At 57.0% G+C, this 43,395-nt stretch carries 42 protein-coding genes; 27 read left to right on the top strand and 15 right to left on the bottom strand.

All coding sequences use genetic code 11. The features are described from left to right. On the bottom strand, positions 1-117 hold a 117-nt coding region (rpmB, locus tag AC222A_RS10275), incomplete at its 3' end, for a 50S ribosomal protein L28 (RefSeq protein WP_486774933.1). Between the two features lie 250 nt (positions 118-367). Next, positions 368-1,042, bottom strand: coding sequence for a RadC family protein (gene radC / locus AC222A_RS10270; RefSeq protein ID WP_372763972.1), 675 nt, complete (start codon positions 1,040-1,042; stop codon positions 368-370). A gap of 102 nt (positions 1,043-1,144) precedes the next feature. Between radC and coaBC the strand changes: the two genes are divergently transcribed. The 14 genes from coaBC (at position 1,145) to AC222A_RS10200 (ending at position 14,789) form a co-directional block, all read left to right on the top strand. Next, a complete protein-coding gene (gene coaBC, locus AC222A_RS10265) occupies positions 1,145-2,341 on the top strand; it encodes a bifunctional phosphopantothenoylcysteine decarboxylase/phosphopantothenate--cysteine ligase CoaBC (RefSeq protein WP_372758185.1) in 1,197 nt (398 codons plus the stop codon). A 39-nt stretch (positions 2,342-2,380) separates the two neighbouring features. After that, entirely contained in the window at positions 2,381-4,903 is a 2,523-nt protein-coding gene (locus tag AC222A_RS10260) for a phosphomannomutase/phosphoglucomutase (protein ID WP_486774932.1), read from the top strand. Positions 4,904-4,917: 14 nt separating this feature from the next. Next, a complete protein-coding gene (argB, locus tag AC222A_RS10255; protein WP_372748253.1) occupies positions 4,918-5,817 on the top strand; it encodes an acetylglutamate kinase in 900 nt (299 codons plus the stop codon). Positions 5,818-5,829: 12 nt separating this feature from the next. Further along, positions 5,830-6,444 (top strand): nucleoid occlusion factor SlmA, encoded by a 615-nt coding sequence (gene slmA / locus AC222A_RS10250; RefSeq protein WP_372748252.1) that lies wholly within the window; start codon positions 5,830-5,832, stop codon positions 6,442-6,444. Positions 6,445-6,519: 75 nt separating this feature from the next. Further along, positions 6,520-7,341: a pyrroline-5-carboxylate reductase gene (proC, locus tag AC222A_RS10245; protein ID WP_372748251.1), complete on the top strand. Its 822-nt coding sequence runs from the start codon at positions 6,520-6,522 to the stop codon at positions 7,339-7,341. 9 nt (positions 7,342-7,350) lie between these two features. Next, on the top strand, positions 7,351-7,938 hold the full coding sequence (locus tag AC222A_RS10240; protein ID WP_372758183.1) for a YggT family protein: 588 nt from the start codon (positions 7,351-7,353) through the stop codon (positions 7,936-7,938). A 70-nt stretch (positions 7,939-8,008) separates the two neighbouring features. Next, on the top strand, positions 8,009-9,169 hold the full coding sequence (metX, locus tag AC222A_RS10235; protein ID WP_372748085.1) for a homoserine O-succinyltransferase MetX: 1,161 nt from the start codon (positions 8,009-8,011) through the stop codon (positions 9,167-9,169). Next, on the top strand, positions 9,159-9,749 hold the full coding sequence (gene metW, locus AC222A_RS10230; RefSeq protein ID WP_372763633.1) for a methionine biosynthesis protein MetW: 591 nt from the start codon (positions 9,159-9,161) through the stop codon (positions 9,747-9,749). Before metX ends, metW begins: the two co-directional genes overlap by 11 nt. Positions 9,750-9,761: 12 nt before the next feature. Beyond that, positions 9,762-10,199, top strand: coding sequence for a DUF4426 domain-containing protein (locus AC222A_RS10225; RefSeq protein ID WP_372748083.1), 438 nt, complete (start codon positions 9,762-9,764; stop codon positions 10,197-10,199). Next, the gene (rdgB, locus tag AC222A_RS10220; protein ID WP_372748082.1) at positions 10,199-10,801 is read left to right on the top strand and encodes an RdgB/HAM1 family non-canonical purine NTP pyrophosphatase; all 603 of its coding nucleotides are present in this window, start codon (positions 10,199-10,201) and stop codon (positions 10,799-10,801) included. The genes AC222A_RS10225 and rdgB overlap by 1 nt, the downstream gene beginning before the upstream one ends. After that, entirely contained in the window at positions 10,771-11,376 is a 606-nt protein-coding gene (locus AC222A_RS10215; protein ID WP_486774931.1) for a 2Fe-2S iron-sulfur cluster-binding protein, read from the top strand. The genes rdgB and AC222A_RS10215 overlap by 31 nt, the downstream gene beginning before the upstream one ends. Before the next feature lie 53 nt (positions 11,377-11,429). Next, positions 11,430-11,936, top strand: coding sequence for a TIGR03546 family protein (locus AC222A_RS10210; protein ID WP_372748080.1), 507 nt, complete (start codon positions 11,430-11,432; stop codon positions 11,934-11,936). 11 nt (positions 11,937-11,947) lie between these two features. Then, positions 11,948-13,654, top strand: a complete 1,707-nt coding sequence (locus tag AC222A_RS10205; RefSeq protein ID WP_372748079.1) for a TIGR03545 family protein — start codon at positions 11,948-11,950, stop codon at positions 13,652-13,654. A 238-nt stretch (positions 13,655-13,892) separates the two neighbouring features. Then, on the top strand, positions 13,893-14,789 hold the full coding sequence (locus AC222A_RS10200) for a phytanoyl-CoA dioxygenase family protein (RefSeq protein WP_372748078.1): 897 nt from the start codon (positions 13,893-13,895) through the stop codon (positions 14,787-14,789). A gap of 20 nt (positions 14,790-14,809) precedes the next feature. Here AC222A_RS10200 and AC222A_RS10195 read toward each other — a convergent pair whose 3' ends face one another. The 5 genes from AC222A_RS10195 to AC222A_RS10175 form a co-directional block, all read right to left on the bottom strand. Continuing rightward, positions 14,810-16,033, bottom strand: coding sequence for a heme biosynthesis HemY N-terminal domain-containing protein (locus tag AC222A_RS10195; protein WP_372758180.1), 1,224 nt, complete (start codon positions 16,031-16,033; stop codon positions 14,810-14,812). Continuing rightward, positions 16,030-17,202, bottom strand: coding sequence for a uroporphyrinogen-III C-methyltransferase (locus AC222A_RS10190; RefSeq protein ID WP_372748076.1), 1,173 nt, complete (start codon positions 17,200-17,202; stop codon positions 16,030-16,032). Before AC222A_RS10190 ends, AC222A_RS10195 begins: the two co-directional genes overlap by 4 nt. A 56-nt stretch (positions 17,203-17,258) precedes the next feature. Further along, on the bottom strand, positions 17,259-18,065 hold the full coding sequence (locus tag AC222A_RS10185; protein ID WP_372748075.1) for a uroporphyrinogen-III synthase: 807 nt from the start codon (positions 18,063-18,065) through the stop codon (positions 17,259-17,261). After that, positions 18,046-19,020: a hydroxymethylbilane synthase gene (gene hemC, locus AC222A_RS10180; RefSeq protein ID WP_372782554.1), complete on the bottom strand. Its 975-nt coding sequence runs from the start codon at positions 19,018-19,020 to the stop codon at positions 18,046-18,048. Before hemC ends, AC222A_RS10185 begins: the two co-directional genes overlap by 20 nt. Positions 19,021-19,170: 150 nt before the next feature. Next, positions 19,171-20,823 carry a hypothetical protein gene (locus AC222A_RS10175; RefSeq protein WP_486774930.1) on the bottom strand — a complete coding sequence of 551 codons (1,653 nt, stop codon included), beginning with the start codon at positions 20,821-20,823 and terminating at the stop codon, positions 19,171-19,173. Between the two features lie 156 nt (positions 20,824-20,979). Here AC222A_RS10175 and argH point away from each other — a divergent pair, with 156 nt between their 5' ends. The 3 genes from argH to AC222A_RS10160 all read left to right on the top strand — a co-directional run bounded on the left by argH (position 20,980) and on the right by AC222A_RS10160 (position 26,675). Then, on the top strand, positions 20,980-22,380 hold the full coding sequence (gene argH / locus AC222A_RS10170) for an argininosuccinate lyase (RefSeq protein WP_372765272.1): 1,401 nt from the start codon (positions 20,980-20,982) through the stop codon (positions 22,378-22,380). A 127-nt stretch (positions 22,381-22,507) separates the two neighbouring features. After that, the gene (locus AC222A_RS10165; protein ID WP_372796645.1) at positions 22,508-23,557 is read left to right on the top strand and encodes an efflux RND transporter periplasmic adaptor subunit; all 1,050 of its coding nucleotides are present in this window, start codon (positions 22,508-22,510) and stop codon (positions 23,555-23,557) included. Between the two features lies 1 nt (position 23,558). Further along, on the top strand, positions 23,559-26,675 hold the full coding sequence (locus AC222A_RS10160; protein WP_372749319.1) for an efflux RND transporter permease subunit: 3,117 nt from the start codon (positions 23,559-23,561) through the stop codon (positions 26,673-26,675). 49 nt (positions 26,676-26,724) lie between these two features. Here AC222A_RS10160 and rph read toward each other — a convergent pair whose 3' ends face one another. Next, positions 26,725-27,450 (bottom strand): ribonuclease PH, encoded by a 726-nt coding sequence (gene rph, locus AC222A_RS10155; protein WP_372760442.1) that lies wholly within the window; start codon positions 27,448-27,450, stop codon positions 26,725-26,727. A gap of 141 nt (positions 27,451-27,591) precedes the next feature. Between rph and AC222A_RS10150 the strand changes: the two genes are divergently transcribed. The 4 genes from AC222A_RS10150 to spoT all read left to right on the top strand — a co-directional run bounded on the left by AC222A_RS10150 (position 27,592) and on the right by spoT (position 31,778). Beyond that, positions 27,592-28,461, top strand: a complete 870-nt coding sequence (locus AC222A_RS10150) for a YicC/YloC family endoribonuclease (protein ID WP_372782501.1) — start codon at positions 27,592-27,594, stop codon at positions 28,459-28,461. Between the two features lie 82 nt (positions 28,462-28,543). After that, positions 28,544-29,176: a guanylate kinase gene (gene gmk / locus AC222A_RS10145; RefSeq protein WP_372748404.1), complete on the top strand. Its 633-nt coding sequence runs from the start codon at positions 28,544-28,546 to the stop codon at positions 29,174-29,176. A gap of 153 nt (positions 29,177-29,329) precedes the next feature. Further along, on the top strand, positions 29,330-29,590 hold the full coding sequence (gene rpoZ / locus AC222A_RS10140) for a DNA-directed RNA polymerase subunit omega (protein WP_372748403.1): 261 nt from the start codon (positions 29,330-29,332) through the stop codon (positions 29,588-29,590). Between the two features lie 22 nt (positions 29,591-29,612). Beyond that, entirely contained in the window at positions 29,613-31,778 is a 2,166-nt protein-coding gene (gene spoT / locus AC222A_RS10135) for a bifunctional GTP diphosphokinase/guanosine-3',5'-bis pyrophosphate 3'-pyrophosphohydrolase (protein ID WP_372748402.1), read from the top strand. Here the strand turns inward: spoT and AC222A_RS10130 are convergent, their stop codons facing one another. Further along, positions 31,779-32,195, bottom strand: coding sequence for a hypothetical protein (locus AC222A_RS10130; protein WP_372759584.1), 417 nt, complete (start codon positions 32,193-32,195; stop codon positions 31,779-31,781). A 279-nt stretch (positions 32,196-32,474) separates the two neighbouring features. On the opposite strand from AC222A_RS10130, the gene AC222A_RS10125 reads away from it, so the two are divergent. After that, entirely contained in the window at positions 32,475-32,858 is a 384-nt protein-coding gene (locus AC222A_RS10125; protein ID WP_372748400.1) for a RidA family protein, read from the top strand. A 37-nt stretch (positions 32,859-32,895) separates the two neighbouring features. Here AC222A_RS10125 and AC222A_RS10120 read toward each other — a convergent pair whose 3' ends face one another. Next, positions 32,896-33,507 (bottom strand): 2-hydroxychromene-2-carboxylate isomerase, encoded by a 612-nt coding sequence (locus AC222A_RS10120; RefSeq protein WP_372748398.1) that lies wholly within the window; start codon positions 33,505-33,507, stop codon positions 32,896-32,898. Positions 33,508-33,627: 120 nt separating this feature from the next. On the opposite strand from AC222A_RS10120, the gene AC222A_RS10115 reads away from it, so the two are divergent. Then, complete coding sequence (locus tag AC222A_RS10115) at positions 33,628-34,284, top strand: glutathione S-transferase family protein (protein ID WP_372748397.1); 657 nt, start codon at positions 33,628-33,630, stop codon at positions 34,282-34,284. Between the two features lie 3 nt (positions 34,285-34,287). Here the strand turns inward: AC222A_RS10115 and AC222A_RS10110 are convergent, their stop codons facing one another. Then, the gene (locus AC222A_RS10110; protein WP_372748396.1) at positions 34,288-34,872 is read right to left on the bottom strand and encodes an acyloxyacyl hydrolase; all 585 of its coding nucleotides are present in this window, start codon (positions 34,870-34,872) and stop codon (positions 34,288-34,290) included. Positions 34,873-34,991: 119 nt separating this feature from the next. Then, a complete protein-coding gene (rsmD, locus tag AC222A_RS10105) occupies positions 34,992-35,597 on the bottom strand; it encodes a 16S rRNA (guanine(966)-N(2))-methyltransferase RsmD (RefSeq protein WP_372748395.1) in 606 nt (201 codons plus the stop codon). Between the two features lie 115 nt (positions 35,598-35,712). On the opposite strand from rsmD, the gene AC222A_RS10100 reads away from it, so the two are divergent. From AC222A_RS10100 to AC222A_RS10090, 3 genes are read left to right on the top strand one after another with little or no spacing between them, the layout of a single operon-like run. Further along, positions 35,713-36,087 carry a DUF423 domain-containing protein gene (locus AC222A_RS10100; RefSeq protein WP_372748394.1) on the top strand — a complete coding sequence of 125 codons (375 nt, stop codon included), beginning with the start codon at positions 35,713-35,715 and terminating at the stop codon, positions 36,085-36,087. Between the two features lie 37 nt (positions 36,088-36,124). Further along, positions 36,125-36,841, top strand: a complete 717-nt coding sequence (trmB, locus tag AC222A_RS10095) for a tRNA (guanosine(46)-N7)-methyltransferase TrmB (RefSeq protein WP_372748393.1) — start codon at positions 36,125-36,127, stop codon at positions 36,839-36,841. 22 nt (positions 36,842-36,863) lie between these two features. Then, positions 36,864-37,769, top strand: a complete 906-nt coding sequence (locus tag AC222A_RS10090; protein ID WP_372748392.1) for a haloalkane dehalogenase — start codon at positions 36,864-36,866, stop codon at positions 37,767-37,769. Between the two features lie 87 nt (positions 37,770-37,856). Here the strand turns inward: AC222A_RS10090 and rep are convergent, their stop codons facing one another. The 3 genes from rep to AC222A_RS10075 all read right to left on the bottom strand — a co-directional run bounded on the left by rep (position 37,857) and on the right by AC222A_RS10075 (position 41,810). After that, the gene (rep, locus tag AC222A_RS10085) at positions 37,857-39,860 is read right to left on the bottom strand and encodes a DNA helicase Rep (protein WP_372764044.1); all 2,004 of its coding nucleotides are present in this window, start codon (positions 39,858-39,860) and stop codon (positions 37,857-37,859) included. A 164-nt stretch (positions 39,861-40,024) separates the two neighbouring features. Further along, positions 40,025-41,527 (bottom strand): YifB family Mg chelatase-like AAA ATPase, encoded by a 1,503-nt coding sequence (locus AC222A_RS10080; protein WP_486774929.1) that lies wholly within the window; start codon positions 41,525-41,527, stop codon positions 40,025-40,027. Between the two features lie 34 nt (positions 41,528-41,561). Continuing rightward, positions 41,562-41,810 carry an accessory factor UbiK family protein gene (locus AC222A_RS10075; RefSeq protein ID WP_372749439.1) on the bottom strand — a complete coding sequence of 83 codons (249 nt, stop codon included), beginning with the start codon at positions 41,808-41,810 and terminating at the stop codon, positions 41,562-41,564. Between the two features lie 83 nt (positions 41,811-41,893). On the opposite strand from AC222A_RS10075, the gene AC222A_RS10070 reads away from it, so the two are divergent. After that, positions 41,894-42,841, top strand: a complete 948-nt coding sequence (locus AC222A_RS10070) for a hypothetical protein (RefSeq protein WP_372749438.1) — start codon at positions 41,894-41,896, stop codon at positions 42,839-42,841. Positions 42,842-43,395 lie beyond the last annotated feature (554 nt).

Here is a 43,395-nt window from a genome sequence, read left to right as displayed (position 1 = left end):
CCAGAAGCGATGTCTGTGCAGGTTCGGCAAAAAACGACGCTTGGTGCGGTTTTTGGCGTGGGATACATTGTTTCCGGTTACGGGACGCTTACCAGTAACCTGACACACTCTGGACATGATACTCTCGCTCGTCTTTCAGACCCTTTTCACAAAGGGCTGGTCGTCATAAAGGACTAATTCAACTAGATTTTTCGGCGTTCGCCAGGGCGAATCGCCCAAATTCTGGCCCGATACAGTGGCTGAGAAAATGCAGCGGCCGAAACGGAGCGCGACTTTATACCAGAAGGGGCGCTGCGCCGCAAGGAATTTGAAGTTTGAGAATGATAATGGGCGGGCGCTGTTTGCGGGTGCGGCGTCTGCGGCACCCTCAGAGTTCACCCCGCTCCGCCAGTGATACCACCGCCGACCCGGCAACGATGCAATGGTCGAGAAGGCGGATATCCACCATTTCCAGAGCCTGCTTCAGACGCGCCGTGATAGCGATATCGGCGCGGCTTGGTTCGGCCAGACCCGATGGGTGGTTGTGGGCTACGATGAGTGCTGCCGCGTTGACGTCCAGGGCGCGCTTGACCACTTCCCTTGGATACACCGTGGCGCCGTTGATAGTGCCGTAGAAAAGCGGCTCGTATGCCAGCAGTCGATGCTGATTATCCAGATACAGCGCCGCAAATACTTCCCTGGCTTCGCCGCGCAGTTGGGCTTGGAGAAACTGGCGGGTGGCGGCAGCGCTGGTGAGCACCGTATCGCGCTGAAGGTTTTCAGCGAAATGACGTCTGGCCATTTCCAGTACGGCTTGGAGTTGGGCGAATTTGGCATCGCCCAAGCCGGGCGATTGGCAAAAGACTTTGCGATTGGCGCCCAATAAGGCGCTGAGGCTGCCAAACTGGTGAAGGAGTTCTCGTGCCAGGTCGACGGCCGATTTGCCAGGCACACCGGTGCGCAGAAAGATGGCCAGCAATTCCGCGTCAGACAGGCTTTGCGGGCCGTGAGTAAGCAGTCGCTCGCGTGGACGTTCTGAAGCAGGCCAGTCCGTTATGGCCATATCACCCTCCCTGGTGAGCCGCCGGTAGTGAGTAACGAATGAAAAACTGCAATAATGACGGCTGCTTAGCTATTATCAAACCAACAGGGCGCACACCGCAATATGTCACGCTTGAATAACCGCCACATCGTGCTGGGAATTACCGGGGGTATCGCTGCCTACAAAGCTGCTGAGCTGGTACGCCGCCTCAAGGAGCGCGGTGCCCAAGTACATGTGGTGATGACCGCTGCAGCCCAGGAATTTATTACCCCGCTGACCCTGCAGGCGTTGTCGGGAAATCCGGTGCATACCTCATTGCTGGATTCAGAGGCCGAGGCGGCAATGGGGCATATCGAGCTGGCGCGGTGGGCCGATTTGCTGCTGGTGGCGCCAGCGTCGGCGGATTTTCTTGCCAAGCTGGCCCAAGGCCAGGCCGATGATCTGCTGTCTACCCTGTGGCTTGCCTGTCAGGCGAAAAAAGCCGTGGCGCCAGCCATGAACCAGGCTATGTGGGCAGATGCTGCAACCCTCGCCAATATGGATGTTCTGCGCCAGCGGGGTGTCACGGTGTTGGGGCCGGCGGCCGGCGAGCAAGCCTGTGGTGACGTTGGTTTGGGTCGTATGCTGGAGCCTACTGAACTGGCGGATCTGGCGGAAGCGCAATTTCAGGGGCGCGCGCTTGACGGCAAGCGGGTTTTGATCACTGCGGGCCCCACTCGTGAAGCGATTGACCCGGTGCGCTACATCAGCAATCACTCGTCGGGCAAGATGGGTTATGCGCTGGCGCGTGCTGCCTGCGATGCCGGGGCCAGCGTGGTGTTGGTCAGCGGCCCGGTTGCGTTACCCTGTCCGGAAGGCGTGGAACGCGTCGACGTTTCCAGCGCGCAAGAAATGTATGATGCTGTCATGCAGCGCGTCGCGCGCACCGATCTTTTTATTGGCTGCGCTGCGGTAGCCGATTATCGACCGGCGCAGGCTGTTGAGCAGAAAATTAAAAAGAATGCTGAAACCATGCAGATCGAACTGGTGCGCAACCCGGACATCATTAGTGCAGTAGCCGGCGCAGAGAAGCGCCCGTTTACAGTGGGTTTTGCCGCAGAAACACAGGATGTGATCAGCTACGCACGCGGTAAGCTGGAGCGCAAAAATCTCGATGCCATCATTGCCAACGATGTGTCAGATGCAGGCATCGGGTTTAACAGCGACCAGAATGAGGTGGTGCTGCTGGCTGCGGGGCTCGAGCAGGCGCTGCCGCGGATGGGTAAACAGCAACTCGCGACGACGTTGATTGACCGCCTCGCCCACTGTATGGCGAGCTGACGTTTTGGTCCGTCGGGGAATGACTTCGCAGGGAGCCCAATGAACAGGCGCCATCGGTTTGACGATTTTGACTTCAATGCCACCAAGCTGCGCACTGGCAGGAAGTTTTCGGGTCTGCGTTCTCTGTTTCAGGTGCGTCGTGGCGATCTGCTGCGTCTGGCGGCAACCAAGTCCGTACTGCTGCCGCTGGTGGCTGGTTTTCTGGTCATTGGGCTCACCTACATCAGCGAGCGTTTTCATCATACCCAGGCGATTGCCCATCTGACGATGGAAGCAGAGCGTGCAGCGCTGCTTATGGATCGCCATCTCAGTAACCTTAGTGCGGAAGTTGAAAATCTGGCGGTGAAGCTGGCGGCCGACGGGGCTGTTGTCCTGCCCGATGATGCGCTGCCACGTGCCAGCACTCGACGCTTGATACCCGTTACGTCGCTGGGTATAGCGGACGATGACAACAGAGCGCTGGACCCCTTGAGGCACATTGAGCGGGACATGATCCGTCGCAGCCTGGAGCTGCAGGCATCAGTGATCGATGTTTATCGTGACGACAAGCACTGGTTGCTGTCGGTTGTCACGCCAGTCAGTGGCGACATGGTCTTGCTGGCCAGTTACCCGGATGCCGTATTGGGACAGGCACTGGCGCGTATTGCCAGTCAGCAGCCGGTGTTGCTGGAATTGAAATACCGGTTTTCCAGTGGCTGGCGCACGCTGACCCGGCGAGGTGCATTGGAGCCTAGTCCGGCGACCGCGCAGGTAGTTCTTGGTCGGCCGTTGTGGGCGGTCGAACTAACGATGGGCAAGCTGGCTTACCAGGCATGGATTAACCGCAATCTCTGGCTTTATGTTGTCGCTTTGATTGCGGCATTCGCGGCAGTAGTAGAATTGTTGCTGTCGTTGCTCCGGTTGCGTACGCGGCGTATTGCTCAGCGGAAATTGACGCAGGACAAACTAACGGCAGAACAGAGCCGGGAGCTTGAAGAAGTTAGCCTGATCGAGTCGGTGTTTACTACGTCGCGTATAGAGCCGACTGACGTGGCGACTGCGACACATGGTGACGCAGAAGACGTCGTGTCGGCCACGCAGTCAGCAGGCGCCTCCGATCTGGATGACGATTTCCTCGATCTGCTTGACGAGCCTGACAGTGCCGAGACCGAGACGCTGGATGCTGAACCTGAGGCAGATAGTGCATCTTTCGACGATGCCGTGTTTCGGGCTTACGACATTCGCGGTATAGCCGATACACAGCTAACCACAGAACTTTGTCGTGACATTGGCCGCGCGTTGGCCGTCGAGCTGAGCGAGCTCAGACAGCGTCAGGCACTGGTGGCGCGCGATGGCCGCAACAGTAGTCCCCGTATTCGCGATGCGCTGGTGGAAGGGTTACGTGAAGGCGGGATCAATGTCACCGATCTAGGTGCTGTGCCCACGCCGCTCATGCATTTTGCCACCCATGAGTTGGGGGTCGGCAATGGTTTTATGGTTACAGGCAGCCACAATGGCCGCGAGTACAATGGCATTAAGATGGTGGTGGCGGGCAGCAGCCTGACCGAAGAGCGAATCCATGCGTTGCGTGACCGCATCCGTACGCAAGCCTTTGTTGCCGCTCCATCTCCGGGCGGGTACAGCCATCGCAGCATTGTGGATGAATATATTGCTCGCATAAAAAACGATGTCGTCGTGGCGCGACGAATGAAGGTAGTGGTTGATGCTGCCAATGGCGCAAGCTCGCCGGTTGCGCCGCGTCTGTTTCAGGCGCTGGGTTGTACTGTAGAGCCATTATTTTGTGAACTAAACGGAGATTTCCCCAACCACGATCCAGACCCGACCCGGGAAGGCAATCTCAACGCGCTGCAGGCCGCTGTCCGTGCAAAGCGCGCTGACCTCGGTATTGCACTCGACGGCGACGGCGACCGGGTGGTGTTTGTTACCGCCGCCGGCGAGCCGGTATTCCCGGATCGGGCGCTGATGTTGCTTGCGCAGGATGTGGTAGTGCGTAACCCGGGAGCCTCGGTTGTCTATGATGTAAAATGCAGCAGTCACTTGCCTAAATTGATTAGTGAGGCTGGTGGAGTGCCGGTGATGTGCCGTTCTGGGCACTCATTTGTTAAGAACCAGCTGGAGGCCAGCGGCGCATTGCTCGGCGGAGAGTTTACCGGGCATATATTCTTTCGGGAGCGCTGGTACGGGTTTGATGACGGTATGTATGTGGCAGCGCGTATGCTTGAACTGCTAAGCCTGAGTCCTTTACGCCTGCAGGAACATATCGCTCGCCTGCCTGAAAGTGTTGCGACCCCTGAGATCTGCCTGGCGACCGATGAGCAGCAGAAATTTGTCATTGTCGACCAGCTTAAAGCTGGAGACTATTTTGAGGGCGCCGAAATCAACCTGCTCGATGGTTTGCGGGTAGAGTTTCCTACCGGTTGGGGTCTGGTGCGAGCGTCTAACACTGGGCCGGCTCTGAGTCTGCGCTTTGAGGCCGATGACAAAGACGCATTGGCCAACATTCAACAACACTTTCGAGAAGCCCTGCGTTCGGTTGATCCTACGCTGGACCTCAAATTTTAATCAGGAAAAAACTTATGTCTCTTAGCATCAAGGGCGCCTCCGACGTTGCCCACGTTCTTACAGAAGCCCTCCCGTACATCCAGAAATTCACGGGCAAGACCATTGTGGTCAAATTTGGCGGCAACGCCATGGTCGACGAGAAACTGAAAGAGCAGTTTGCGCGCGACGTCGTGCTGATGAAGCTGGTGGGCATGAATCCCATCGTTGTACACGGCGGTGGCCCTCAGATTGGCGAGCTGCTGAAAAAACTCAACATTGAATCCAGTTTTGTTGATGGTATGCGCGTGACTGACAGCGCCACGATGGATGTGGTAGAAATGGTGCTGGGCGCCAGCGTTAATAAAGAAATCGTAGCGCTGCTAAACCGCAACGGTGGTAAAGCCATCGGCCTGACGGGTAAAGATGGCCAGTTGATCCGCGCCAGAAAACTCAAGGCAACGCGCAAAACGCCGGAAATGTCAGTGCCGGAAATCATTGATATCGGGCATGTCGGTGAAGTTGAGGCGATTGATGCCGGGGTAATCGATATGCTGCTAAACAGTGATTTTATTCCGGTGATAGCACCTATCGGTGTCGATAAAAATGGCGAGAGTTACAATATTAATGCTGATCTGGTGGCCGGTAAAATGGCGGAAAAGCTGCAGGCTGAGAAGCTGATGCTGTTGACCAATGTGGCCGGTCTAATGGACAAAGACGGCAAGGTGCTTACCGGTCTGAGCACTGAGCAGGTCGATGGCCTGATAGCCGATGGCACCATCTATGGCGGAATGCTACCAAAAATTGGTTGTGCACTTGATGCCGTAAAAGCCGGGGTTAACAGTGCGCATATCATCGACGGCAGGGTACCTCATGCGGTATTGTTGGAAATATTCACAGATCGAGGTGTTGGCACCTTGATTACCAATCAAGAATAAGACTGGACGACCATGACCAAGCGTTCATCGCGCAAACAGGAAATCCTTGAAGCTCTGGCCCATATGCTGGAAGCGAATCCCGGGGATCGGATAACCACGGCCAAACTGGCGCAGGCGGTTGGTGTCTCGGAAGCGGCGCTCTATCGGCATTTTCCCAGTAAGGCCAAGATGTTTGAAGGGCTGATAGAGTTCGTGGAAGAATCCATTTTTTCCCGGGTTCAGGTCATCACAACAGAAGACGCTGAGGCCTTGTCGCGCTGCTACAAAGTGCTCAGTCTGCTGTTGATGTTTACCGAGCGTAACCCGGGGATCACGCGCATACTCAATGGTGATGCGTTGGCCGGTGAAACCGCCCGCTTGCGATCCCGCGTGCAGCAGTTCTATGACCGGCTCGAGACTCACCTCAAGCAGATACTGCGTGACGCTGAAGTGCAGGAAGGGCTGCGTCCTATGGTGACTGTTTCGGCGGCAGCCAATCTGTTGTTGGCCAGCGCGGAAGGGCGTATCTGTCAGTATGTCCGCAGCGAATTCAGACGCAAGCCCACCGAGCACTGGGATGAACAGTGGCAGCTACTGACAGTGCAATTCTTCAAATCCACCCATAATCCTGCCCAATCCTTTGCTTAACGCCGGTAGCTGATATGCCCCGTGCGGGGCTGGCTGTTATACTGCGCGGCGTTTGACAGACAGAGCGAGGCAGCGATGAGTTTCACAATGGCGTTTATCGGCGGCGGCAACATGGCCTCGAGCATTATTGGCGGGCTGGTGGCCAGCGGTTTTGATGCGGGTGCGATTTGGGCGGCCGACCCTTCGGCGGAAAGCCTGTCGCGGTTGCAGCAGGTAGCCCCGGTAAATACCACATCAGACAATAGCGCTGCCGTGGCTGCGGCAGACGTCGTTGTTCTCGCGGTAAAACCCCAGATCATGAAAGCAGTCGCCGAAGGTCTGGCTGCCGATGTACAGGCACGCAAGCCGCTGATTATCTCCATTGCAGCGGGTATAGAAGTGGCAAGCCTGCAGCATTGGCTCGGCGGCAACCAGGCCATTGTTCGAACCATGCCCAATACGCCTGCGTTGGTGCGCGCCGGTGCGACCGGCCTGTTTGCCAATGGCGAAGTCAGCGACGAACAGCGCCGGCAGGCGGCAACCATCATGCAGGCGGTTGGCAGTGTGCGGTGGTTTGACACCGAAGCGGCGCTGGATGCAGTTACGGCGGTGTCTGGCAGTGGCCCCGCCTACTTTTTCCTGGTGATGGAAGCCATGCAGAGCGCTGGCGAAAAGTTGGGGCTCAGTGCCGACGACGCCAAGGCATTGACCTTGCAAACCGCATTGGGTGCCGCGACCATGGCGCTGCAAAGTGACGTGGAGCCCGACGAGCTACGCCGCCGCGTAACATCACCCAACGGAACAACTGAGCGAGCAATCGGTGAGCTTGAGCAGGGTGGTTTACGCAACATATTTGAGCAGGCGCTAACCGCCGCTCGCGACCGCTCTATAGAACTGTCACGTGAACTCGGTGATTGAGGACAAACCATGGGCCCCCTGACAGAAATCGGATTTTTACTGGTTCAAACATTTTTCAGCCTGTATCTGGCAGTGGTGATACTGCGCCTGCTGCTGCAGCTGGCAAGAGCAGATTTTTATAACCCCATTTCCCAGTTTATGGTGAAGGCAACCAACCCTGTGTTGCTGCCGCTGCGGCGGGTAATCCCGCCAATCGGCAAGGTGGACACGGCCTCGGTTGTACTGGCCCTGCTGGTGCAGATGGTGGCGATGGTGGCGATCATCGCATTGTTTGGTGCGCGCTTGCCAAACGTGCTTACGTTACTGGGCTGGTCTGTGATCGGCTGCCTTGCGCTTACCGTCAACCTCTACTTTTTTGCCATTATCATTAATATCATTTTGAGCTGGGTGGCTCCGGGAACTCACCATCCCGCCGCCGTGCTGCTGTATCAGTTAACAGAGCCGGTAATGCAGCCCTTTCGCAAGATCATCCCGCCAATGGGGGGCATTGATCTCTCACCGATCATGGTGTTTTTGGTGATCAGTGTGTTGCAAATTCTGCTCAAGTCCATGGCGCAGTCGGCGGGGCTGAGTGCGGTATTGGTGTTTGGATTGTGAAAGATGCGGATCGTGGGGCGTGCATTCGACGCTTGGCCTGTGTCCGCCGGATTGCTCGGGAGATGTCTGAATGAGCGCTGCGCTTCCTGCTGATTCCGTAGGCATCGTCGAGCCGCATACTCACCATTTCAGCGAGCCATTGATGCTGGCTTGCGGCCGCACGCTCGACGAATACGATATCGTTTATGAAACCTACGGCGAGCTCAATTCGGCGAAGAATAACGCCATTCTGATCTGTCACGCCCTTTCGGGTCATCATCATGCCGCCGGCTACCATAGCGTTGACGACAAAAAGCCGGGCTGGTGGGAAGTGTGTATTGGCCCCGGTAAGCCGATCGACACCAACCATTTTTTTGTTATCAGCATCAATAATCTCGGTGGCTGTCACGGCAGCACCGGGCCGGCAAGCATAAACCCGGCCACGGGCAAACCCTGGGGCCCGGATTTTCCGCCGTTGCGATGTCGCGACTGGGTGGCCTCCCAGCGGCGCATGATGGAGCTGTTTGGCATTTCCCAATGGGCCGCGGTTATTGGCGGTAGCTTGGGCGGGATGCAGGCCATGCGCTGGGCGCTCGAGCATCCGGAGGAAGTGCGTCACTGCGTCGTCATTGCCTCGGCAATGCGGCTGACGGCACAAAATATTGCGTTTAACGAGATTGCCAGGCAGGCCATCACCTCTGATCCGGATTTTCACGGCGGTCGTTATCTTGAGCACGAAACCATTCCCAAGGCGGGGTTGGCGCTGGCGCGCATGGTAGGGCACGTCACCTATTTGTCAGAAGATGGCATGGGCGAAAAGTTTGGGCGCGAACTGAAGGTCGGCAACTTTCAGCTTGGGCAGGATGACAAGGTTGAATTTCAGGTGGAAAGCTACCTGCGATACCAAGGGGATGTGTTTTCCCGTACCTTTGACGCCAACACCTATCTGCTGATGACCAAAGCGCTGGATTATTTTGACTTGGCTCGGGAGTACAACGACGATCCGGTGGAAGCCTTCAGCCACGCGACTTGTGGTTTTTTGGTGATGTCTTTTACCAGCGACTGGCGCTTTGCGCCGTCGCGGTCGCGGGAAATTGTTGATGCCCTGATCGCCGCGCGCAAACCGGTGTGCTACGCCGAGATTGAGGCGAATTTTGGTCACGATGCCTTCCTGTTGCCAATAGAGCGCTATCTTAAAAGTTTTACGGCTTACATGAAGCGGGTAAAGCAGGAGGTCAGCGATGCGCTTTGATCTTAATCTGGCCGCAGAATGGACCCAGCCAGGCAGCCGCGTGCTGGATCTGGGCTGCGGTGATGGCAGCCTGTTGGCCTATCTGCGTGACAACCTGAACGTTGACGGGATCGGTCTGGAAATCGACGACCAGCATATCCGCCAATGCATGGAAAAAGGCCTCAGCGTTGTCGACCATGACCTGGACTACGGTCTCGGCAAGTTTCGCAGCAATAGTTTCGACCTGGTCGTGATGGCGCAGGCGCTGCAAACCCTGCGTTCGCCACATCTGGTCATTGATGAAATGCTGCGGGTGGGACGAGAGTGTATTGTCACCTTTCCTAACTTTGGTTACTGGCGGGGACGGCTTTATCTCGGCGCGCGCGGCCGCATGCCGGTGTCAAAATTTTTGCCCTATACTTGGTATGACACGCCTAATATTCACTTTTGCACGGTCAAGGATTTTGAAAATCTTTGCCGTGATAAAGGGATACGGGTGCTACACCGTGCGGTTGTTGATGCTGCAGATCGGGAGAGCTTCATCGCTTCGCGGTTCCCCAATTTGTTTGGCGTTACGGCGGTATATCACATCAGTAAATAACCGGGAGAAGGTATGACTCTAATACAGCGCGGCCTGACCCTGCTGCTTTGCCTGGCGGCATTTGCTGCGCAGGCGGAACAGAAACAGCGGTTCGATCACTACGATGTGCATTACAGTATCGTCAACACAACGTTTCTAAAGCCGACGGTGGCCAAAGCTTACGGCATTGTGCGCGGTGATGATCGATTTATCCTCAATATCAGCGTGCGCGAAAATTCCGACGATGGGGATGTTGCGCGAAAGGCCGATATCAGCGGCTCTGTGTTTAACCTGATACATCGCAAGCCACTGGACTTTAAAGAAGTGGATGAAGGCGATGCGATTTACTACATTGCGCAGTTTGAAGGCGACAACAAGGAAACCCTGGATTTCACGCTGTCGATTCAGCCGGAAACCAGTCGTCGCAAATACAAATTCCAATTCAATAAAGTGATGTACACGGGCAAATAATGACACGTGTTGTACTGGCCAGCGGCAATCGCGGCAAACTCAAGGAGATGCAGCAGGTATTATCCGATACCGGCTTTGAGCTGATGCTGCAGACCGACTTTGATATTGTCGACGCTGAGGAAACCGGAAAAAGCTTTGTTGAAAACGCACTGATCAAAGCGCGTCATGCCAGTGCTGCAACGGGGTTGCCAGCCTTGGCTGACGACTCTGGCTTATGTGTCAGTGCGCTACAAGGCGCGCCGGGTATTTATTCGGCGCGATACAGCGGTGCCGATGCAAGCGATGCCTCTAATAACGAAAAGTTGTTGCGAGCCCTTACTGATGCGTCGGATCGCAGCGCCACTTTCGTATGCGTGCTGGCCTACGTGCGCCATGCCGATGATCCGCTGCCGCTGATTTTTCAGGGCTTATGGCGAGGCGAAATACTTGCCGAGGGTCGCGGTGACAATGGCTTCGGCTACGACCCCCTGTTTTACGTGCCGGAACTGGCGTGCTCGTCTGCCGAGTTGCCGTCAGAAATCAAAAACCAACACAGCCATCGCGGCCGTGCCCTTGCCCTGTTTCTGGAACAATGGCGCCAGAACCCTTCACTATTCAGCTGAGCGATGGCCGTGCGCTGCCGGGCCGCGCAGACCACACGTTATTGCGACAACTTCAGGATGCGGGCTGCTCGGTGCCAGTCGCCTGCAGCAATGGCAACTGTGGCCGTTGCTTTGCCACCCTGTTGTCCGGTGTGACCCATCCGCCCAGCGATCGCAATAAAGTGCCCCTGTGCACACACTTCGCCGACGCCGACATTACCTTGCAATTACCACAGCGGGCGCACTGGCGTTGCTATAGCTGTGAGCTCATTGCAGCCCAAGGCAGCAAAGCGGTTGTGCGTTTACCTGCCGGGCGACTTGATGTCAGTGGCGCGCAGTGGCTACTGGTCAGTGGCGGGCGGGCCTATTCTGCGCAGCTGATTGCTGACGATAAACGCCTGTTGACCTTGCAGGCGTCGCTGCCGATATGCACTGAAAACAGGGCAATGGTGCGGTTGTTGAATGTGGACAGTCAGCCAGGCGGCCGTTATCAACTGCGTAATGACGCGCAGGTGGTGCTGTGCAATCTCACCGCAAGCGTGGCGCGAGAAATACAGATTTCCCTGATACAATGCGGGCTTATCATCACGCGCTGACGCCGTGATTTACCGATAGAAAATCGCATTACGCTCGCTCAGGAAGAATTATCATGCTCACTGCAATTGCAAAATTGCTGAAGGTGCTCAACTCGGATGACAACCCCGCACAGGTTGCGGTGGCAGTCGTTTTTGCCCTTATCATGGGGCTGACACCGCTGATGTCCCCCCACAATCTATTCATTTTGTTATTGGTGCTGGTACTGCGGGTTAATCTGAGCTTTTTCCTGCTTAGCTTTGCGCTGTTCTCCGGTATCGCTTATCTGCTCGATCCGCTGAGCATGCAGCTGGGTGCTGCGGTGCTGCAGGCTGAAGGCCTGACGGCTGTGTGGACTTCAATGTACCAGTCTTCCTTTTGGCGGTTTATGGCCTACAACAATACGCTGGTGATGGGTAGTGTTTGCCTGTCGTTAATTCTGGCCTTGCCTATGTACTGGGCGGTGGTGTGGGCGATAACCCGTTATCGCGACAAAGTAAGGGCCAAACTGGCCCAGACCCGGTTGATGCTGTTTGTCAAAAGCACGCGTCTGTTTGAACTGTACAGCGCACTGAATCGCTAGGGAGGCATGCTATGACAAAATGGATTCGCTGGTGGGGTCTCGGTGTTTTTACAGGCATCGTTGTGTTGTGGATGCTGAGCATCGACTGGATCATCGAAAACAGTATCGAGTTTGCCGGTACCCAAGCCGTGGGCGCCAAGGTTGAACTCGACAGTGCGACCTTGTCGCTGCGCGACGGCACATTGGAGCTCAGCCATTTGCAGGTAACCAATCCTGATCAGCCCATGCAGAACCTGTTTGAGGCCGCACGCATTCACTCGCAAGTGGATCTGTATGCACTCTTGCGGCGTCAGTTTATTTCCGACGATGCGCGCATCGAAGGGCTTAACCTCTACACCAAACGCGACAGCAGTGGCGCTATTGATGGGCGCCTGTTCAGCTTTGGTAGTGCGACCAAAAGCGGCGAGAAAAAGGCGCTGGAGTTGGCATCGAAGCTGAATATTCCAGATGTAGGCCAGTTGGCGCAGGAAGAAAAGGCGCGTCTTCAGGCTGAAGTTGAAAGCATGCAGGCAGAGGTTGAGGCGATCAAGCAGGGCTGGGAGCAGCGCATGGCGCAGTTGCCCACCAAGGAGCAATTAGCGCAGTACAAGCGTCGCTGGGAAGAGCTGGAAGATCAGAATGCCCTGGTGCGTATTAAAGGTACTAAAGAGCTGCGTGATGATATCGATGATGATCTGGAAGCGCTCAAGGATCTCGACGATCAGATCAAGGCCGATAAAGCTCGCATAGCCGCACTGACAGAAAAAGCCAAGACCTTGCCGGGCCGCGAAGCGGACCGCTTACTGGCTAGCGTGGGGCTGGATGAGGGTTTCGAAGGGATGGTTCGCCATATCGTTGGCGACGAGGCCTATGCAAAAGTGAAGCAGGGCCTTTCGTTGTACCGGGTGGCGACCAGTCAGCTCAGTGAAGGAGCCGATGCGACGGCGAAAGAAGATGACGCTGCGAAACCTCAGCGGGCGGGTGGTGAGTACATCCGTTTTGCCCAGGAGCAGCCAACACCGGAGTTCCTGATCAAGCAGGCGAGCATCGATGGTAGCGTCCCAGTCGCCGGCAAGTTGATTAAGTTTGACGGTGTGCTCAAGGATATTACCAACGAGCAGAATATCTGGGGCAAACCGATGACGTTGCTGGCCAGCGGCGGCAGCGATGATGGCGCTAGCCTGAAGCTCGATGGTCTGTTTGATCACCGGGGCGACTCGCCATCGGATCAGCTAAACTTCGACCTGAGACAATTGGCGTTGTCGGCGCTGACGCTGTCCGATAGCCCGACGTTGCCCATTACCCTGCAAAAAGGTCTCGCCAATATCCAGACAACGTTTGCATTGAATGAAAATGGACTCAACGCAACGGTAGACAGTCTCGTGAAGCAGGCGAGTTTTGCGGTGGCGGAAACGGCGGAAAACAAAACCGCCGAACTTATGCGCAAGGCTTTGGCCTCGGCCTCTCAGTTCGACCTTAAAATGTTCTTAAGCGGCAATCCGGATGATCCCGAACTGCGACTTAAATCCAGCCTCGACAGTTTGATCGGAGATGTGTTGGGAGCTGAAGTGAATGCCAAAGTCGCTGAGAAAAAAGCCGAGCTGAAAAGTGAGCTCGACAAGGTGCTGGCCGAACCCACAGCTAAACTGGGGGCTCAGGGGGCGTCTCTGGATAAGTATCAGGGGCAGCTCCAGCAGTACCGAGAGCAGCTGAACGCACTGCTCAAAGAGCTGCGTTAAGCCGCAGCGATACGGGCCGCTGGCAGGAATGCCAGCGTGCCTTGAAAAAACCTATTCAATCCCCACCTAAGCTCAGTGCCGAAAGCAAACTGCCCGGTTTGCCTGGAAATTGTGTCAGCGACTTCCGGTTTCGGTCTACCTGCAAGGTTTCAATTGCTGAGACAATTTTCAGGCCTCCCAGCTTTCGGCTCGATCGACCAAAACTTACGAGTCAACACAGTAGAGGAGGCATATCCGCATGGCAACATCCGCAGATCTCTACCCCTCGCGGCAGGGCGATTCAGAAGCCCTGCTGCCCCGACTTGATCCGGTGGTGTATTCGACTGCCAACACGCCGCTTGGTGAATCACAGTGTGCGTTTTATCGCGATAATGGCTACCTGATATTTCCCGGGTTATTGGCAGATATGGTCGCGCCGCTGCGCAACGAAATTGGCAAATTGAAGCGCGATCTGCGCGGCTGCGAAGAGCTGGTTCTGGAACCGGACAGCAATGAATTGCGCACCGTGTTCAACCCCATCGCATACAGCACGGTAGTGGATCGCTGCTTTCGCGATGAAAGAATCGTGGCGGTAGCGCGGCAGTTGTTGGGCAGCGAGGTATATCGCATGCAGTCGCGCATTAACATCAAGCCGCCACTGAAAGGGCGTGCCTTCAGCTGGCACAGCGATTTTGAAACCTGGCATGTCGAGGATGGCATGCCACGCATGCGGGCCCTGACGGCCTGGGTCATGCTGACAGAAAATCACAGCCACAATGGGCCGCTTTACGTGATTCCCGGTTCCCACCGGCAGTATGTGTCCTGTGCGGGCCAGACCGGCACCGACAATTACAAAACCTCATTGCGGCAGCAAACGCTGGGCGTGCCCAGTCCGCAAATGATGCAAAGGGTGCTAAAAAATCGGCGCATTAAGGCCATTACCGGCGAGCCCGGCACGCTGGTGATTCACGAGTGTAATCTGTTGCACGCCTCGCCCGACAACCTGTCGGCAGATGCTCGCAGCATTGCTATGTGTGTATACAACAGTGTGGAAAACGCGCCGCAAGCGCCCTTCAGCGGTTTGCCACCGCGGCCGGCGTTCTTGAGCTCACGAGACACCACGGCGGTGCGCGCGATTGCCGCCGAGGCGGCATGAAGCGTTAGCTGCGCGGAGGGTCAGCTAATTCGCGATGGCAATTTTACGTCGATAGCGCCGCCGCTTTTCTGCAGGCTTTCCTGAAAGAAAGCGGCGCTGCGCTCGTGTTCGCCCAGGTACGCCAGCAGGCGACCGAGTTCGGCACACACGTCGTGACCGGGGTCCAGGCGATAGCTGTTGTCGAAATATTCCCGGGCTTTGCCCCACAGCTGGTTTCGCAGGCTCAGTCTACCCAGTGTCAGTAGCAGACTGGCGTCGTTAGTGCGTTCGGGCAGCCAAGCCTCGGCGGTGAGCAGCTGTTTGTCGGGTTCGGGACCGGCAACTTTGCCATAGAGCTCGACCAGCTCTCGCTGCCAGGATTTACGCAAGTGTTTGCGCAGCAGGTCTTCGGCTTCTCGATCCATACTGCGGCTGATCAGCTGCCGCACGTAGCTGGCCACCATGGTGTCATCCTGATGAACATCCTTCGGCAGTTTGTGCCACCAGTGGGCGAGCTCTTCGTCACTGGTTTTACTGGCGTCTGAATGTCTTTTGAGCTGCCCTAAAATACAGTGGCGGCGCAACGTTTCGAGCTCTTCAGCGTCGGTCACACCGTGCTTTTTCAGGTCGGGCAGCAGTGCTAGCAAGGCGTCCCAGTCTTCCAGTCCAAGGTAGACTGATTTTAACAACCGCAGTACGGCGGGGTGGCGAGCGGTATTGCGTTGGGCTCGGGTCAGGCTGGCGAGGCTTTCCTCCAGGCGGCCGTTCTGCAGCAGCAGGCGGGCCTGAACCAGTTCGATAGCTACATTGGCGCCCTGAGTGTTGCGCTCGGCGCGGGCGAGCAGCGCGCTGGCCTCGCGTGGATCACCCAGCGCATTGGCGGCATAGGCGGCGCCCAGATAATTGAGTAGCGGTTCGTCCACATCGTCAAGGTGTCGGGTGAGTAGGCGCTTGGCCTTGTCGTAGTTCCCTTCTACCAGGGCGATCAAGCCGTCGTTGCTCTGCCGGTTACTGCGCTGCTGGCGGCGCTGGCCAAGATAGCGCGCCAGTCGCGAACCGCCGCTCCAGCCAAAGTGGCTCAGACGCAGCAGGTAGTATCCAGCGCCCAACAGCAGCAGAAACAGCAGCAGAGCGACCCAGAATGAAGTTTCAATAGCCACATTGCCAATGGCGAGCAGCATATAGCCGGGATCGCGTTGTACAAGAACTCCCAGGCCGGCGGCTGCCAGCAGTGCGCCCAGTGCGATTAAAAAATAGCGAATCACGGTTGGGCCTCCCCCTCGCGACGCTGGTCGATGAGCGCAGCAAGGGCTGCAATGCTAGCGGTGAGCGGCGGGTTAGCAGGGCGAATGGTTTTCTGGCTCAAGTGCTCGATGTCGGCCAGTACAGCCTGCTCGGCTTCGCCGTTTCTGTAGTAGCGGCGCAGCCAGTCGCTGCAACGGGCCAATGCCTTGCGGAACAGGTCTTGGTTGCCGCTGGTCAGCGCCCATTGAGCCTGTTCGAACATCAGCTGCAGGTTTTCCTGAAACAATTCGCGTTGGCCGCCGGCGATTACGGATTCCTGATAACTGGCGTCGCGATCGCTGACCCGGATGTAAGAATCCAGCTTTTCGGCGGCGCGGGCAAAGCCGTATTTGATTATTGGCCACACTGTATCCCAGGCGAGTTCCGGTGGTGGTTCCGGCGCCGGGGCGATCGGTTTGGCCCTGACTTTCCGGTCGGCAAGGGGTTGCAAGGCGATGGCTGCGGCATTAATGCTATCGAGTTCATCCTGAAGCGCACCGACATCAAAGGCGAGAATGTCCTTTACGTGTTCCAGATCGCGTGCGAGTACTGTCAGTACCGCATCGGTGCGGCTGTCCTGAGTCGTACGCAATTTGCGCTGCACATCCAGTAGCAGATCATTTACCGGAGTAAGGTCGCCACCTAGCTGTGCACGCTGGTGGGCCAGTCGCAGCAGGTATTCAGCTTCCGCCAGAATCCAGTCATCGCGATTCAGGCGCACTGCTTCATTCAGCCTTTCCTGGGTGGCGGTGAGTTGTACTGCGGTCTGATTCAAGCGTTGTTCCTGCTGTTGCAGGCTGTTTTCCAACACCAGCTGTTGCTGCTTCAGGGTTTCGCGCAGCTCTTTATCCTGAGTCGTCAGTTGCTGGCGCAAGCGCGCAAAAGCGTCCTGCTGTGCAGTAGCGAGCTCTTGCCGCAGATTCTCACCGGCACTGACCAGATCCTCGCGCCAAGGCTTTTGTGCCGGGCTGCCCTGATGCTGCAGCCAGAACTGGTAGCCCAGCCAGCCGCAGGCGGCGCCACCCAGCAGAAAGGCGAGCAGTGCTACAAAAAGAGTAAAGCCACCGCCGCGTTTGGGTGGTGGTGCTGATTGCTGTTCGGTGAGTACGGGTGGTTCCGGTGTGGTTTCGGCCGTGTCGGTTGCCGACATGCAGTGTATCCCCTAGTCAATGGTAACGCTGGTGCAGTATGGACTGCGCGCTCCTTTTACAGGGAAAGCGCAGCCGAACGCGCCGCCAGTAATGCAGAAAGCGTAGCATCAAGACTCGCGTTTTCTGCGGCAACAGTTCTAGCATAGCCCAGTTTTGCGGCAAGAGCAGCGACCCGTTCGCCGGGTGTGATTATTGGGCACTGAAACAGGCGGTGATTTGAGGGCAACCAGCTGGTCAGATTGTGCAGACTTTCGCCACTGTTCACCACGCTGCAGTTGATATTGGCCGCCGCGATTGCGTTCAGTCGCTCAGCGTTGCTGCCCGCTGGCGCTTGGCGCTGGTAGCACTCGATATAGTCCACGCGGGCGCCGCGTGTGCGCAGGGTGTCTGCCAGGGTTTCGCGGCCGCCAATGCCGCGTACGATAGCGAATTTGCGATGGCTGAGCGATTGCAGGTCAGCGTGGGCCAGCAGGCTTTCGCTGTTCATGGCGCCGTCACCGCCACAGGCTTGAATACCGTGCTGCGCCAGCGCGTCTTTGGTGGCCTTGCCGATGGCCCAATAGGATTGGCGCACGGGTAACTGCGGCCAATAGTTGTCGATCATTGCCATGCCATGTTCCACGGCGTTGACGCTGATAAAAATGATGTCGTCGTAGTGATCGAGGTCCAGAATGCACTGGCGTGCCTGCAGTAGTGCTGACGCGTGTTTGTCGTTGTCCAGTGGTGCTATTTCCAGCGCTGGCAGGTGCAGGGCTTGGGCGCCAGCGCCCTGCAGGGCGGTGATGAGTTCAGCGGCGCGCTCGCTTGGGCGGGTTACCAGAACGCGCAGTCCTGATAGTGCCTCAGCGCTCAGTGTTGCCATAAATCGCTGCCAGAATATCACCAGCGCCCTGACTGAGCAGGGCTTCTGCAACGGCGCGGCCGAGTGCCTCGGGCTGACTGCTGGCGCCGCGCGCTTCTGCTTCGAGCAGGGTGGTGCCATCTGGTGCGCCAACTCGGCCACGCAGCCACAGCTGATCGCCTTCGAGCAGGGCAAAACCGGCAATGGGGACCTGACAGCCGCCTTCGAGGCGATTGTTCATGGCGCGCTCGGCGCGCACCCGCAGGTCGGTGTCACTGTGATTGAGAGGTGCCAACAGCTGTTTCAGTTCAGTATCGTCGCTGCGAACTTCAACACCCACCGCGCCCTGACCCACGGCAGGCAGAGATAAGTCTTCGTCAAGGAAACTGGCGATGCGTTCTTCCAGCTGCAGTCTGATCAAACCGGCCGCGGCCAGTACAATGGCGTCAAATTCTCCCTCGTCCAGTTTGCGCAGGCGGGTCTGTACATTGCCGCGCAGGCTGCGAACCACCAGATCCGGGCGCCGGGCGCGAAGCTGGCATTCGCGGCGCAGGCTGGAGGTGCCTACGCAGGCGCCTTGCGGCAGGTCGTCGACGGTTGCGAAACGGTTGCTGACGAACGCATCTCTGGGATCTTCCCGCTCGCAGATAACAGCCAGCTCAAGTCCGGCCGGGAAGTGCATGGGCACATCTTTCATGGAGTGCACGGCCATATCGGCGCGTCCTTCCAGCATGGCCTGTTCCAGCTCTTTGACAAACAGGGCTTTGCCGCCAATTTTCGACAGCGGCGAATCCAGCAGTTGGTCGCCACGGGTGGTCATGCCCACCAGCTCTACGTCGAGCCCTGGGTGGTGGCGCTGCAATTCGGCCTTGATGTATTCGGCCTGCCAGAGGGCGAGTAGGCTTTCGCGGGTGGCGATGCGGACGGTGCGGGTCAAAATGGCGCCTCTTTCAAGTACTGCGGGGTGCCCTATCATACGGTTCAGCCGCGCTACCGCAAGCCCCGGTGTGGATTGGGGCCGGGCTGGTGGCTGTGCGCGACTGATGCATGTGGGGCCAGTCTGTGAATCGTCGTCAGCCTGTGGCCCCCTCCGATTTGCATAGCCCCGGTCGAAAGAGCGCTGCAATCAGGCTTCAGGGAAGGCTGTCCAACCTTCAACCCAGCTGCGTTTGATGCCGGGGCGTATGGCGCCGAGGAAGGTTGCCGCTTCGTCCCAGAATTCGCCTTGGGGGCGTTTTACTTGGCGCGCGCGGTCGCTGTTGCTGAGCAGTGGGATGTAGTCGGGTGCGGTGTTGTGTGCGGCGCGAGAGGTCAGGCCTGCATCGCTGTCGAGCCAGATATCGTCCATGCTGGCAAAGTATTCGGCCTCGGGAAAGCCGTTGTCGTCATCTTTGCCGTTCTCGTCGCTGAAAAAACCGTTGCCGCTGGCGCCAATTTTTTCCGCCACCAGACCGCTGAAACTCAGGCTGCCGTCGGCGATGCGGCGCACCGTGGCTTCATCGCGCACATCCACCAGTTCACCGGAGAAACCTTGCACCAGAAAATTGTTGAAGTGCCCACCGGTGCCTTCGCGCAGCGTCATGGCTCGTTGATATTTGTCTGGATTGCCCGAGCTGATCAGTGTCACGTTGTAAAACTCGGGTTCGGAGATGGGGCTGGCGGTGTGGTTGTCGCCGTTGTTGTCCCCTTCGAAGGCATTGTCGCCCATGCCTGGGTACTGCTGCACAATCAGGAACTGGACGCGCCCGCGCCAGCCGAGATCCCAGTCGAGTGAGTCGTCGCCGGCGCCGGTAATCAGAATGTTTCTGAGGTCGACGGTGCCGCCAAACACTTCCACCCCGTCATCCAGCGCATGGTGTACCTGCACGCTGCGCACGATGGTATTGCTGCCGCAGCCACCCAGGGTCAGTCCGTTGAGCTCGTTGTTGGCATAGGCCTCATAGCCGGCAAATTCAATACGGGCAAATTCCAGTACGCCGCAATTGGAGTTTGGGTCGATACCGCCGAATGCTGCGCGAGTATCGCCCTCCGGCACACCTTCGATGCGCGCGTCGTCAATATTGACCGGCGCATTGCCGAGCATGACCAGTCCGCCCCAGTCGCCGGCTTTGCGCTTGCCAACCGGGTTGGCGCTAGTGAATACGATAGGCATTTCTATGCTGCCGCGGGCGTGCAGGGTTGCGTCTCGCGTTATGACCAGTGCCGAACCGTTTTTCCCAAGAACGGTTGTGCCGGGCTCTATTACCAGTCGTGCGCCGGCTTCGACATAGACGATGTCTTCGAGAAGCCAATGCTTGTCGGCGGTCCAGCGGTTGTCACCAAACAACGACCCGCTGACCGCTACCTTGTTGCTGCTCAGGCCCAGAGAATCGCGCAGCAGCCAGGCAGCGCTGGCGGAGATGACCAGCAGTACGGTCAGCAGGCTTGGTAGCAGATAACGGCGCTGGGTGCGTTTGCTGATATTGACGAAACCTTGCTGGGCCTGGGTGGCTGTGACGTCTGGATTCAAGGACAGCCTCGTCGCCGAGGTGTTGGTGCGGGCAACCAGTACGTCGCGGTTGTCCATCGCGCTGAGTTCGCCGGCCAGTTGGCGTATTTTAGGATTTTTACTGGTACTGGCGCGGTGCAGTATTTCCAATCGGTAGTCCGGGTCTTTCATGAGTGTGCTGAAGTGCAGGTGGCGTAGTCCCTGGTCGTCCTGTTGTTCGCAGACCTGTTTTAGCTGCCAGAGCCCTTCAACCAGCTGCGCTCTGGGGGAGCCTGTGTCGGTGCTTGCCATATCGTAAATCCTCGATGTTTCGGGCGACGATTATCGCGGCGGAATGTGACTGTTTAATGAAAGGCGAACGCGCTGGGCAGGAGTGCTATAATGCCGCCTTTTTACACAGCGGCGTCGATGGCAGCCGCTACCGCGGCGGAAGGACATTCTCGATTTATGAGTGACAAGCAAGCAGATATCAAACCCTGGGGCGGGCGCTTTTCCGAGCCCACGGATCAATTCGTCGAGCGTTTTACCGCGTCTGTCGGGTTTGATCAGCGGCTCTATCACCACGATATCAATGGTTCGCTTGCCCATGCGCAAATGCTGGCCAGCGTAGGGGTGCTCACGGATGACGAATATCGTCAGATCAGCGAAGGGCTCGAAGCGATTCGCGGCGAGATCGAGCGCGGTGAATTCAACTGGTCGGTGAGCCTGGAAGATGTGCACATGAATATCGAAGCGCGTCTGACCGACCGCATTGGTATCACCGGTAAGAAACTGCACACCGGACGCTCGCGCAATGATCAGGTCGCCACGGATATTCGCCTGTATCTACGCGACGAAATTGACAGCATCGCCGGTGAGCTTACGCGCCTGCAACAGGGGTTGTGTGATCTGGCCGAGCGCGAAGCCGACACCATCATGCCCGGGTTTACCCATTTGCAGACCGCGCAGCCGGTTACTTTTGGTCACCACCTGCTGGCCTGGAATGCGATGCTCGAACGCGACTATGAGCGGCTGATGGATTGCCGTAAGCGGGTTAACCGCTGCCCGCTGGGCGCCGCGGCACTCGCTGGCACTACTTATCCCATCAATCGGGAGCTGACGGCACAGTTGCTGGGCTTTGATGGGCCAACGGAAAATTCGCTGGACTCGGTCAGCGACCGGGATTTTGCGATTGAGTTTACGGCCTGTGCCAGCATTGTGATGACACATTTGTCGCGTTTCAGTGAAGAGTTGGTGCTGTGGACCTCGGCTCAATTTAACTTTATCAACCTGCCCGACCGCTTCTGCACCGGCTCCAGCATCATGCCGCAGAAGAAAAATCCGGATGTGCCTGAGTTGGTGCGCGGCAAAACAGGTCGCGTGAACGGTCATCTGGTGAGCCTGTTGACGCTGATGAAATCCCAGCCGTTGGCATACAACAAGGATAATCAGGAAGACAAGGAGCCACTGTTCGATACCATCGATACGCTGCGTGATTGCCTGAAGTCTTATGCCGATATGGTGCCGGCAATTACGGCCAATGCTGAGGTTATGCGCGAAGCGGCGATGCGCGGCTTTTCCACGGCGACAGATCTGGCAGATTACCTGGTGCGCAAAGGCGTCGCTTTCCGCGATGCACATGAGATTGTGGGCAAGTCGGTGGCTTACGGCATCGATACGGGCAAGGACCTGTCGCAGATGAGTCTGGATGAGTTACGCCAGTTCAGTGACACCATCGAATCCGATGTGTTCGACGTGCTTACCCTGGAAGGGTCGGTGAATGCGCGTGACCACGTGGGCGGCACCGCGCCGGCTCAGGTAAAAGCGGCTGTACAGCGCGTCAGAAAATTGCTGGCGCAGCGAAACTAATCTCCATTCACGCTATCTAACCCTGCGGGCACACTGTGGCCGCAGTGTTTGTTTTCACAGCGCCCTGATTCAGCCAGCCTGCGCATGCTTGTGCGTTTCAAAAGAAAAATGCTTGGTGGGGTATTCCATGAAAAAACTTCTCGGGCTTGCGCTCGTTGGCGGCCTGTTACTTGCGCTTTGGTGGCAGTTTCAGCCATCGCCGGTTGCGCCGGAGCGCAGCGCGCCAGTAGTTGCGGTCAGCGTCTATACGGTTGAAACGCGAGAATTTGCCGACCGGGTGGAAGCCTTGGGCAGCCTGCGCGGCAACGAATCGATCACCATTACCACCAATGCGACTGATACTATTGCGGCGATTCATTTTACCGAAGGCCAGCGGGTAAAAGCTGGACAGTTGCTGGTAACACTCGAGCAGGCGGAAGAGCAGGCCCAGCTGGCGTCAGCCCAGGCCGACCTTGCAGAACAGCAGCGTGAAGTGCGTCGGTTGGAAGGTCTGGTTAAAACCATGTCGGCGGCTCAAACCGAACTGGATCAACGCCGCACGGCATTGGAAAAAGCGCGCCACAAAATTGATGAGTTGGAGGCGCGAATTGCCGACCGTCGCGTCACTGCCCCATTTGCCGGTGTGCTGGGATTGCGCATGGTTAGCCCCGGGGCGCTGGTATCGCCCGGAACAGCCATTACTACGCTCGACGATATTGATCCGGTAAAGCTCGACTTCAGTGTGCCTGCCGCGTTATTGGGCTCGCTGAAACCCGGGCTTGAACTGCGCGCCAAAACAGCTGCCTACGATGAGCCTTTCAGTGGCCACGTTACGGTGATTGACAGCCGGGTAAATACCACTGATCGCTCAATTCGGGCGCGCGCGGAATTTGATAATGCCGAGGGGTTACTCAAGCCCGGTATGTTGATGACGGTGGACCTGCTGCGCAATCCGCGCACCGCATTACTGGTGCCGGAAGCGGCCCTGCTTACCCGTGAACAGCAGCACAGTGTCTGGGTGATCGACGACAATCAGACCCTGCAGCGTCGCACCGTGCAAATCGGGTCGCGGCAGCCGGGGTGGGTTGAGGTACTCAGTGGCCTGGTGCCAGGTGAAATAATTGTGCGCGCAACTTTCCCTCGCCTGCGCGAGGGCATACGTGTGACGGCGCCGGAACTTGGCGGTGAGGTCGGTTGAGATGCTGGTTTCCGATACCGCAGTAAAGCGCCCTGTGTTTGCGGTGGTCATCAGTCTGTTGCTGGTGGCCTTTGGCCTGGTTTCCTTCGAGCGTCTGCCGCTGCGGGAATACCCGGATATCGATCCGCCGATCGTTTCCATTCGCACCAATTATCTGGGCGCTTCGGCGGCAGTGGTTGAGTCGCGCGTTACCCAGTTAATTGAAGACAGCATTGCCGGCATTGAAGGCATCAAGACCATTACCTCGTCGAGCGCTGATGGCCTGTCCGCTATCAGTATCGAATTCAACCTGAGTCGGGATATTGAATCCGCCGCCAACGACGTGCGTGACCGCGTGTCGGGGGTCATGGGTAATCTGCCGCAGGAGGCCGACGCACCGGAAGTGCAGAAGAGTGACGCCGACGAGCGGGTCATCATGTGGCTGAACCTCACCTCGCAGTCAATGGACACACTTGAGCTGACCGATTATGCAGAGCGGTATCTGGTGGATAGGTTCTCGACCATTGATGGGGTGGCCCGGGTACGGGTCAGCGGTGGTCTCGAATACGCCATGCGTATTTGGCTCGACCGCAAAGCGATGGCAGCGCGTGGACTGACGGCCACCGATATCGAGAATGCGCTGCGCAGTGAAAATGTCGAGTTACCCGCAGGCACAGTCAAATCTGTCGACAGAGATTTTATTGTCAAGCTGGATCGCAACTATCTTACCGAAGAAGATTTTCAAAAACTGGTGGTCGGTCGCGGGGAAGATGGTTACCTGATCCGCCTGAAAGATGTTGCCCGGGTGGAGCTCGGTGCGGCTGAGTGGCGTCGTCAGTTTCGCGGTAACGGCATCAATATGGTGGGGCTTGGCATTATCAAGCAAAGCACGGCTAATACCCTGTCAGTAACTCGCGAAGCAAAAAAGCTGCGTGACCGGATCAGAGGGACGTTGCCGGAAGGCATGGACATCAAGCAGAGTTTTGACAGCTCCGTGTTTGTTGAAAGCGCCATTTCTGAGGTTTACAGCACGCTGTTTATTGCGGCGGGGTTGGTTGTGTTGGTGATTCTGCTGTTTCTCGGTGACTGGCGAGCGATGATGGTGCCAGCGGTGACGGTGCCAGTGTCATTGATTGCCACCTTTACGGTGCTTTACGGGTTGGGCTATAGCCTGAATCTGCTGACTTTGCTGGCGCTGGTACTGGCAATCGGCATGGTGGTGGACGATGGCATTGTGGTATTGGAAAACATTCATCGCCGCATGCAGGAAGGGGAAAGCCCGCTGGTGGCCGCCTATCGCGGTGCTCGTCAGGTAGGCTTTGCGGTGGTGGCGACAACTCTGGTGCTGATCGCCGTGTTTATCCCGATAACCTTTCTGCGTGATGACGTGGGCCGTCTGTTTGGCGAATTCGCCATCGCGATGGCGACGGCGGTCGGTTTTTCCAGCGTGGTCGCGCTGACCTTGTCGCCGGTGATCTGTGCCAGATTGCTTAAAGCAGACAATGGTCGCCATTCACTGAGCAAAGCCGGCGATCGCATTTTTAATGCGCTTCAGGTTCGATACCAAGCGGGCCTGAAAAAGGCATTGCATGCCCCGTTGGGCATGGCTCTGGTGCTGCTCGCCGCGTTTGCGGTTTGTTATGGACTGTTTAAACAGATTCCCCAGGAGTTTGCTCCCAAGGAAGATCGGGGTGTCTTCTTTCTCATCATTAAGGGGCCTGAAGGCGCATCTTTCGACTACACCAGTCAGCGGGTATTGGAAATTGAAGAAGCGCTGATGCCACTAGTAGAGGCCGGGGATATTCAGCGGCTGTTGCTCAGGGCGCCACGTGGCTTTGGCGGTGGTGAGGATTTCAGTGGCGCAATGGGTATTATCGTGCTGTCGCCCTTTGACTCGGGGCGCCGCGACTCTTACGCCATCATGGCCGACGCCCGTGACCGGGTGGCCGACATCAGCGGGGTTTCGGTGTTCCCCGTCATGCCGCAGGCACTGGGCGGCCACGCCAACAAGGCAGTGCAATTTGTGATTGGCGGCGCCGACTACGATGAGCTGGCGCGGTGGCGTGACCGCATCATAGCCGAGGCGCAGAGCAACCCTGGGCTGGTGGGTTTGGACAGCGATTATCAGGAAAGCAAACCGCAGCTGCGGGTATCGATCGACCGCGAGCGGGCCGCCTCCCTGGGTGTGCAACTGGTCGATATCAATCGCACTCTGGAAACGCTGCTGGGTTCGCGCCGGGTAACCACCTTTATGCGTGAGGGTGAGGAATACGATGTCATTCTGGAGGGGGAGCCGGATGGGCAGCGCTCGCCGGGAGATCTCCACAATATTTATGTGCGCTCGGTGACCACTGATCGGCTGATACCGCTGTCCAATCTGATCACGCTGGAAGATCGCGCGGACGCGGCAACGCTAAACCGTTTTAACCGCATGCGAGCGATTACAATTGATGCCGCGGTGGGGGGTGATTACACCTTGGGTGAAGCCCTGGCCTATATGGAAAATCTGACGCGGGAGATCGCGCCGGAAGCAGTGATCGACTACAAGGGCGAATCCTTGAAGTTGAAAACCAGCAGCGGTGACATCTATTTTATTTTTGCTCTGGCGCTGATGGTTGTGTTTCTGGTGATGGCCGCCCAGTTTGAAAGTTTTATCCACCCCTTGGTGATTATGCTCACCGTACCGCTGGCGGTGGCGGGCGCATTGATTGGCCTGTACCTGTTTGGACAGAGCATCAACATCTATTCACAGGTGGCGTTGATTATGTTGGTGGGTTTGGCTACCAAGAACGGTATTTTGATTGTTGAGTTTGCCAATCAGTTGCGCGACGAGGGCATGGCTTTTGAGGATGCGCTGCTGCAAGCGGCCGGGCAGCGTCTGCGTCCCATTCTGATGACCTCCATCACGACAATCATGGGCGCGGTACCGCTGATACTGGCCAGTGGGGCCGGGGCCGAAGCTCGTTTTGTTATCGGTATTGTGGTGTCCAGTGGGGTCAGCGTGGCAACCTTGCTCACCCTGTTTGTCGTGCCGCTGGCCTACGCCCTGTTAGCACGCAATACCCATACGCCGCAGACGATAACGCGGCAGCTGGAAGCAGAGCTGCAAGGTACGGATTGGCGTCGCGATATTGAATAACGCGGTGTGTGCTCCTCCCGCCGCGATCGGGGGAGGAGCCCGGTGGCGCTTAAGGCTTTTTAACCAGCGCTGCTGTCTGGGCGGCAAACAGTTCTTCTATGCCCTGTTCTGCAAGGTCGAGCATGCCGTTCAGTTCTTGGCGGGCAAATGGTGCGGCTTCGGCGGTGCCTTGAACCTCAATAAAGCCACCGTTGGAACCCATCACCACGTTCATATCGGTTTCGGCGGTGGAGTCCTCGGCATAGTCGAGGTCGAGTACGGGCTGACCTTGGTATACGCCAACGCTAACGGCGGCAATCTGCTGAACAATGGGGTTTTCTTTGAGCGTGCCAGCCTCAAGCATGGAGGCTATGGCATCGGCCAGTGCCACGTAGGCCCCGGTGATAGATGCGGTGCGGGTGCCGCCATCGGCCTGAATAACGTCACAATCGAGCTGAATCGTGTTTTCGCCCAGTTTTTTCATGTCAATGCCAGCGCGCAGTGAGCGGCCGATCAGGCGCTGAATTTCCTGGGTGCGACCACTCTGTTTGCCGCGCGCCGCTTCCCGCCCCATGCGTGAGCCGGTTGAGCGCGGCAGCATGCCGTACTCGGCGGTAACCCATCCTTGGCCTTTGCCGCGCAGAAAGGGTGGTACCGAAGTGTCGACCGACGCCGTGCAGATCACCTTGGTATTGCCCATTTCAACGAGCACTGAGCCTTCCGCATGGCAGGTGAACTGTCGGGTCAGGCGTACTTCGCGAAGCTGATTGGGCTGGCGTCCACTGGGTCGGGTCATAGATAAAACTCCTGCTGGTTTGAATAAGGGCGCAGAGTATAGCAGCTCACTCGGTCAATTCGGCTGTTGCGGTAATCCCCCACTTAAATCCTGGTGCGGAGTGAGTACAATAGCGATCTGTTTCAATTCCGGAGAATGCCTTTGTCTGTTCGCAGCATGACTGCCTTTGCGCATCAGCGCGCTGAATACCCTTGGGGGACGGCGGCGTGGGAGATCCGTTCCGTTAATCAGCGCTACCTTGATCTGACGTTTAAGCTGCCGGAGCTGTGGCGCCATCTGGAACCGGGGTTGCGAGATGCGCTGCGTAAGAATCTCTCGCGCGGCAAGGTGGAAGTCAGTTTGCGCCTGCAGATGCGTTCTGAGGGCAGCGAGAGCCTGAAAATCAATCATGCACTGGCCGGTGAGGTTATGGCCGCTGCCCAAGCAATTCACGGCAAATTGGATCACCCCGCGTCGATCGACCCCTTGGCCATATTGCAATGGCCGGGGGTGGTGGGCGAATCTCAGCCGGATGCGGACGAGGTGCAGCAGGCGTTAATGACGCTGTTTGCGCAAGCGCTGGCAGAGCAGAGTGCTGGCCGTGAACGCGAAGGGGCGGAGCTCAAGCTGATGATAGAACAGCGGCTGGAGCAGATAGTGGTTATTACGGCGCGGCTGCGCCAAGCCATGCCGCAGCTGGTACAGGCGCAGCGAGACAAGCTCTTGCAGCGTCTGGAGGGGCTGGACGTCAAACTCAACGAGGAACGGCTGGAAGCTGAAGTGGCGTTGCTGGCCCAGAAGATAGATGTGGCGGAGGAGCTGGATCGGCTCGACACCCACGTGCAGGAAGTGCTGCGAATACTGCGCAAGGGCGGCGCCTGTGGTCGCAAGCTGGATTTTCTAATGCAAGAGCTTAACCGTGAGGCAAACACATTGTCGTCCAAGGCTGTGGTGGCTGACAGCACGCAATCGGCGGTTGAGCTCAAGGTATTGATTGAGCAGATGCGCGAGCAGATCCAGAATATTGAGTAATAGGCGCTCGCGATTCTTCAGCGTCTAACAATTGCTGGTATCATAAAAAATCACTCTCTCAGGTTCCGGATTATTCGCACTCATGGCAACGCAGGGCATTCTCTATACTATTTCAGCACCCTCCGGTGCGGGCAAAACCAGTCTGGTCAGAGCCCTGTTGGAGCAGATGGACAATATCCGGGTGTCGGTTTCGCACACCACGCGCAAGCAGCGCCCTGGCGAAGTTGAAGGGCGTGACTACCACTTTATATCGGTGGATGAATTCAAACAGATGCTCGGTGATGCAGCGTTTCTCGAGCACGCTCAGGTATTCGACAATTTCTATGGCACCTCACAAGCATGGGTGGCGCAGCAATTGGCAGCCGGAACCGATGTAATTCTGGAGATTGACTGGCAGGGCGCCGAGCAGGTGCGCCGTGCAATGTCAGATACTCGCTCCATCTTTATACTGCCGCCCTCGCGCGCGACGCTCGAGGAGCGGTTACAGGGGCGTGGTCAGGACGATGAGGCGACGATAGCTCGGCGAATGCGGGCGGCGGTGGATGAAATGTCACACTTCCCCGAGGCGGAGTTTATTGTGATCAATGACGAGTTTGACGTGGCGCTGGCCGATCTGGTGGCCATCGTGCGCAGTCAACGCCTGAGCCTGCCCTCCCAGCAGATTCGCCATCAGGCATTGTTAGCGGAATTGCTGTCGCGCTCTGATCAAATTTGATACACTCCTGCGCCCGCCGGTCGGCACAGATTGTGAACCATTGCTCTGTGTTAGGATTGCAATTGGCGGTGCAATTGCCTTAACTATCGGTCAGGGCAGGCTTTTCCCGATGTTTTAATCGGTTTTCAGGAATACACTTTTCAGGAATGACAGATGGCACGTATTACAGTTGAAGATTGTCTTGAGCATGTTGATAACCGTTTCGAATTGGTGATGGTTGCCAGCAAGCGGGCGCGTGCAATCGCTACTGGCGGCAAGGATCCTCTGGTTAGCGAGGACGGCGATAAACCAACCGTGCTGGCCCTGCGTGAAATTGCTGAACAGAAATTAACTCCGGCAGAGATTATGGCAGCGGACATCGAACGCGAAGAGCCAGAACTGGATCTCTCGGATATGGACACCACTATCGGTTGAGCGCGCTGCGTTGAGGGGGGGAATGCTTCAATATTCTATATTCCAAACCCAAAACGGGCAGAAACCGGAACATTCCATTGATGCACTGGCAGCCACGCTGTCAGAGTATCTGTCGCCGGAACAGGTTAACCTGGTACAGCGCGCCTATTACTACGCCGAGCAGGCCCACGAGGGCCAGCGTCGGCGCAGCGGCGAACCCTACGTAACTCACCCTCTTGCGGTTGCCGCCATCTTGGCGGATATGCACATGGATCATCAGAGTCTGATGGCCGCCATGCTGCACGATGTCATTGAAGACACCGCTATCTCTAAGAAAATCCTAAGTCAGCAATTTGGTTCTACGGTTGCGGAGCTGGTAGATGGGGTCTCTAAACTGACCCGTATCGAGTTTCAGTCCCGCGCAGAACAGCAGGCAGAAAACTTCCAGAAAATGGCCCTGGCCATGGCCAAGGATATCCGTGTCATCCTGGTGAAGCTGGCAGACCGTCTTCACAATATGCGTACGCTTGGCGTGCTCCAGCCTGAGAAGCGCCGTCGTATCGCGCGTGAAACCCTCGAAATCTATGCGCCCATCGCCCAGCGTCTGGGTATGCACAATATCCGCGTGGAATTTGAAGACCTTGGCTTCAGTGCGATGTACCCGATGCGCGCTGATCGTATTCGAGCAGCCGTGCGGCAGGTGCGCGGTGACCGCCGTGAAATAGTCGAAAATATCCGCGAAACCGTTGAGTCGTATCTGGAAGAAGAGGGTATTCCAGCCCGTATCACGGGCCGCGAAAAGCATCTATTTAGCATCTACCAGAAAATGCGCAGCAAGCGTAAATCCTTCAGCGAGATCATGGATCTCTACGCGTTTCGCATCGTGGTAGATTCGGTTGATAACTGTTATCGGGTTTTGGGTTGTGTGCACAGTCTCTATAAACCGGTCCCCGGACAGTTCAAGGATTACATCGCCATTCCCAAGGCAAACGGGTATCAATCACTGCACACTGGGTTGTTTGGTTTGCACGGCGTTCCCATCGAGATTCAGATTCGTACTGAAGAGATGGAGGAAATGGCCAACAACGGCATCGCCGCGCACTGGCTGTACAAGACCGATGGCGACGCGGCAAACGGCAATAGCCATGCGCGGGCCCGTCAGTGGGTGCAGGGCCTGCTGGAGATTCAGCAGCGCACAGGTAATTCACTGGAATTTATCGAAAACGTCAAAATTGATCTGTTCCCGGATGAAATATACGTGTTCACGCCTAAAGGCGAGATACTCGAGCTGCCGGCAGGTGCCACACCGGTAGATTTTGCCTACTCGGTACACAGCGACGTGGGTAACAGCTGTGTTGCCTGTCGTATCAACCGGCGACTCGCGCCCCTGTCGGAAGTGCTGCAGAGCGGACAGACCGTTGAGGTAATTACCGCTCAGGGCGCGCAGCCTAACCCTAACTGGCTGAACTTTGTGGTGACAGCCAAGGCGCGCTCGACGATTCGCCATTTTCTCAAGCACCAGCGTCGCAGTGAAGCGGTGGAGCTTGGCGAGCGTATGTTGGAAAAGGCTTTGGCCGGTTTGGGAGGTCAGCTGAAGGATATCCCCGAACGTCAGCTGGAGGAGTTGGTGGAGACAACCGGTGCTGACCGGTTTGATAGCATTCTGGAGGAGATCGGGCTTGGCAACCGGGTGGCCTATCTGACAGCGCGGCAGTTATTCAATGCGCCCGGCAAGACGGAGCCGGAACAGACCTCGCTGGGGCAGCATGCGATGGTCATTAACGGTACTGAAGGTTTCCTGGTGAACTTCGCCAAGTGCTGTTACCCCATTCCCGGCGACCCCATCATCGGGCTGCTCAGTTCGGAGAAGGGGGTCGTAGTGCACACAGATAATTGCCACAACAGTATCGAGCTTCGCAGTAAGCCGGAAAAGGTGGTGCCTTTATCTTGGGCAGAGGACACCGACAATGAATTTACCGTTGAGCTCAAGGTCGAGCTGTCAAAGCAGCGCGGTATTATTGCGGTGCTGGCCACCCGCGTGAACGGCGCCGACGCCAGTATTGAAAAAATCAGCGTGGAAGACGATACCCCGAAAGTGACTATTGTGCACTTGTTGATAGGCGTGAAGTCTCGTGTTCACCTGGCTAATATCATGCGCCGAATTCGGCACATTCCCGCCACTCTGCGCGTCACTCGCGTACGTCACTAATTAGTGCGCAGGCGAGAGCCCCGCGACCTGCTCGCTATTGGCTATAGCACTTAACAGTCGGATGCGCTGCTGGGTTGGCTGAATGCAATCAGGAGAACTTCTGTTTGCGAAAACGCCACTGAGCTCCAGCAGATTTTCGCCCTGCCGCAGCTCGAGCGACAACACCTCACCAAACTTGCTGGCACTGGGTGAAAACTCGCCGCTGATGTCTTCGCCATTGAGCGTGGCGTGGAAGGTTTCGGCCTCAACGGGTGCTTTGTAAAACAGCATCAGCTTCTGGTCGGCACTCAAAGTGTAGGCGCCATTATCTTGTTTGGCGTGAACGTGCACCAGCTCACTGGCCGGTGTTGGGCAGTCACTGGCGATTAGGCCGGCGCTGCTGAAAGAAAGTAAAACTCCAGTTACCCACTGTTTCATAATACTTCACATTCCGTTGTTGTCGGCCGCGCTTTTATCCAGTGCGCTTTGGCCGCCTCGCGTGATTAAGCTCGATTCTTTTAGCTTGGGTGAGGTAGCCGCTGTGCAGATACATCACTAGCCTTGAAGCAAGAATAGCCACTCCGGCGAGGAGTTATTGTGATTTTTGGAACAGCGAGTGTGGCGAAAATGCTTTGTGTGGTCAAGACGGGGGAGTGGGCGAGGCACCGGGTTTGCTTTAACATGCCTTTCTTTTTGCCGGTTATGTGAGAGAAATCAATGAGTAAAAAAGTCATCGTAGCTACTGATCAGGCGCCACAGGCGATCGGCCCTTATTCGCAGGCGGTAGCCTTTGGTAATATTACCTTTCTGTCGGGTCAGATCCCGCTTGATCCTAAAACCATGACGATGGTGGGTGAAACTGCGGCTGAGCAGGCCGAGCAGGTATTTAAAAATCTGAGCGCTGTGGCAGCGGCCGCCGGTGGCACCTTGGATGATGCACTCAAAGTGAACATTTCACTCACCGATCTGAACGACTTTGTGGCGGTTAACGAGGTGATGGCCCGCCATTTCGCCGAGCCTTACCCGGCGCGGGCCTGCGTGCAGGTGGCTGCTTTGCCGAAAGGCGCCAAGGTGGAAATCGAGGTAATTTTGGGGCTGTAAGGCGGGTTGTTGGGTCCGGCTGAGGCCGGACCTTGTTTTATTGTGTCTGTCGCAGGCGATGTTCCACCAGCAGCAGCCGGTCATTGCCAAAATACATATCGGTCTCGTCGACAAACAGGGTGGGCGAACCGTAGCCGCCGCGGGCTATCAACTCTTCGGTATTGGCGCGCAATCTGTCCTTATAGGCCTGCTGATTAATCTTGTTAAAAAAATCTGAGGTATCCAGGCCGGCGGATGTCACAATATCGTTGATCACGTCGTCCTGGCTCACGTCCTTGCCGTCGCGCCAATAGCTTTCAAAACACTGCTTGGCGTAGGGGATGAGTTTGCCCGCTTCCTGAGCCACAAAGCAGCCGCGCATAATCTTCACGGCGTTAGCAGGATGCATGTCGGGCCAGCGTATGGTTAGGTCGTAGTAATCGGCCCAGTCCTGCAAATCTTTCATGTAATGAGTAACCCGACGTTCGTTGTTGAACATGGACTCTCGGGCTTCGTACACCCCCTGGTTAACTGCATTGAAAACGCCACCCACAAGAATAGGGCGCCAGTGCATATCAACCGGATTGCGTTTGACGATGGGCTGGATGCCGGTGAATGCCAGGTAAGTCCACGGCGATGTGCAATCGAAAAAGAATTCGAGTTTGGGCATGTGCTTTCCTTTTGCGTGAATGCGCGCGCTATCTGCATTTGCGTCGCAGGAGGTCGTTTCCCGCTGCGCAGTGGCGTAGCATAGTGAGCGCCAACGTATAAAACGTATAAGGAGATTACCATGCTAAAGCTCTACGGTTTTGCTGTCAGTGATTATTTCAATATGGTCAAACACGTGCTGCTGGAAAAAGGTATCGAGTTTGAAGAGGTGGTGATCTTTCCAGACCAAAGCGCTGAATATCTGGCCAAGAGCCCGATGGGCAAGGTGCCTTGCATTGAAACCGAAGAAGGCTTTCTGTGCGAGACCAGTGCAATACTGGAATATCTGGAGGCCGCCTACCCTGAAAAACCCCTGTTGCCGAAGGGCCGATGGGCGCAGGCGAAAACCCGCGAGCTGATGAAAGTGTCAGAGCTGTATATTGAGCTGTCCGCGCGACGGTTGCTGCCGGCGATGCTGGCCGGTGCGCCGGTGGCCGATGATGTAAAGCAGGAGGTGCGCACAGTGCTTGAGAAAGGCCTGCGGGCGGTTAACGCCCTGGCGTCGTTTTCGCCTTATGCACTCGGAGAGCAGCAAACACTGGCTGATATCGTACTGCGATATTCGCTGGGCGTGGCCAAGGCTGCCGCGGGTTCGGTGTTGCACTGGGACCTGTTGGAGGGGCACTCGGCGCTAAAAGACTGGGATGAGCGTCTGGCCGCAAACCCTATCTGTCAGCAGCTGGATGCGGATATGCAGGCTCAGCTCGACGCTTTCATCAAGAAGGTGTCAGGTAAATAGCCGTTATTGAATGGGGATGGTCAGATTGACGACCGCGGATTCGGTGCCTGGGTTGCGCTCGCCGAATCCGCCATTTGAGAGGTGATACAGGGCCATGCCTAAGCGGTAGCGATTACCGAGCTGGTAGGCCAGTTCCAGCCCTGTCCTAAACTCCAATTGCAGCCCCAATTTCAATCTTTCCCGCTCTTCAAAATAGCCGGCATCGAAACTGCCGGTTACTACCCAGTGTGTTGCCGGGTGAAAATCCCGGCGTATACCGAAAAAAAGATAGCTCGCATCATTTTCCGCAGTAATCAGGCCGGCGGCCGGGCGCAGGCGAAGTTTGGTGTGTGGCTTCCAGCGGTATTCCATGCCATAGCGAAGTGTTTCCTTGAAGCGGTTGAACAGCCCGACAAGCCCGGCATTAACCGCCAAATAGGCATCATCTGTCATTGCCGGGTCGATTGAGCGGCCGGCATTGAGGCTGGCGAAACGTGGGGGACGTTGCGCGAGTAGAACCTGCGGTGAATCAGGAAGGTAGGTTCGGTCGGCGTCGATTGGGCTTGAAAAACCATCGGCCGCAACGGTTGTCGGTGTGCAAGTTGCCACTGCCAGCAGACCTCGGGCGCACCATGTCAATGTCCTAAGCAATACAGTGAGGCGCATACAAAAGAGATTGTTGAAGTCTGCGCTCTTTGTACGAAATCATGACGTGCTCTGCAAGGGAGCTAGGGCTGCGGGTGTTGGTGTTTTTGCCAAAGTTGGTAGCGGGCATTGCCGGCGGTTTTATCTTTGAGCACGGTAAAACCAGGTGGTGTTGGCAGTGTGTTTTTTCGGTCCGACTCTATATACAGCAGACCATTCTGGCGCAGTGTGGCAGATTCTGCCAGCGCCGTCAGAATGGGTTCGTAAAGGCCTGAAGAGAAAGGTGGATCGACAAAAATAATATCAAAAGAGTCATCGCAGCGAGCGAGCCAGTCCAGTACAGACGCCTGCACAACCTTGGCATTATTGCATGTTAGTGTGCTCAGATTGTCCCGCAGGGCGTCGGTGGCTGCGCGTTGGTTGTCGACAAAATGACAATGGGCGGCGCCGCGCGACAATGCCTCCAACCCCAGTGCGCCGCTACCGGCAAAGGCATCGAGGCAGCGTGCGCCTTCTATGTGTGGAGCGAGCCAGTTGAAGAGTGTTTCCCGCAGGCGGTCTCCGGTAGGCCGCAGACCATCGGTCGCAGGGAAGCGCAGTTTGCGACCGCGCCATTGACCGGCGATGATCCGAACGGTTCCATAGTCGTGCTGTGCTTTATTGGCGGGAGTACGTTGATGCCGACCCATGGGCGCTGATTCCTCTGGTGTGACTTGCTACACTGTGCGGCTTTCGCGGTAGCTGGCGTGTGATCAGGGCCGCATTATGCACAGACCTAACCACAGGCGTTAAGGGTAACAGAATATGGGGCAAATCTTTCTTGTTGCTGGGGCGATCAGTGGCTTTCTGGCAGTTGCTTTGGGCGCATTCGGTGCGCACGCCCTCAAGCAGCGTCTGACGGCGGATATGCTCGCGGTGTATGACACCGCCGTGCAGTATCATTTTTACCATACCCTGGCATTAATCGCGGTCGCTCTGCTGGCGGTGTACGGGGTGCAGGGCGCCTGGCTCAAAGCCAGCGGCTGGCTGTTTTTGGTGGGCACGTTGTTGTTCAGTGGCAGTCTCTATGCGCTGGCATTGAGCGGCATCAAAATGCTGGGAGCCATTACTCCCTTGGGCGGGCTGTGTTTTCTCGCGGCCTGGCTTTGCCTCGCGGTAGTAGCCTGCCGGGCACTGTAACTGCGGTCTCATACCCCGCGTAGCAATTGGAAATTCGATGAACGACGACACAGATAGTACCGAGGCCACTTTTTCAGAGAAGCGCTTGCGCCGTATACGCAGTTTTGTGCTGCGCACCGGGCGCATGACCAAGGGGCAGGAGCAGGCCTACGAAACGTATTGGCCTGTGGCTGGGCTAACGCTGCAGGGCGGGATGATCGATCCGGCCGCGCTATTTGGCCGCCGCGCACCCTTGGTGTTTGAGATTGGCTTCGGTATGGGGCAATCCCTGCTGGAGATGGCAGCGCGCGAGAGCGACAAAGATTTTATAGGCGTGGAAGTACACAAGCCCGGTGTAGGGCGTTTGTTAATGGGGATGGGCGAGGCCCAGCTGAGTAATGTGCGGGTTTACTGCGATGACGCCGTCGAAGTGCTGCAGACCTGCATTCCCGATGGTGCGCTGGATCGCGTACAAATCTATTTTCCCGATCCCTGGCATAAGAAGAAACATCACAAGCGTCGACTGGTCCAGCCGAACTTTGTGGCGGAGCTTCGGCGAAAATTGAAAACGGGCGGAGTATTGCACTTGGCGACCGACTGGGAAAACTACGCCGAACACATGGCTGAGGTGATGGCGGTAGCGCCCGGCTATCGCAATCAGTCTGAGGTTGGCGTTTATGCGCCGCGCCCGGACTGGCGGCCACTGACCAAATTCGAGCAGCGCGGTCAGCGCCTCGGGCACGGGGTATGGGATCTACTTTTCGAGGCTATCTGACAATAACTGGAGAGGTGTCTGTATGAAGGTATTGAGAACGCCTGACGAGCGTTTTGACAATCTACCGGGCTACAATTTTTCACCGCAGTATTTGTTTGTTGATGATTGCGAGGGTGGGGAGCTCAGGCTGCACTACCTGGATGAAGGTCCGGCAGGAGCTCCTCCTGTTCTGCTGATGCACGGCGAGCCTTCCTGGTCGTATCTGTACCGCAAGATGATTCCGCCGCTGGTGCAGGCGGGTCATCGGGTCATCGCGTTGGATCTCATCGGTTTTGGCCGTTCAGACAAGCCCAGTGAGCGCAGCGATTACACGTACGCTCGTCATGTGGGTTGGGTTCAGTCGGCGTTTGATCAGCTCAATCTGGAAAATGTGACGCTGGTTTGTCAGGACTGGGGTGGTCTGATCGGCCTGCGTCTGCTGGCCAGTCGCCCAGACAAGTTTGCGCGGGCGGTTGCGGCCAATACCATGCTGCCCACCGGCGAGCAGCCACCGGGTGAAGCCTTTCTGGCGTGGCAAAAATTCTCGCAGGAGGTGCCGGAGTTTCCGGTAGGCAAAATCATCAGTGGCGCGGTGACATGCGAGTTATCGCCGGACGTTGTGGCGGCGTACGACGCCCCCTTTCCTGATGAGGCCTTCAAAGCCGGAGCGCGCCAGTTTCCGGTATTGGTCCCCACCTCGATCGACGATCCTGCCCACGCAGATAATGTGGCTGCGTGGGAGGTGTTAAAGCGCTGGGACAAACCCTTTCTAACGGCTTTCAGTGATTCGGATCCGGTGACCAAGGGCGGGGAGACATATTTTCAGGAGGTGATTCCTGGCGCACAGGGACAGCCGCATACGACCATAAAAATGGGTGGGCATTTTCTGCAGGAAGATCAGGGCGAAGCGTTGGCCGACGTGGTGAATGCATTTATTGCGGCAGGCTGAGGCCCTCAGCAGGTGTTGCGTTCCGGCGCGTTAAGCATCCAAACCGCCCAGATCAATGCTGGGTGGTTTATATTGAATCGCAACGTGCTAACCAAATAGGTTTTTCAGGCTTGCCAGAGTTTCGTTGCCGCGCTTCTGGTTCATTTCAGGCGTGGCCTCGCCTTTGCCTTCCCACTCCAGATCTTCCTGTGGCAGCTCGCTGAGAAAACGGCTCGGTTCACAGATGTTCATTTCGCCAAAGGATTTTCGCTTGGAACAATAAGTCAGGGTAAGCGTGCGCTTGGCGCGCGTGATCCCGACGTAGCACAGGCGTCTTTCTTCATCGATTGTGTCGGCGTCAAGGCTGTTCTGATGCGGCAGGATACCCTCTTCCATGCCAATTACATAAACGTGGGGGTACTCGAGCCCTTTTGAGGCATGCAGTGTGAGCAGTTGTACCTGATCAGCACTTTCCTGTTCGTCTTCCTGGCGCTCCAACATATCGCGTAAGACCAGTTTGGTGATGGCGCCCTCAATGTCGGTGTCTTCGTCTTTTTCCAGGCTCTTTTTCAGCGAATCCACTAGCACGAAAACATTGGCCATGCGCTTTTCCGCCACGGCGGGTGATGAGCTGTTTTGCATCAACCAGTCGAGGTAATCAATGTCGCGCAGCAGTTGACGAATAGTCTCAATCGGATCGTCTTCATAGCAGCGCCGCCGCAGCATATCCAGCCACTGGGTAAACTCGCGCAGGCGTTGCACCCCGGCAGCGGGTAAATGGGATTCCAGCCCCAGCTCCTCGCAGGCGCTGTACATCGGTACGCCGCGATCGGTGGCGTAGCGGCCGAGGGCTTCGAGTGTGCTGGTTCCAATCTTCCGCCGCGGCACGTTGACGATGCGCAAAAAGGCGTTGTCGTCGTCCGGGTTGATCAGCAAGCGTAGGTAAGCCATCACGTCTTTAATTTCATTGCGCGCAAAAAAAGACGTGCCGCCACTGAGTTTGTAGGGCACCTGGTGGGCCTGTAATTTCAGTTCTAACAGGCGAGCTTGGTGGTTGCCGCGATACAGTACGGCGTAGTCACCGAAGCGGGTGCCGCTGCGCAGTTTGTGGTCGAGTATTTCAGTGACAACCCGCTCGCACTCTGCGTCTTCGTTCGGGCATTTGATCACCCGGATGGGGTCGCCGTAGCCCAGTTCGCTCCACAATGCTTTGTCGAACAGGTGGGGGTTGTTGGCAATGACGGTATTGGCCGCTTTGAGAATGCGCGCGGTGGAGCGGTAGTTTTGTTCCAGCTTTACGATTTTGAGGTGGGGGTAGTCTTGTTGCAGCTGGCCAAGGTTTTCCGGGCGCGCACCGCGCCAGGCGTATATCGACTGGTCATCGTCGCCCACCACCGTCAATGCAGCGCGCATGCCCACCAGTTTTTTCACCAGCTCGTACTGTGCGCCGTTGGTGTCTTGGTATTCGTCTACCAGCATATAGCGCACTTTCTGTTGCCACTTCTCCAACACCTCGGGGTAGTCCCGAAACAGTGTGACCGGCAGCAGAATCAGATCGTCAAAATCCAGGGCATTGTAGGCCTTCAGGGCCTGCTGATAGCGCAGGTAGGCTTGCGAGCAAAGAATGTCGGCCGGTCCCTGCGCTTGGGCGATTGCCTCTTCAGGTGCGACCAGGTCGTTTTTCCAGTCAGAAATCGCGCGCTGGATATGATCCACCTGATCGCCGTCGCTGCCGTGCTGTTGTATCAGCAAGTCTTTGAGCAGGGCCTGGCAGTCTTGCTGGTCAAAAATGGAGAAGCCGGACTTGTAGCCCAGCGTTTTGAACTCACTGCGCAGAATATTCAGGCCCAGGGTGTGAAAGGTAGAAATATTCAGGCCCTTGCCGGCGCCCGGCGACAGCAGGCTGCCGATACGCTCGCGCATTTCCCGCGCGGCCTTGTTGGTAAAGGTCACTGCGGTGATGTACTTGGCCTCGATGCCACACTGTTCTACCAGGTAGGCAATCTTACGGGTAATCACACTGGTTTTGCCGCTGCCGGCACCGGCGAGTACCAGCAAGGGGCCGTCGATGTAGCGCACGGCTTCGCGTTGGCGGGGGTTGAGTTGGCTCATCGGGTATCGCTGTTGTTGGCCTTTGCGAGCGGGGTTGCCCCTCTCCCGAGGGAAAGGGCTGAGTGAGGGGTTGCTGACTAAACCGAATCTCGCATGTCTTGATCAAAGACGCGATTGTAGCAGTGTGGCTCTGATCCTGTCGCCGCTTGAAATTTGTCGAGGTTTCAGGCTGGTAGTTGGCGGTAAGTCAGGGCTTCACTCAGGTGTTTGAGTTGAATACGCTCGCTGTGATCCAGATCGGCAATAGTACGCGACACTTTGACAATGCGGTGCTGTGCGCGCGGAGATAGGCCGAGTCGCGCTTCGGCTTTGACTAGCAGGTCGCTGCAGGCGGCGTCCAGCGAGCAGTGGTCGCGCAGGGCTGACACGCTGAGCAGTGCATTGCAGCACCCGCTGCGTTGTTGTTGCTGTTCCCGGGCAGCTAACACACGCTGGCGGATGCTGGCAGATTTTTCATTGTCCTGCGTCTGCTGCAGGCTGCCCGGCGGCAGACGCGGTACGTGGACAAACAAATCGATGCGATCGAGCAGTGGGCCGGACACCCGGTTGCGGTAGCGCACTACCTGATCCGGGGTGCAGCGACATTCGTGCAGGGGATCTTTGTGGTAGCCGCAAGGGCAGGGGTTCATGGCGGCGATTAGCTGGAAACGCGCCGGGTAGCGCACTTTCATATTAGCGCGCGCAATGGTGATTTCACCGGCTTCCAGGGGTTCGCGCAAGACATCCAGCACCTTGCGGGGGTATTCAGGCAACTCGTCGAGAAACAGTACGCCGCCGTGGGCGAGTGATACCTCGCCGGGGCGGGCCTGGCTGCCGCCGCCGACCAGGGCCACTGCGGAAGCTGTGTGATGCGGAGCGCGGAAGGGGCGCTGCTGGTGATAGTGGAAGCTATCGCCAGAGACCGAGTAGATGGAGCTGGTTTCCAGTAGCTCTTCTCGATTCAGCGGCGGCAGAATGGACGGCAAACGTGAAGCCATCAGCGTTTTGCCGGTGCCTGGTGGGCCGCTGAACAGCAGATTGTGGTTGCCCGCCGCGGCGATTTCCAGAGCGCGCCGGGCTGCGTGTTGTCCGGTGATGTCGCTGAAGTCCGGTTGCTGGTCGCAGTCGAGGTCGCGCGAGGGCGCGGCTAAGTCCGGCGTTACTGTGAGCGGTTGCTGGCCCTGCAGGTAGGCCACGGTTTCACTCAAGGACTGCACGGGGATCAGGGTGTTCGGTGCAAATTCGAAGATCTCTATCGCGTTGCTTTTCGGGAGTACCAATTTGCGGCCGGTGTTTTCGCACTGAATTGCGGCGGGCAGGCTGGCGTCGATGCGCCTCACTTCGCTGGTTAGCCCTAGTTCGCCCACAAATTCCCAGGGGCTTAAATCCTGACAGCGTACCTGACCGCTGGCCGCGAGAATGCCGATGGCAATGGGCAGGTCGAAGCGACTTCCCTCTTTGGGAATATCGGCTGGCGCCAGATTGACGGTAATGCGCCGGGCGGGAAACTCAAAGCCGGCATTGAGCAGAGCAGAGCGCACCCGCTCGCGGCTTTCGCGCACCGAGGCCTCTGGTAGACCAACGATTGAAAACCCCGGCAAGCCATTGGAAAGATCCACTTCAATGGCAATCAGCGGCGCGTTGATGCCGATGCGGGCTCGACTGTATACGAGGGCAAAGTGTTGCATGGCTTCCTTCCCTGGAAGTTATGACGCGTGGGCGTCAGCTGGACTGGTCGAGTTGGGTCTGAAGCTCGGCGAGCTGGTTTTCGAGTTGTATGAGCTTTTTACGGGTGCGCGCCAACACGGCGGCCTGAGCATCAAACTCGTCGCGAGATACGAGATCCATGCGATCAAAGGCGCCCTGCATCAGCACGCGCAGGCGCGACTCAACTTCATGAGGGATATCCGTGTCGCGGGCCAGTTTGCTGGCCTGCTGCACGAGTTGTTCGATAAATTCCGGTCGGGACATACGGGCTTCCTGTTACCTGCGAACAGTTTATCGTACATTGACGCTCATTGTAGAGCGTTGATTGGAGGCACGGTGTGAGGGGATTGCGAAGTCTGTTAGCTGCAGTGGCGGTATTTTTATCTGGCTACGCGGCAGCGCTGGAAAAGGTTGTGCCCGCCGGTGAAGTCTGGCGTGTTGCGGCCGACGAACAGCAGCTGCACCTCACTCGGCTGGTATTGGGTGATGGCGCGATAGTGCGCTTTGCCGACGGTGTCAGTCGTTGGCGGCTTAGCGCCGAGCGGGTGGAAATTGGCAACAACGTAGTGATTGATGGTCGCGGTGCTGCGGGCGAGGTTGGTCAGGATGGGGCGCCGCCGATACCTGCGGTCGCTGCAGTTTGTGAAAGCGGCGCCGCAGGAGCCCCCGGTGGCGAGGGCGCGCGCGGAGCATCGGGCGTGGCGATGACGCTGGACTGGGGCATCGCTGCGATCGGTTCTTTGCAGCTGCTGACCGACGGTGGCGCCGGGGGAGCCGGTGGACGCGGTGGCGCGGGACAGGCTGGCGGTGAGCTCAACAGATGCCGTGGTGGTGATGGTGGCCCTGGCGGACCGGGTGGTCGTGGTGGCATGGGTGGCGACGCGGGCGCACTGCAGTTGGTCTATCGCCCGGTGGATAAGCGCGTCGATGTGGCACAAATAGTCAGTGCGATTACCCATTCCAGTGCCGGCGGCGCTGGCGGTTCTGGCGGTGCTGGCGGCCCCGGTGGCGCTGCTGCTGAAGGTCGGTATATGAAGGGCAGTATTGGCGGCAGCAAGAAGTGGCTGGCGGGTGGAGAGCCCGGAGGTGAGGGTGCTGCCGGCGCGCCAGGCGCTACTGGCGAAAACGGCCGCGCGATATTGCAGCTAGACCAGGCGGGGGCGAGTGCGAAAAGTTTGCCTCAGCGAGACTCTGGCGCTAGAGTTGGTCGGCAGGACCGTGTGTCTGTGCTCGAGGAGCGCATTGAAGCGCTGGAAAAGCGGCTTGAAAGGTTGGAGCAGCAGCGCAGTCACTAATTCGTCAACATCAGGCTGTATAAAAATAATGAGGACTGATTCGGCAGACGGAAAGGCTAACCCCCTAAAAATCTGATCATGGCACCACTTTGGTGCATACATGCGGCCGCGTGCGACATTTCCGGCCGCTGCGTCTTTCAGTGGCTGAGCCACGGAGGACTCTCTTCCCTTGAAAAACACAATTAATCCTTTTGATTCAATATTTTAGCAAAAATACCTCGCCTGAACTCTAGATTTCTTCTGGTGTTTGTTCTAGTTTGGTGCGCAGGGGCGCGAATGCACCGAAATTAGCCATGCTGATCTCGGGCTTTGCGCCCGTCAGGTGATGGCAATAACAATAACCAATTGAAATATAAGGATATATTTCATGTTGGCACGAGCTGTGCTTTATCGTGGAAACAAAAAGCTATCACTGTGTGCTAGCAAAAAAATGAAATATCGAAACATCAACGTGGAGAAACACACATGAAGAAAGTAAAGACTCTGCTTACCTCTGGTGCAACTGCAGCTGCTATCGCTTTAAGCGCAGCGCCTGCTATGGCTGAGCTTGAAGC

This window comes from Litorivivens sp. (assembly GCF_057445395.1).
Note: the sequence above shows the minus strand (reverse complement) of the source record. Positions and strands in the feature narration are given on the sequence as shown.

Bases quoted from the DNA above. Each gene is read 5' to 3' on its own strand.
- radC (WP_372763972.1), bottom strand. From the start codon at position 1,042: ATGGCCATAACGGACTGGCCTGCTTCAGAACGTCCACGCGAGCGACTG.
- coaBC (WP_372758185.1), top strand. From the start codon at position 1,145: ATGTCACGCTTGAATAACCGCCACATCGTGCTGGGAATTACCGGGGGT.
- AC222A_RS10260 (WP_486774932.1), top strand. From the start codon at position 2,381: ATGAACAGGCGCCATCGGTTTGACGATTTTGACTTCAATGCCACCAAG.
- argB (WP_372748253.1), top strand. From the start codon at position 4,918: ATGTCTCTTAGCATCAAGGGCGCCTCCGACGTTGCCCACGTTCTTACA.
- slmA (WP_372748252.1), top strand. From the start codon at position 5,830: ATGACCAAGCGTTCATCGCGCAAACAGGAAATCCTTGAAGCTCTGGCC.
- proC (WP_372748251.1), top strand. From the start codon at position 6,520: ATGAGTTTCACAATGGCGTTTATCGGCGGCGGCAACATGGCCTCGAGC.
- AC222A_RS10240 (WP_372758183.1), top strand. From the start codon at position 7,351: ATGGGCCCCCTGACAGAAATCGGATTTTTACTGGTTCAAACATTTTTC.
- metX (WP_372748085.1), top strand. From the start codon at position 8,009: ATGAGCGCTGCGCTTCCTGCTGATTCCGTAGGCATCGTCGAGCCGCAT.
- metW (WP_372763633.1), top strand. From the start codon at position 9,159: ATGCGCTTTGATCTTAATCTGGCCGCAGAATGGACCCAGCCAGGCAGC.
- AC222A_RS10225 (WP_372748083.1), top strand. From the start codon at position 9,762: ATGACTCTAATACAGCGCGGCCTGACCCTGCTGCTTTGCCTGGCGGCA.
- rdgB (WP_372748082.1), top strand. From the start codon at position 10,199: ATGACACGTGTTGTACTGGCCAGCGGCAATCGCGGCAAACTCAAGGAG.
- AC222A_RS10215 (WP_486774931.1), top strand. From the start codon at position 10,771: ATGGCGCCAGAACCCTTCACTATTCAGCTGAGCGATGGCCGTGCGCTG.
- AC222A_RS10210 (WP_372748080.1), top strand. From the start codon at position 11,430: ATGCTCACTGCAATTGCAAAATTGCTGAAGGTGCTCAACTCGGATGAC.
- AC222A_RS10205 (WP_372748079.1), top strand. From the start codon at position 11,948: ATGACAAAATGGATTCGCTGGTGGGGTCTCGGTGTTTTTACAGGCATC.
- AC222A_RS10200 (WP_372748078.1), top strand. From the start codon at position 13,893: ATGGCAACATCCGCAGATCTCTACCCCTCGCGGCAGGGCGATTCAGAA.
- AC222A_RS10190 (WP_372748076.1), bottom strand. From the start codon at position 17,202: ATGTCGGCAACCGACACGGCCGAAACCACACCGGAACCACCCGTACTC.
- AC222A_RS10185 (WP_372748075.1), bottom strand. From the start codon at position 18,065: ATGGCAACACTGAGCGCTGAGGCACTATCAGGACTGCGCGTTCTGGTA.
- hemC (WP_372782554.1), bottom strand. From the start codon at position 19,020: ATGATAGGGCACCCCGCAGTACTTGAAAGAGGCGCCATTTTGACCCGC.
- AC222A_RS10175 (WP_486774930.1), bottom strand. From the start codon at position 20,823: ATGGCAAGCACCGACACAGGCTCCCCCAGAGCGCAGCTGGTTGAAGGG.
- argH (WP_372765272.1), top strand. From the start codon at position 20,980: ATGAGTGACAAGCAAGCAGATATCAAACCCTGGGGCGGGCGCTTTTCC.
- AC222A_RS10165 (WP_372796645.1), top strand. From the start codon at position 22,508: ATGAAAAAACTTCTCGGGCTTGCGCTCGTTGGCGGCCTGTTACTTGCG.
- AC222A_RS10160 (WP_372749319.1), top strand. From the start codon at position 23,559: ATGCTGGTTTCCGATACCGCAGTAAAGCGCCCTGTGTTTGCGGTGGTC.
- rph (WP_372760442.1), bottom strand. From the start codon at position 27,450: ATGACCCGACCCAGTGGACGCCAGCCCAATCAGCTTCGCGAAGTACGC.
- gmk (WP_372748404.1), top strand. From the start codon at position 28,544: ATGGCAACGCAGGGCATTCTCTATACTATTTCAGCACCCTCCGGTGCG.
- rpoZ (WP_372748403.1), top strand. From the start codon at position 29,330: ATGGCACGTATTACAGTTGAAGATTGTCTTGAGCATGTTGATAACCGT.
- spoT (WP_372748402.1), top strand. From the start codon at position 29,613: ATGCTTCAATATTCTATATTCCAAACCCAAAACGGGCAGAAACCGGAA.
- AC222A_RS10130 (WP_372759584.1), bottom strand. From the start codon at position 32,195: ATGAAACAGTGGGTAACTGGAGTTTTACTTTCTTTCAGCAGCGCCGGC.
- AC222A_RS10125 (WP_372748400.1), top strand. From the start codon at position 32,475: ATGAGTAAAAAAGTCATCGTAGCTACTGATCAGGCGCCACAGGCGATC.
- AC222A_RS10120 (WP_372748398.1), bottom strand. From the start codon at position 33,507: ATGCCCAAACTCGAATTCTTTTTCGATTGCACATCGCCGTGGACTTAC.
- AC222A_RS10115 (WP_372748397.1), top strand. From the start codon at position 33,628: ATGCTAAAGCTCTACGGTTTTGCTGTCAGTGATTATTTCAATATGGTC.
- rsmD (WP_372748395.1), bottom strand. From the start codon at position 35,597: ATGGGTCGGCATCAACGTACTCCCGCCAATAAAGCACAGCACGACTAT.
- AC222A_RS10100 (WP_372748394.1), top strand. From the start codon at position 35,713: ATGGGGCAAATCTTTCTTGTTGCTGGGGCGATCAGTGGCTTTCTGGCA.
- trmB (WP_372748393.1), top strand. From the start codon at position 36,125: ATGAACGACGACACAGATAGTACCGAGGCCACTTTTTCAGAGAAGCGC.
- AC222A_RS10090 (WP_372748392.1), top strand. From the start codon at position 36,864: ATGAAGGTATTGAGAACGCCTGACGAGCGTTTTGACAATCTACCGGGC.
- rep (WP_372764044.1), bottom strand. From the start codon at position 39,860: ATGAGCCAACTCAACCCCCGCCAACGCGAAGCCGTGCGCTACATCGAC.
- AC222A_RS10080 (WP_486774929.1), bottom strand. From the start codon at position 41,527: ATGCAACACTTTGCCCTCGTATACAGTCGAGCCCGCATCGGCATCAAC.
- AC222A_RS10075 (WP_372749439.1), bottom strand. From the start codon at position 41,810: ATGTCCCGACCGGAATTTATCGAACAACTCGTGCAGCAGGCCAGCAAA.